40 protein-coding genes, 1 tRNA gene and 4 pseudogenes (2 of these 45 only partly in view) are annotated in these 57,671 nt (G+C 72.8%); 32 read left to right on the top strand and 13 right to left on the bottom strand.

All coding sequences use genetic code 11. The annotated features are described in order from the left end of the window. From AAC944_RS20445 to AAC944_RS20395, 11 genes are all read left to right on the top strand, one after another. Window positions 1-1,589, top strand: partial view of a PH domain-containing protein gene (locus AAC944_RS20445; protein ID WP_051872230.1) — the 3' portion only. 13 nt of this gene lie to the left of the window's left edge; the window shows 1,589 of its 1,602 coding nt (coding positions 14-1,602); its start codon lies off the left edge, out of view; the stop codon is at window positions 1,587-1,589. A gap of 112 nt (window positions 1,590-1,701) precedes the next feature. Next, entirely contained in the window at window positions 1,702-2,715 is a 1,014-nt protein-coding gene (locus tag AAC944_RS20440) for an aldo/keto reductase (protein ID WP_051872240.1), read from the top strand. A 45-nt stretch (window positions 2,716-2,760) separates the two neighbouring features. Then, window positions 2,761-3,339, top strand: a complete 579-nt coding sequence (locus AAC944_RS20435; RefSeq protein WP_051872231.1) for a GNAT family N-acetyltransferase — start codon at window positions 2,761-2,763, stop codon at window positions 3,337-3,339. Between the two features lie 97 nt (window positions 3,340-3,436). Further along, window positions 3,437-4,447, top strand: coding sequence for an NAD-dependent epimerase/dehydratase family protein (locus AAC944_RS20430; protein ID WP_030621860.1), 1,011 nt, complete (start codon window positions 3,437-3,439; stop codon window positions 4,445-4,447). Window positions 4,448-4,466: 19 nt separating this feature from the next. After that, window positions 4,467-5,759: an activator-dependent family glycosyltransferase gene (locus tag AAC944_RS20425; protein ID WP_030621863.1), complete on the top strand. Its 1,293-nt coding sequence runs from the start codon at window positions 4,467-4,469 to the stop codon at window positions 5,757-5,759. A gap of 11 nt (window positions 5,760-5,770) precedes the next feature. Further along, on the top strand, window positions 5,771-7,045 hold the full coding sequence (locus tag AAC944_RS20420; RefSeq protein ID WP_368396375.1) for an activator-dependent family glycosyltransferase: 1,275 nt from the start codon (window positions 5,771-5,773) through the stop codon (window positions 7,043-7,045). Between the two features lie 23 nt (window positions 7,046-7,068). After that, a complete protein-coding gene (locus AAC944_RS20415; RefSeq protein ID WP_030625506.1) occupies window positions 7,069-8,376 on the top strand; it encodes an activator-dependent family glycosyltransferase in 1,308 nt (435 codons plus the stop codon). A gap of 3 nt (window positions 8,377-8,379) precedes the next feature. After that, window positions 8,380-9,681: an activator-dependent family glycosyltransferase gene (locus AAC944_RS20410; protein ID WP_030625504.1), complete on the top strand. Its 1,302-nt coding sequence runs from the start codon at window positions 8,380-8,382 to the stop codon at window positions 9,679-9,681. Window positions 9,682-9,692: 11 nt separating this feature from the next. Continuing rightward, window positions 9,693-10,970, top strand: a complete 1,278-nt coding sequence (locus tag AAC944_RS20405) for an activator-dependent family glycosyltransferase (protein WP_368396374.1) — start codon at window positions 9,693-9,695, stop codon at window positions 10,968-10,970. A 23-nt stretch (window positions 10,971-10,993) separates the two neighbouring features. Continuing rightward, on the top strand, window positions 10,994-12,265 hold the full coding sequence (locus tag AAC944_RS20400; protein ID WP_030615988.1) for an activator-dependent family glycosyltransferase: 1,272 nt from the start codon (window positions 10,994-10,996) through the stop codon (window positions 12,263-12,265). A 72-nt stretch (window positions 12,266-12,337) separates the two neighbouring features. After that, window positions 12,338-13,609 carry an activator-dependent family glycosyltransferase gene (locus AAC944_RS20395; RefSeq protein WP_030615986.1) on the top strand — a complete coding sequence of 424 codons (1,272 nt, stop codon included), beginning with the start codon at window positions 12,338-12,340 and terminating at the stop codon, window positions 13,607-13,609. Window positions 13,610-13,638: 29 nt separating this feature from the next. Here the strand turns inward: AAC944_RS20395 and AAC944_RS20390 are convergent, their stop codons facing one another. Both AAC944_RS20390 and AAC944_RS20385 read right to left on the bottom strand, forming a co-directional pair. Beyond that, window positions 13,639-14,343, bottom strand: a complete 705-nt coding sequence (locus AAC944_RS20390) for a YqeB family protein (protein WP_051871866.1) — start codon at window positions 14,341-14,343, stop codon at window positions 13,639-13,641. Window positions 14,344-14,440: 97 nt separating this feature from the next. Further along, window positions 14,441-15,520, bottom strand: coding sequence for a sensor histidine kinase (locus tag AAC944_RS20385; RefSeq protein WP_078888609.1), 1,080 nt, complete (start codon window positions 15,518-15,520; stop codon window positions 14,441-14,443). 444 nt (window positions 15,521-15,964) lie between these two features. On the opposite strand from AAC944_RS20385, the gene AAC944_RS20380 reads away from it, so the two are divergent. The 3 genes from AAC944_RS20380 to sbnB all read left to right on the top strand — a co-directional run bounded on the left by AAC944_RS20380 (window position 15,965) and on the right by sbnB (window position 19,647). Continuing rightward, on the top strand, window positions 15,965-17,476 hold the full coding sequence (locus AAC944_RS20380) for a 4-hydroxyphenylacetate 3-hydroxylase N-terminal domain-containing protein (RefSeq protein WP_107054157.1): 1,512 nt from the start codon (window positions 15,965-15,967) through the stop codon (window positions 17,474-17,476). A 97-nt stretch (window positions 17,477-17,573) separates the two neighbouring features. Next, entirely contained in the window at window positions 17,574-18,680 is a 1,107-nt protein-coding gene (gene sbnA / locus AAC944_RS20375) for a 2,3-diaminopropionate biosynthesis protein SbnA (RefSeq protein ID WP_368396373.1), read from the top strand. Continuing rightward, window positions 18,661-19,647: a 2,3-diaminopropionate biosynthesis protein SbnB gene (gene sbnB, locus AAC944_RS20370; RefSeq protein WP_368396372.1), complete on the top strand. Its 987-nt coding sequence runs from the start codon at window positions 18,661-18,663 to the stop codon at window positions 19,645-19,647. The genes sbnA and sbnB overlap by 20 nt, the downstream gene beginning before the upstream one ends. A gap of 72 nt (window positions 19,648-19,719) precedes the next feature. On the opposite strand, the gene AAC944_RS20365 is transcribed toward sbnB, so the two are convergent. The 5 genes from AAC944_RS20365 to AAC944_RS20345 all read right to left on the bottom strand — a co-directional run bounded on the left by AAC944_RS20365 (window position 19,720) and on the right by AAC944_RS20345 (window position 24,540). After that, a complete protein-coding gene (locus AAC944_RS20365) occupies window positions 19,720-20,712 on the bottom strand; it encodes a Gfo/Idh/MocA family protein (RefSeq protein WP_030615968.1) in 993 nt (330 codons plus the stop codon). Window positions 20,713-20,780: 68 nt separating this feature from the next. Next, window positions 20,781-21,380 (bottom strand): dTDP-4-dehydrorhamnose 3,5-epimerase family protein, encoded by a 600-nt coding sequence (locus tag AAC944_RS20360; protein ID WP_107054156.1) that lies wholly within the window; start codon window positions 21,378-21,380, stop codon window positions 20,781-20,783. An 81-nt stretch (window positions 21,381-21,461) separates the two neighbouring features. Next, window positions 21,462-22,802, bottom strand: a complete 1,341-nt coding sequence (locus AAC944_RS20355) for an NDP-hexose 2,3-dehydratase family protein (protein WP_051871835.1) — start codon at window positions 22,800-22,802, stop codon at window positions 21,462-21,464. Between the two features lie 13 nt (window positions 22,803-22,815). Further along, window positions 22,816-23,925: a DegT/DnrJ/EryC1/StrS family aminotransferase gene (locus tag AAC944_RS20350; protein ID WP_030615961.1), complete on the bottom strand. Its 1,110-nt coding sequence runs from the start codon at window positions 23,923-23,925 to the stop codon at window positions 22,816-22,818. An 81-nt stretch (window positions 23,926-24,006) separates the two neighbouring features. Then, window positions 24,007-24,540 (bottom strand): GNAT family N-acetyltransferase, encoded by a 534-nt coding sequence (locus AAC944_RS20345; RefSeq protein ID WP_030615958.1) that lies wholly within the window; start codon window positions 24,538-24,540, stop codon window positions 24,007-24,009. Window positions 24,541-24,960: 420 nt separating this feature from the next. Here AAC944_RS20345 and AAC944_RS20340 point away from each other — a divergent pair, with 420 nt between their 5' ends. From AAC944_RS20340 to AAC944_RS20305, 8 genes and pseudogenes are all read left to right on the top strand, one after another. Then, on the top strand, window positions 24,961-25,293 hold the full coding sequence (locus AAC944_RS20340) for a hypothetical protein (protein ID WP_037772318.1): 333 nt from the start codon (window positions 24,961-24,963) through the stop codon (window positions 25,291-25,293). Window positions 25,294-25,339: 46 nt separating this feature from the next. Beyond that, window positions 25,340-25,555 carry an MbtH family protein gene (locus AAC944_RS20335; RefSeq protein WP_030615942.1) on the top strand — a complete coding sequence of 72 codons (216 nt, stop codon included), beginning with the start codon at window positions 25,340-25,342 and terminating at the stop codon, window positions 25,553-25,555. Further along, window positions 25,471-28,788 (top strand): annotated as a pseudogene (locus tag AAC944_RS20330) (amino acid adenylation domain-containing protein); the annotation flags it as partial. The gene AAC944_RS20335 and the pseudogene AAC944_RS20330, both read left to right, overlap by 85 nt. A 131-nt stretch (window positions 28,789-28,919) precedes the next feature. Continuing rightward, on the top strand, window positions 28,920-30,731 hold the full coding sequence (locus AAC944_RS20325; RefSeq protein WP_368396371.1) for a non-ribosomal peptide synthetase: 1,812 nt from the start codon (window positions 28,920-28,922) through the stop codon (window positions 30,729-30,731). Further along, a pseudogene (locus tag AAC944_RS20320) lies at window positions 30,728-35,782 on the top strand (amino acid adenylation domain-containing protein); the annotation flags it as partial. The gene AAC944_RS20325 and the pseudogene AAC944_RS20320, both read left to right, overlap by 4 nt. 190 nt (window positions 35,783-35,972) lie before the next feature. Then, window positions 35,973-36,542: pseudogene (locus AAC944_RS20315) on the top strand (AMP-binding protein); the annotation flags it as partial. Further along, a complete protein-coding gene (locus AAC944_RS20310) occupies window positions 36,543-37,310 on the top strand; it encodes a phosphopantetheine-binding protein (RefSeq protein WP_368397296.1) in 768 nt (255 codons plus the stop codon). Further along, window positions 37,310-38,269 carry an ornithine carbamoyltransferase gene (locus AAC944_RS20305; protein ID WP_030615934.1) on the top strand — a complete coding sequence of 320 codons (960 nt, stop codon included), beginning with the start codon at window positions 37,310-37,312 and terminating at the stop codon, window positions 38,267-38,269. Before AAC944_RS20310 ends, AAC944_RS20305 begins: the two co-directional genes overlap by 1 nt. Window positions 38,270-38,366: 97 nt before the next feature. Here the strand turns inward: AAC944_RS20305 and AAC944_RS20300 are convergent, their stop codons facing one another. Further along, entirely contained in the window at window positions 38,367-39,353 is a 987-nt protein-coding gene (locus AAC944_RS20300; protein WP_030615931.1) for a TauD/TfdA family dioxygenase, read from the bottom strand. Window positions 39,354-39,746: 393 nt separating this feature from the next. Here AAC944_RS20300 and AAC944_RS20295 point away from each other — a divergent pair, with 393 nt between their 5' ends. The 10 genes from AAC944_RS20295 (at window position 39,747) to AAC944_RS20250 (ending at window position 50,232) form a co-directional block, all read left to right on the top strand. Then, window positions 39,747-40,976 carry a methyltransferase domain-containing protein gene (locus AAC944_RS20295; RefSeq protein ID WP_030615930.1) on the top strand — a complete coding sequence of 410 codons (1,230 nt, stop codon included), beginning with the start codon at window positions 39,747-39,749 and terminating at the stop codon, window positions 40,974-40,976. Between the two features lie 43 nt (window positions 40,977-41,019). After that, window positions 41,020-41,892 carry a glucose-1-phosphate thymidylyltransferase RfbA gene (gene rfbA / locus AAC944_RS20290; protein ID WP_030615927.1) on the top strand — a complete coding sequence of 291 codons (873 nt, stop codon included), beginning with the start codon at window positions 41,020-41,022 and terminating at the stop codon, window positions 41,890-41,892. A gap of 42 nt (window positions 41,893-41,934) precedes the next feature. Beyond that, window positions 41,935-43,077: a class I adenylate-forming enzyme family protein gene (locus AAC944_RS20285; protein ID WP_030615925.1), complete on the top strand. Its 1,143-nt coding sequence runs from the start codon at window positions 41,935-41,937 to the stop codon at window positions 43,075-43,077. Then, a complete protein-coding gene (locus tag AAC944_RS20280; protein ID WP_051871833.1) occupies window positions 43,074-44,594 on the top strand; it encodes an HAL/PAL/TAL family ammonia-lyase in 1,521 nt (506 codons plus the stop codon). The genes AAC944_RS20285 and AAC944_RS20280 overlap by 4 nt, the downstream gene beginning before the upstream one ends. Window positions 44,595-44,699: 105 nt before the next feature. After that, complete coding sequence (locus tag AAC944_RS20275) at window positions 44,700-45,659, top strand: LLM class F420-dependent oxidoreductase (protein WP_030615918.1); 960 nt, start codon at window positions 44,700-44,702, stop codon at window positions 45,657-45,659. 4 nt (window positions 45,660-45,663) lie between these two features. Next, on the top strand, window positions 45,664-46,353 hold the full coding sequence (locus tag AAC944_RS20270; protein ID WP_030615915.1) for a 4'-phosphopantetheinyl transferase family protein: 690 nt from the start codon (window positions 45,664-45,666) through the stop codon (window positions 46,351-46,353). 50 nt (window positions 46,354-46,403) lie between these two features. Continuing rightward, entirely contained in the window at window positions 46,404-47,390 is a 987-nt protein-coding gene (gene rfbB, locus AAC944_RS20265) for a dTDP-glucose 4,6-dehydratase (protein ID WP_030615911.1), read from the top strand. 44 nt (window positions 47,391-47,434) lie between these two features. Then, complete coding sequence (rfbD, locus tag AAC944_RS20260) at window positions 47,435-48,376, top strand: dTDP-4-dehydrorhamnose reductase (RefSeq protein WP_078888617.1); 942 nt, start codon at window positions 47,435-47,437, stop codon at window positions 48,374-48,376. Further along, window positions 48,358-48,954, top strand: coding sequence for a dTDP-4-dehydrorhamnose 3,5-epimerase family protein (locus AAC944_RS20255; RefSeq protein WP_030615906.1), 597 nt, complete (start codon window positions 48,358-48,360; stop codon window positions 48,952-48,954). The genes rfbD and AAC944_RS20255 overlap by 19 nt, the downstream gene beginning before the upstream one ends. Window positions 48,955-49,011: 57 nt before the next feature. Continuing rightward, window positions 49,012-50,232: a macrolide family glycosyltransferase gene (locus tag AAC944_RS20250; protein ID WP_030615904.1), complete on the top strand. Its 1,221-nt coding sequence runs from the start codon at window positions 49,012-49,014 to the stop codon at window positions 50,230-50,232. Between the two features lie 225 nt (window positions 50,233-50,457). Here AAC944_RS20250 and AAC944_RS20245 read toward each other — a convergent pair. From AAC944_RS20245 to topA, 5 genes and pseudogenes are all read right to left on the bottom strand, one after another. Further along, a tRNA-Thr gene (locus AAC944_RS20245) sits at window positions 50,458-50,531 on the bottom strand. Window positions 50,532-50,601: 70 nt separating this feature from the next. Then, window positions 50,602-52,194 (bottom strand): alpha/beta hydrolase, encoded by a 1,593-nt coding sequence (locus tag AAC944_RS20240; RefSeq protein WP_030615899.1) that lies wholly within the window; start codon window positions 52,192-52,194, stop codon window positions 50,602-50,604. A gap of 241 nt (window positions 52,195-52,435) precedes the next feature. Then, a complete protein-coding gene (locus tag AAC944_RS20235) occupies window positions 52,436-53,668 on the bottom strand; it encodes a DNA polymerase III subunit delta' (RefSeq protein WP_030615896.1) in 1,233 nt (410 codons plus the stop codon). A gap of 254 nt (window positions 53,669-53,922) precedes the next feature. Further along, window positions 53,923-57,293, bottom strand: a pseudogene (gene tmk / locus AAC944_RS20230) (dTMP kinase). A gap of 101 nt (window positions 57,294-57,394) precedes the next feature. Further along, window positions 57,395-57,671, bottom strand: partial view of a type I DNA topoisomerase gene (topA, locus tag AAC944_RS20225; protein WP_030615889.1) — the end only. 2,567 nt of this gene lie beyond the right edge of the window; only the last 277 of its 2,844 coding nucleotides appear in the window; its start codon lies beyond the right edge, outside the window — the gene reads right to left on this strand; it ends in the stop codon at window positions 57,395-57,397.

Raw genomic sequence — 57,671 nt, 5'->3', positions numbered from 1 at the left:
AGGTCCCGGAGCGCGACGCCCACACGCAGGAGCCGCCGGACGGTGACGTGCCCTGGGAGCGACTCAATGCTCGGCTGATCTGGGTCAACCTGGCGCGGCTCCTGCTGTCCCTCCTGCCGACCGCCCTGTCGCTGCTCTTCCTGGGCACCGGTCGGCGCCTGGCGGACCTGTGGCCCGCGCTGGTCGCGACCGGCATCGGCGTGTTCATCAGCGTCTCCGACGTCGTCCGCTGGCTGCGCACGCGCTACCGCGTCACCGAGGAACTCGTCGAGATCAAGACAGGACGGATCCTGCGCGTCTACCGCCAGGTCCCCCGGGAGCGAATCCGCGCGGTCGACCTCAAGGCGAAGCTGCGGCACCGGCTCGCCGGACTGCGGGTGGTCTTCATCAGCTCCGGCAGGACCCGGCCCGCCCTGAAGCTGGACGCCGTCTCCAAGGACATGGCCGAGGCCCTGCGCCGGGAGCTGGTGCCCGGCACGGCGGCGGACGAGGCGGACGCGGCCGCGCGGGAGACCCCCATAGCGCGGGTGCGCTGGTTCTGGATCTTCTACAACGTCATCAACATCTGGGGGATGCTCGTCGGCGGGCTGCTGCTGTGGAGCCTGGACTCGATGCTGGCGCTGGTCGGCGCCGACCTCATCGGCGCGCTCGACCGCGTCATCGACGGGCTCTCCCCGAACAGCTACGTCCGGTACGCGCTGTGGGCCGGCGTGGTCTTCGTCCTCGGCCTCGCGGCGCTGGCAAGCGGATTCATCAAGGACAACTGGGACTTCGAGCTCGTCCGGAAGACCAAGGAGGACGGCACCGCACTGGTCACCCGGCAGGGCCTGCTGTCCACCCGGGAGGTCGACCGCGACGACCGGCGCCTGCGCGGCATCCACCTCAGCGAGCCGCTGTTCTGGCGCTGGATACGGCTCACCGAGACGGCCGTCATCTCCACCGGGCTCGCGAGCTGGTCGCTCACCAGCGAGCCCGCCAGCAGCATCCTGCCGCGCGGACCGGCCGACGAGGCCCGGCGGGTGGCGGCGCTCGTCCTGCCGGGTCCGGTGCCTCCCCTGGAGGCTCCGCTGCGCCGTCATCCGCGTGCCGCGCTGTTCCGGCGGCTGCTGTGGGCCGTGACGTTCTGCGTCGTGCTCGCCGGACTGCTGGCCTGGCTGGGCGCCACGCGGGCGGTGCCCGGCGGGCTGTGGGTGGTCCCGCTGTGGGCGCTCCCGCTGACGGCCGTGCCGGCGGTGGTCGCCTACCGGGCGCTGGGACACACCTACGCCGGCCGCTACCTGGTCATGCGGCACGGCCTGTCACGGCGGCAGACCGCGGTGCTGCACCGGGACGCCGTACTGGGCCTGAAGGTCCGCCAGACGCTGGTGCAGCGATGGCTGGGCCTGGTGAGTGTGGGCACGCCCACCGCGGCGGGACTGCGCTTCTACCAGGCTCCCGACATGCGGGTGGAGCAGTTCCTGACACTCACCGGTGAGGCCGTTCCCGAACTGCTCGCCGAGTTTCTGGTCACCGCGCCGACCGGCCCCACGCAGCACCCGGGAATTAATGCCCGGCAACAACTCCCGGACCGCCGGTCCGATGCGAAATGATGTGGGCAGCGCTCTCCCCCGGACATCTTTCGACGTATGCCGCGCGCCAGCCCCTCGCGCCTTTCCCGGCAGCCACTGAGTCGTCGGCATCGATATTTTGGAGTACCTGGAGATGTGGAAGACCAAACTGGCCGACAATTTCTCCGTGAGCGCGCTCGGCCTCGGTTGCAGTTCGATGTCCTACGGTTATGGATCCGGCCCGCGGGATGACAAGGAATCCACCCGTGTCATCCACCGGGCCCTGGATCTCGGCATCGACCTCTTCGACACGGCCGATGTCTACGGGCCCTTCACCAACGAGGAACTGCTCGGCCGCGCGCTCGAACACCGCGACGACGAGGCCGTCGTCGCCACCAAGTGCGGAATGATCGCCCGGCCCGACGGCAAGTTCGTCCGCAACGGCCGGCCGGAGCATCTGCGCCGGGCCTGCGAGGCCTCGCTGCGCCGGCTGCGGACCGACACGATCGGCCTCTACCAACTGCACCGCGTGGACCCCGCCGTCCCGCTCGCGGAGACCTGGGGCGCCCTCGGCGAACTGGTCACCGAAGGCAAGGTCCGGGCGCTCGGCATCTCGCACGCCACCTGCGAGGAACTGGACGAGGTGCACGCCGTCTTCCCGCTCACCACGGTCCAGTACGAGCTGTCGGTCTGGGCGCCGCAGAACAAGCGGGACATCCTGCCGTGGTGCCGGCGCAACGGCGTCGGCTTCCTCGCCTTCGCGCCCATCGGGCGTGGTTTCCTCTCGGGCACGCTCACGCACGAGCACCTGCACACCGGCGACTCCCGGGTCCGGGACCCGCGGTTCCGGGCCGAGGCCATGCGCGCCAACGAGGCCATCCTCGAAACCCTGCGCGCGGTCGCCGACCGCCACGGCGACGCCACACCGTCCCAGGTGGCCATCGCCTGGGCGCTCGCGCAGGGCCCGGACGTGGTCCCGATACCGGGGACCCGGCACCTGCACTGGCTGGAGGAGAACGTGGCGGCGGCCGGACTGCGGCTCACGGAAGCGGACCTGCACCAGCTCGACAACCTGCCGACAGCGGTGGGCGAGATGCACTGGGACAGCTTCCGGAACCGCCGTTCGGACGGTACGGAAGCGCACGGCAGCACGGCGGGCGGCGCCTGACCGCATCCCCCGCCCGTCACCCTCCAGAACGATTGGACGACCACCGTGCTCTTTCCGCACACCACGTCCCGCCGCCTCGCTTTCCGCCCCGCCTCCTCCCGGGACCATGCGGAAGTCATCCGCACCATGCTGCGGACCGGCATCGACAACGTCAGCCCCACCGGCCGACCGGGAAATCGCGACCTGTCCACATGCGACGCCGCTTTCCTCATCACCCGGCGGCGCGACGGCGGCCTGCTGGGATTCAGCATGCTGCACGGGCTCGACCCGGCCGGGCACGTCAAATCCGGTGTTTATCTGGACCCCGAACGCGCCCGGCTGGGCGTGGGTTCCGAGGCGATATACCTGACGATCAATTACGCCTTCGCGATGTTCCGTATCGATAGGGTGATCGCCCAGACGACCGAGGCCACTTTCGGGTCTGTCGGCCTGGATTCCGGTAACGACACCGCCACCGCGGTCCTCCGCGACCATCTCTATTTCCGCGGCCGCCACTGGGACCTGCACACCTTCCAGCTCAGCCGCGCGGAGTGGGAACAGCACGTCGACGGGGACCTCGGCGACGTCCTCGGGCCCGGGCTGCACTGGCGCCGGGACCCGAACCGGCCGTACGCCGCCTCCTGACGGCCCCTCCGGCCGTATCCGTCACCCATCCCGGCGCCCGGCGCCGAAGGGGCCGACCGCGCCCGCCACCATCCGCAACAGGACTTAAGGAGAACCAGTGCCAGGTCAGGGAACGGGACCGCTGATCACCGTCCTCGGTGCCTCGGGCCTGCTGGGCACGGCCGTCAGCAGGGAACTCGCGCGCAGGCCCGTTCGCCTCCGGCTCGTCGGCCGCCGCCCGGTGGCCGTCCCGCCGCGACCCGCCGCGGTCGTCGAGGAGCGCCGGACCGACCTCACCGAGCCCGGCGCCGTGGCCGACGCGGTCGCCGGTTCCGACGTGGTGATCCACCTCGTCGCGCACATCTCCGGCTCGGGCACCTGGCGCGTGGCCGACGGTGACACGCTGGCCGAGCGGGTCAACCTCGGCCTGGTGCACGACGTGATCGAGGCGGTCCGCGCCCGGCGCCCGGCCCGGCCACCGGCCCTGCTGTTCTCCGGCTCGCTCTCCCAGTCCGCCAGGGTGCCGGCGGGCCTGGCCGCCCGCGGCGTCCGGGCCGACGACCTGCTGACCGCCTACGACCGGCACAAGCTGGCCGCCGAACAGGCCATCGCCGACGCCACGGCCGAGGGACTGGTCAGGGGCAGCACCCTGCGCCTGTCGACCCTCTACAGCCTCGGCACGGACCCCACCGGACTCGACCGCGGCGTGGTCGCCTCCATGATGCGGCGCGCCGTCGAAGGGCAGCCGCTCACCGTCTGGCACGGCGGTACGGCCAAGCGCGACCTCCTCGGCATCGACGACGCGGCCCGCGCCTTCACGGCGGCGCTCGACGCGCTCGACGGGGTCGTCGGCCGGGCCTGGGAGATCGGCACGGGCGAACAGACCAGCGTGGCGGAGCTGTTCACGGCGATTGCGGAGGCGGTGTCCCGCCGCACGGGCCGCCCGCCCGTGCCCGTGGTGGACACCGCGCCCGCCGCGTACGCCATGCCCACGGACCAGATCGACTTCGTCCTCCGGTCGCCGCAGTTCCGCACCGTGACCGGCTGGTCCCCCCGCGTACCGCTGCACGAGGGGCTGGACCGGCTCGCAGCCGCCGTGGCGCGGCAGCACCGCGGCGCCCCCGCCTGACCGCCACGGAAGGACCACGATGCGAATACTGTTCACCACCACCCCGGACAAGAGCCTTTTCCAGCAGATGGTGCCGCTGGCGTGGGCGCTGCGCACCGCGGGCCACGAAGTCCGCGTGGCCGCACCCCCGAAGTTCGCCGAGGTGATCACCCAGGCCGGGCTCACCGCCGTGCCCGTGGGCAGCGACCGCCCCGTCTGGCGGCTGCCCCAGCTGAATCCGGGGCGGATGGAGGCGGAGCGCAAGGGCCTGCCCGCCCCGTACAGCGCCGCGGAACAGGCCCCGGAGGACCTCGACTGGCAGACGGTGCGGGAGGGTTACGCACACGTCGTCCGCCACTGGCACCGGACCGACAACTTCCCGATGACCGCCGACCTGGTGGAATTCGCCCGGCACTGGCAGCCCGACCTGGTCATCTGGGAACCGCTCGCGTACGCGGGCGCGATCGCCGCCAAGGCGTGCGGCGCCGCACACGCCCGCCTGCTGTGGAGCATCGACGTCCTGGGGCTGACCCGCAGCCGCTTCCTGCGCCTGAAGGCGGAGCAGCCGCCGCACGAGGAGAGCGATCCGCTCGCCGACTGGCTCGGTTCCTACGCCCGTAAGTACGGCGGTGAGTACACCGAGGACCTGGCCACCGGTCACTTCAGCATCGACCAGTTCCCGCCCTCGATGCGGATGACGGCCGACGTGCCGTACGTGTCCATGCAGTACATCCCCTACGGCGGCCCGGCGACGATCCCCAAGTGGCTGTGGCGGCGGCCGGAGAAGCCCCGGGTCGCGCTCACCCTGGGTATCGCCGCCACCAACCGCTTCGCCGGTTACATCGCCGACGTCGCCGACATCCTCGACTCCCTGGCGGACCTCGACATCGAGGTCGTCGCCACGCTCGCCGAGGCCGAGCAGCGCAAGCTGCGGCGGGTCCCCGAGAACGTCCGGGTCGAGTCGTACGTCCCGCTGCACGCCCTCCTGCCCACCTGCAGCGCGGTGATCAATCACGCCGGCCCCGGCACCTTCCTGACCGCGGCCCGCAGCCCCCTTCCGCAGGTCGCCGTGCCCTGGGACTTCGACGAACCGGAACTGGCCCGGCGCGCCGCCGCCCAGGGCTCCGTCCTGGCCGTCCGTGCCGACCGGGCCACGGGTGCGGTGGTGCGCGAGAGCCTGCTGCGGGTGCTCCACGAACCGGCCTTCCGGACAGCGGCCACGGACCTGCGGGACGCCTTCCGCGCGTTGCCGACGCCGAACGCGCTGGTGCCCCGCCTCGAGGAGCTCACCGCCCGCTTCCGCGCCCCCGCCCGCCGGCCCGAGTCAGCCTGAGGAAGACAGCCATGCGCGTCCTGTTCACCACCAACCCGCACAAGAGCATCTTCCAGTACATGGTGCCGCTGGCCTGGGCACTGCGCACCGCCGGCCACGAGGTCCGCTTCGCCAGCCAGCCCTCCTTCGCCGCCACCATCACCCAGGCCGGCCTCACCGCCGTACCCGTCGGCCGTGACCACGCCAAGCTGTGGGCGGCGCGCGCCGCCAACGACGGGTCCGAGGCGGGGCGGGCCGGTCTGGAGGAGCCCTACGACGCGTTCACCGACCCGGAGAAGGACAACTGGGAATACCTCTCCACGGGCCTCGCGAAGGCCGTCGCCGACCGTCACCGCCAGACGGCATTCCCGATGATCAGCGATCTGGTGGAGTTCGCCCGGCACTGGCAGCCCGACCTGGTCATCTGGGACCCGCTGACCTACGCCGGGCCCATCGCCGCCCAGGCCGTCGGCGCCGCCCACGCCCGGCTGCTCTTCGGCGTCGACGTCCACGGCGGGGTCCGCAGGCAGTTCCTGCGTCTGAAGGCCGAGCAGCCGGCAGGGCAACGGCCGGACCCGCTGGCCGAATGGCTGGGCGGCTACGCCCGCAAATACGGCGGCGAGTACACCGAATCCATGGCCACCGGCCACTTCACCATCGACCAGTTCCCCCGCAGCCTCCAGACCGAAGCCGACGGCCTGCACTACCTGCGCATGCAATACATCCCCTACGGCGGCCCCGCCACCGTCCCCAACTGGCTCCGCAAACCCCCCACCCGACCCCGCGTCGCCCTCACCATGGGCCTCAGCGCCACCGACGTCTACAACGGCTACACCATCAACACCCAAGAAACCCTCGACGCCCTCGCCGACCTCGACATCGAACTCATCGCCACCATCGCCGACACCGAAAAAAACAAACTCGCCCGCATACCCGACAACACCCGCCTCGTCCCCTACATCCCCCTCCACCACCTCGCCCCCACCTGCACCGCCTTCATCCACCACGCCGGCGCCGCCACCCTCGCCACCGTCGCCCGCCACCCCATCCCCCACCTCTCACTCCACTACCACTGGGACCAACCCCTCCTCGCCCGCAAACTCACCGCCCACGGCGCCGGACTCGACCTCCACACCAGCCAAGCCACCGGCCCCGCCATCCGCCACGCCCTCCAACGCCTCCTCACCGAACCCCACTTCACCCACCGCGCCACCGCCCTCCAAAACGAAACCCTCTCCGCACCCACCCCCAACCAACTCATCCCCCACCTCGAAACACTCACCCACCATCACCGCACCACCACCTGACACACCCCGGGAAGGCCGCACCCATGCGAGTCCTGTTCACCGCCTATCCAGAACGCACCCACTTCCTCCTCATGGCCCCGCTGGCGTGGGCGCTGCGCACCGCCGGCCATGAAGTCCGCTTCGCCGGCCAGCCGAAGTTCACCGAGGTGATCACCCAGGCCGGGCTGACCGCCGTGCCCGTGGGCCGCGACCGGGACCTGTGGCAGATCCTCGCCAGGGACCCGGACTGGCTCGGCCAGGGTGACAAGGGCGGGATGCCCCTCCCGTACGACGTGGCCGACCGGGAGCCGGACGGGATCACCTGGGAGTACCTCCACGAGGGATACGCGACCCAGGTGGAGCGCTGGCACAAGGCGAGCAACGTGCCGATGATCGGCGATCTGGTGGAGTTCGCCCGGCACTGGCAGCCCGACCTGGTCATCTGGGAGCCGCTGACCTACGCCGGGCCGATCGCCGCCCAGGCCGTCGGCGCCGCCCACGCCCGGCTGCTCTTCGGCATCGACATGTACGGCGTGGCCCGGGAGCACTTCCTGCGTCTGAAGGCCGAACGCCCGGAGGGCGAACGCACCGACCCGATGGCCGACTGGCTCGGCGGCTACGCCCGCAAGTACGGCGGGGAGTTCTCCGAGGAGCTGGTCACCGGGCAGGCCACCGTCGACCTGGTCCCGGAGTGCCTCCAGCGCCGGGCGGCCGGACTGGAGTACCTGCCGCTCCGCTACGTGCCCTACGGCGGCCCCGCCGTCGTCCCCGCCTGGCTGCGCCGTGCACCGGACAAGCCACGGGTGGCGCTCACCCTGGGCCTGAGCACCACCGGTCACGGCGGGGAGTACGCCGTCGCCGTGCAGGACGTCCTCGACGCGCTCGGCGACCTGGACATCGAGCTGGTCGCCACCATCGCGGAGGCCGAGCAGCCCAAGCTGACCCGGATACCGTCCAACACCCGGGTGACGTCCTTTCTGCCGCTGGACGCCCTGACCGCCACCTGCGACGCGGTGATCCACCACGCCGGCTTCGGCACCCTCGCCACCACGGCGCTGCGCGGCCTGCCGCAGCTCACCCTCCCCTGGGACAACGACGGTCCGGCGCTGGCCGACGGCGTCGTACGAGCCGGCGCGGGGCTGGTGCTGAACCCGAAGGAGACCACCGGGGCGGACGTACGGGAGGCCCTGCTGAAGCTGCTGTCCGACCCCGGGCTGCGGCAGGGCGCCGCCGGGCTGCGCGACCGCATGCTCGCCATGCCCTCCCCGAACGACCTGGTGGGCACGTTGGAACGGTTCGCCGCCGAGCGGCGGGACGGGGCCGCCGCGGGCGCCTCCATGAGCGGAGGCTGAGCCGTGCGCGTCCTCTTCGTCGCCAACCCCGAGAAGGCCCACGTGCTGCCCATGCTGCCGCTGGCCTGGGCGCTGCGCACGGCCGGCCACGAGGTACGGGTCGCCAGCACCCCCTGGTTCACCGACGTGATCACGCAGGCCGGCCTCACCGCCGTACCGGTCGGCCGCGACTACGACCTGTGGGAGCTGCTGCGCCGCAGCATGCACACGGTCACCGACTGGTCCTACCGACCGGACTACGGCCTGCCCGCGCCGTACGACGCGGCGCACGCCCCGGACGAGGCCGACTGGGCCCACCTGACGGAGGGCTACGAGCGGATCGTACGGCTGTGGCACCGGCCGGCCAGCTTTCCGATGATCGCCGACCTCGTCCGCTTCGCCCGCGCGTGGTGCCCGGACCTGGTCCTGTGGGAGCCGCTGGCGATGGCCGCGCCGATCGCCGCCGAGGCGTGCGGCGCCGCGCACGGACGGCTGCTGTGGAGCATCGACGCCTTCGGCCGCACCCGGGAGCGCTTCCTGGAACTGCGTGACCAGCAGCCGGCCAGCAGGCGCACGGACCCCCTCGGTGAGTGGCTGGACGGCTACGCCCGGATGTACGGCGGCGCATTCTCCGAGTCCATGGTCACCGGCCAGTTCACCGTCGACCAGCTCCCGGCGTCCCTGCGGCTGGAGAGCGGCCTGCCGACCCTGCCACTGCGGTTCATCCCCTACGGCGGACCGGCGGTGCTGCCGAAGTGGCTGTGGACCCCGCCCGAACGGCCCCGGGTGGCCCTGACCATGGGCGTCAGCTCGACGGATCACGGTGCCGGTTACGCATTCGACATCCAGGACGTACTCGACTCGCTCGCCGATCTCGACATCGAGGTGGTCGCCACCGTCGCCGAGGAGGAACAGCGCGAACTGGCCAGGGTGCCGGACAACGCCCGGCTGGTGCCCTACGTGCCGCTGCACGCCCTGGCGCCGACCTGCGATCTCGCCATCCACCACGCGGGCTTCGGAACCTTCCTGACCATGGCCCGGCACCCGGTGCCGCAACTCCTGCTGCCCTGGGACTTCGACGGGCCGACGCTCGGCCGCCAGGCCGCCGCGCAGGGCGGCTCCCTGGTGATCGACGCCGACCGGGCCGGCGCACAGGCCGTACGCGAGGCCGTACTGCGGCTGCTCGGCGAGCCCGGCTTCCAGGAGCGGGCGGCAGCGCTGCGGGACGAGATCCATGCGTTGCCGACGCCGAACGCGCTGGTGCCCCGCCTCGAGGAGCTCACCGCCCGCTTCCGCGCCCCCGCCCGCCGGCCCGAGTCAGCCTGAGGAAGACAGCCATGCGCGTCCTGTTCACCACCAACCCGCACAAGAGCATCTTCCAGTACATGGTGCCGCTGGCCTGGGCACTGCGCACCGCCGGCCACGAGGTCCGCTTCGCCGGCCGGCCCTCCTTCGCCGCCACCATCACCCAGGCCGGCCTCACCGCCGTACCCGTCGGCCGCCGGAGCGATCCGTTCCGGCTGCTGGACTTCGTCGCCCCGGAGGACATCGTCGCCTCCCGCATCGGCCTCCCCACGCCCTGGGACGTCACGGAGGACCCGGCAAAAGCGACCTGGGACCATCTGCTGGAGGGATACGGCCTGGTCGTGAGTTCGCTGCGGGAAGAGAACTTCCCGATGATCAGCGATCTGGTGGAGTTCGCCCGGCACTGGCAGCCCGACCTGGTCATCTGGGACCCGCTGACCTACGCCGGGCCCATCGCCGCCCAGGCCGTCGGCGCCGCCCACGCCCGGATCCTCTTCGGAGCCGATGTTTTCGGCATCCCCCGTGCGCACTTCCTGCGTCTGAAGGCCGAGCAGCCGGCAGGGCAACGGCCGGACCCGCTGGCCGAATGGCTGGGCGGCTACGCCCGCAAATACGGCGGCGAGTACACCGAATCCATGGCCACCGGCCACTTCACCATCGACCAGTTCCCCCGCAGCCTCCAGACCGAAGCCGACGGCCTGCACTACCTGCGCATGCAATACATCCCCTACGGCGGCCCCGCCACCGTCCCCAACTGGCTCCGCAAACCCCCCACCCGACCCCGCGTCGCCCTCACCATGGGCCTCAGCGCCACCGACGTCTACAACGGCTACACCATCAACACCCAAGAAACCCTCGACGCCCTCGCCGACCTCGACATCGAACTCATCGCCACCATCGCCGACACCGAAAAAAACAAACTCGCCCGCATACCCGACAACACCCGCCTCGTCCCCTACATCCCCCTCCACCACCTCGCCCCCACCTGCACCGCCTTCATCCACCACGCCGGCGCCGCCACCCTCGCCACCGTCGCCCGCCACCCCATCCCCCACCTCTCACTCCACTACCACTGGGACCAACCCCTCCTCGCCCGCAAACTCACCGCCCACGGCGCCGGACTCGACCTCCACACCAGCCAAGCCACCGGCCCCGCCATCCGCCACGCCCTCCAACGCCTCCTCACCGAACCCCACTTCACCCACCGCGCCACCGCCCTCCAAAACGAAACCCTCTCCGCACCCACCCCCAACCAACTCATCCCCCACCTCGAAACACTCACCCACCACCACCGCACCACCACCACCTGACACACCCCGGGAAGGCCGCACCCATGCGAGTCCTGTTCACCGTCATTCCGGAAAAGACGATCTTCTTGAGCATGGTGCCGCTGGCCTGGGCGCTGCGCACCGCCGGGCACGAGGTCCGCTTCGCCACCCAGCCCTCGTTCGCGCCCACGGTCACCCAGGCCGGGCTGACCGCCGTGCCCGTGGGCCGGAACAGTGACGTGTTCCGGGTGGCGCGGATGGCCCCGGAGGAGCTCGAAGCGGCGCGGGCCGGTCTGCACGCTCCCTGGGACGCCGCCGAGGACCCCTCGAAGGCCGAGTGGGAGGCCATGGCCAACGGCTACTACGACGCCGTCGAGCGCGGGCACAAGCCGGAGAACTTCCCGCTGATCAACGGACTGGTGGAGTTCGCCCGGCACTGGCAGCCCGACCTGGTCGTCTGGGACCCGCTGACCTACGCCGGGCCGATCGCCGCCCAGGCCGTCGGCGCCGCCCACGCCCGGATCCTCTTCGGTGCCGACGTCTTCGGCGTGGCCCGCGAGCACTTCCTGCGTCTGAAGGCCGGACGCCCGGAGGGCGAACGCACCGACCCGATGGCCGACTGGCTCGGCGGCTACGCCCGCAAGTACGGCGGGGAGTTCTCCGAGGAGATGGTCACCGGGCACTTCACCATCGACCAGTTCCCCCGCAGCCTCCAGATCGAAGCCGGCGGCCTGGACTACCTGCGGATGCAGTTCGTGGCGTACAACGGGCCCGCCAGTGTGCCCAAGTGGCTGTGGGCCGAGCCCGAGAAGCCCCGGATCGCGCTCACGATGGGCCTCACCGCGACCGACCTCTTCGACGGTTACGCCATCAGCACCCAGGGTGTCCTCGACGCGCTCGGCGACCTGGACATCGAACTGGTCGCCACCCTCGCGGACGACGAGAAGGCCCGGCTGGGCAAGGTCCCCGACAACGTCCGGATCCTCCCGTTCGTGCCGCTGCACGCGCTGGCGCCCACCTGCTCGGCGGTCGTCCACCACGCCGGGCCCGGCACGCTCGGCACCGTCGCCCGGCACGGCGTGCCGCAGCTGTCGATCCCGTACAGCTTCGACGAGCCGCTGCTCGCGCGGAAGCTCACCGAACACGGCGCGGGACTGGAGCTGCCGCACACCGGGGCGACCGGCCCGGCCGTCCGGGACCAGGTGCTGCGACTGCTCGACGAGCCCGGCTTCCGCACCCGAGCGGTGGACCTGCGCGACGAGCTGCTGGCCCTGCCGAGCCCCAACGCCCTCGTACCCCGGCTGGTGGAGCTCGCCGCCCGCCACCGCACCCGCTGAGCCGCCCGGCCCTCCACCGCCGGCGTACGGCCTGACCCGCCGGCCCCGGCCTCGCCCGACGAGAGACGAATCATGCGCATCCTGTTCACGTGCTACCCCGAGCGCACGCACTTCCTGCTCATGGCCCCGTTCGCCTGGGCCCTGCGCACCGCCGGCCACGACGTGCGGGTGGCCTGCCAGCCGAAGCTGACGGACGCCGTCACACAGGCCGGGCTGACCGCGGTGCCCGTCGGCAGCGACCGCGACCTGTGGCAGGTCGTCGGCCGGCTCAAGGGCGCCGGTGCCCGGCTGGCGCCCGGCCTGGCCGAGCCGTACGACACGGTGGAGCGCGCGCCGGAGGACATCACCCTGGACTGGCTGCGCGAGGCGTACCGGGTCCGGATCGACGCCGCCCACAAGATGACCAACGCGCCGCTGGCCGGGGCGCTCGCCGAGTACGCCCGGCACTGGCGTCCCGATCTCGTCGTCTGGGAGCCGCTCACGTTCGCGGGCGCGGTGGCCGCCAAGGCCGTCGGCGCCGCACATGCCCGGATGCTCATCGGCGCGGACGTCTACGGGATCGCCCGGGAGCACTTCCTGCGGCTCACCGCGCAGCGGCCGCCGGAGGACCGCGCCGACCCGCTCGGCGAATGGCTGGGCGGCTATGCCCGCGCCTATGGCGGGGAGTTCACGGAGGACATGGTCACCGGCCAGTTCAGCATCGACCTGCTGCCGCCGTCGCTGCAGGTCCACGCGGCCGGGCTGGACTACCGGTCGGTGCGCTTCACGCCGTACGGCGGACCGGCCGCCGTGCCGCGCTGGCTGTGGGAGCCGCCGCGGCGTCCGCGGGTCGCGCTGACACTGGGCCTCACGGTCAGCGACCACGGGCTGCGCTACCCCGTCGACATCCAGGACATCCTCGACGCCGTCGGCGATCTGGACATCGAGCTGGTGGCGACGGTCAGCGACGCCGCCCGGCAACGGCTGCGGCGGGTGCCGGCGAACGCCCGGCTGGTGCCGTACGTACCGATGCAGGCGCTGCTGCCGACCTGCTCAGCGGTCATCCACCACGCCGGGGTGGGCACGCTCACCACCGCGGCGTTCTACGGCGTACCCCAGCTCGCGCTGCCCTGGGACGTCGACCAGCCGCTGCTGTCCGACCGGCTGGCCGCCCAGGGCGCCGGGCTCACCACCCACTCGACCCGCGCCACCGGGCAGCTCGTCCGTACGTCCTTGCTGCGGCTCCTGGAGGACGGGACCTTCCGCCGGCGTGCGCAGGCGCTGCGCGACGAGCTGCACGCCGTGCCGCACGCCAACGGTCTCGCCCAGGAGCTGGCGGAAAGGGCCACCGCTGCGGTCGGCTGACCGCAGCGGGGCCAAAGGCACGCCGAGGGTCAGCGGCCGAGGGGACGCCAGTACTGCCGCTTGTCCTTGTCGCGCACGACGACGTCGAGCTTCGTCAGCTCCTCGCGGAGCGCGTTGCGCTCCTCGGCCGTACCCGGCTTCTTCAGCAGCTCGCCGCGCGCCTTCAGCAGCGCGTTCGCCTGCGACGGCAGCTTGGACGTCTCCGGCACCCACAGCTGGAACTCCTTCTGGTACGGGTCCTGGTCGGCCCAGTCGTAGCCGTGCGCGGTGAAGGCGTCGGCGAGCCGGCGGCGGTCCTGGTCGCAGTTCTCCCGGGCCAGTTCCTCGGTGCGGTGGCCGAGCAGGACGAGCTGCTTGCCGTCCCGGAACGCCATGGCGACGGCACCGCGCGCGTACTCCTGCGACTCGCCGCTGCGCGTGAGGACCACACGGCTGTCGGACACGCTGACCGACAGTTCGCTGAACTTGATGAGCACACCGCCGACCAGGCCGACAAGGCCGCCCACGGTGATCAGCCCGATGGTGAGACCGGGCTCGGGAATCGAGTCGAGGAGCCTGGCAGGGCCCTGCATGGGCGCCCACGGCAGGGACACCAGCCAGCCGACGAGCAGCTTGACCAACCAGCCGGCCGCGGCTCCGAGCAGCCCGAACACCACGCAGACGAGTATCTGGCCCCAGAGGGGTTCGGTGACCTCCGTGGCGTTGTCCGCCTTGGGATTCAGCTCTTTCGACACAGTCAGCACACTCCAACTCGTTGATCGGTCGCGCCACTGCCGGGCGCTCTTCGGTATCAGAGATCTCGTCTGCGCGGGAGGGCGGGAAGGCCCGGATCTACGGCCAGGGCAGCCGTGCCGTGATCTCCCAGCCCCCGCACCCGGCCGGGCCGTACGCCAGCTGCCCGCCGGCAAGGGACACCCGCTCGGCCAGCCCCGCCAGTCCCTGGCCCGGCGCGGCGTGCGCGTGGGGCGTCCGGGGGCCGGGGGCGGCGTTGGCCACCTCGACCTGGAGCCCGTCCCCCGGCTTCCCCGACACATGGACGTCCGCCTCGGCTCCGGAGGCGTGTTTCCGTACGTTGGTGAGGGCTTCCTGGACGACGCGGTACGCCGTGCGGCCGATCAGTTCCGGGACGTCCTCCGGAACCTCCTCGACCAGCCGTACCCGCATCCCCGCCGCACACGACTCCGCGACGAGCCGGTGCACGTCGGCCAGCGTGGGCTGGGGCAGCTCCCCGGCCGGTGCCCGCAGTACCGTCAGCACCTCGCGCAGGTCCTGGAGCGCCTTGTGGGCGCTCTCCCGGATCACGCCCGCCGCCCGTGCGACGTCCTCGCTCGGGGCGTCCGGCCGGTACTCCAGTGCCCCGGCGTGCAGGCTCAGCAGCGACAGCCGGTGGCCGAGCACGTCGTGCATCTCCCTGGCCACCTCTTCGCGTGCCCGCATCTGGGCCTGCTCGGCCCGGAGCCCCGCCTCGGCCGCCACGCGTTCCAGCAGCTGGCGGCGGTGGTGGATGGACAGTCCCCAGCCGACGGCGCCGGCCTGTACGAGAGTGCCGAAGAGGAAGAAGTGGAAGGCCGGCAGGGCGGCGTCGGGGCGCAGGAAGCCGTCGGACACCACCGGCAGCACGCTCGCCGCGAAGACGATCCCGGTGGTCCGCGGATTGCGGTGCACCGCGACGGTGAAAAGAGCGACGAGCATGGCGCCCGCCACCATTTCGAACGGCACCGACAGGGCGATGAGGACGAAGGCGACCTCGACCGGCTTGCGCCGGCGCAGCCACAGCAGTGCGCAGCCGAATGCCCCGGCGAGCTGCTCGGCGTACCACCAGTTCAGTCCGATGTCGGGGTCCGCCTGCCCTCTGCTCTTCGCAGTGGCCACACCGTAGGCCACCGCAAGGAGGAACAGGGCGGTGTCCACGGCCCAGTCCCGTGGACTCCGCCGAATGAACGCGGATGGGTTCACGGAGTCAGGCACGGCCGTGACTTTACCGGCATGATCTCTTTCCCGGAGCGGTCCGGACGAGGGACGATACCTTGGTCGGACTGCTTGGAACTTTCGTCTCCGGCAGCGCCGTTGGACAGCGTCACGCCCGGCCCGTCCCGCCGGCGGGACGCGACCCGCCCGTGCGGCGGGCCGCTTCCGTCACCGGCCGCCCGCCGTGTGCCGGGCCCGGATTCCGCCGGGCCGCGCCCGCCCGGGCCTTCACGCAAGAGAATTCCCTGCGGCAATACCGCTGTCCGCCTTGTTCCCTGTCACGCCACCGAAGTAGCCGATCAAGGCCGGCTGCCTTTTCTCCGAAAGAGAGCCGAGTTGACGACAGCGTCAGGTACAAATGCGGACGTGCAGAACGGTGTCCGTCCGATGACCGGTGCGGAATACCTGGATTCCCTGCGGGACGGGCGTGCGGTCTACATCCACGGGGAGCGGGTCCGGGACGTCACCGCGCACCCCGCCTTCCGCAACAGCGCCAGGTCCCTCGCGCAGCTCTACGACGTGCTGCACGAGCCGGACTCCCGCGGTGTGCTGAGCGTCCCGACGGACACCGGGAACGGCGGGTTCACCCACCCCTTCTTCAAGACCGCCAGGAGCGCCGGGGACCTGGTCGCGGCGCGCGACGCCATCGTCGCCTGGCAGCGGCTGGTGTACGGCTGGATGGGCCGCACCCCCGACTACAAGGCCGCGTTCTTCGGCACCCTGGAGGCCAACGCCGACTTCTACGGTCCGTTCCGCGACAATGCGCTGGCCTGGTACCGGCGGGCGCAGGAACGGGTGTTGTACTTCAACCACGCGATCGTCCACCCGCCGGTGGACCGCGACCGGCCGGCCGACCGGACCGCTGACGTCTGCGTCCACGTCGAGGAGGAGACCGACGCCGGCCTGGTGGTGTCCGGCGCCAAGGTCGTGGCCACCTCCTCCGCGCTCACCAACGCCAATCTGATCGCGCACATGGGGCTGCCGCTGCGGGACAAGCGTTTCGGCGCGATGTTCACGGTGCCGATGGACTCCCCCGGCCTCAAGCTGTTCTGCCGTACCTCCTACGAGATGCACGCGGCCGTGCTGGGCAGTCCCTTCGACTACCCCCTGTCGAGCCGGCTGGACGAGAACGACTCGATCATGGTGCTCGACCGGGTGCTGGTGCCGTGGGAGAACGTGTTCATGTACGACGCCGCCTCGGCCAACGCGTTCGCCACCCGGTCGGGATTCCTGGAGCGCTTCACCTTTCACGGGTGCACGCGTCTCGCGGTGAAACTCGACTTCATCGCGGGCTGTCTGCTGAAGGCCGTCGAGGTGACCGGCACCTCCGGATTCCGAGGCGTACAGGCGCAGATCGGAGAGGTCCTCAACTGGCGTGACATGTTCTGGGGGATGTCCGACGCGATGGCGAAGTCGCCCACCGACTGGCACAACGGCGCGGTGCAGCCGAACCTCAACTACGGGCTGGCGTACCGCACATTCATGGGCATCGGCTATCCGCGCATCCGGGAAATCATCCAGCAGACCATCGGCAGCGGACTGATCTACCTCAATTCGCATGCGAGCGACTGGAAGAACCCCGAGGTCCGCCCTTATCTGGACCGCTATCTGCGCGGTTCGCGCGGCGTCGAGGCCATCGACCGCGTCAAGCTCCTCAAGCTGCTGTGGGACTGCGTCGGCACCGAATTCGCCGGCCGGCACGAGCTGTACGAGCGGAACTACGGCGGCGACCACGAGGGCATCCGCGTCCAGACCCTGCTGAGCTACCAGGCGCGGGGCCAGGCCGACGCCCTGAAGGGCTTCGCGGACCAGTGCATGTCCGAGTACGACCTGGACGGCTGGACGCGCCCCGACCTGTTCGGGCCCGGCGACCTGCCGCGCCCGGCCACCGGGGCCTGACCGGGCCGGGACCGGCCCGCACCGCACCGCACCGGCAGAGGCATCCGCCTCCCGGGAATCCACGATCAGCACGCAGTTCTCATGGCAGGGGGAGTCGGTGGCCGCGCAGCCGCTCAAGGGCATTCTCGCGACGGTGGGGGACACCCCTTTGGTCGAACTGGAGCGGCTCTCCGCCGACCTCGGCCTCCGGGTCCTCGCGAAGATCGAAAAGTTCAATCCCGGTGGCAGCATCAAGGACCGGTCGGCGCTGAGCATGCTGCGCGAGGCGGTGCGCACCGGTGAGGTGGTGCCCGGCCGGACCACGGTGATCGAGTCCAGCTCGGGCAACCTCGCCATCGGCATCGCGCACATCTGCCGGTACCTCGGAGTGCGGTTCGTCTGTGTCGTCGACGCCCGGACCACCGAGCAGAACCTGGCGATCCTGCGGGCCTACGGGGCCGAGGTCGAGGTCGTCACCGAGCCCGACCCGGTGTCGGGGGACTACCTGCCCCGGCGGCTGCGCCGGGTCGCCGAGCTGGCGGCGGCCGTCCCGGACTCCTACGTACCGGGCCAGTACGACAACCCCTTCAACCCGCGGGCGCACCTGAGAACCATGCGCGAGATCGACGAGGCGCTGGACGGCGCGGTGGACTACCTCTTCTGCGCGGCCGGCACCACCGGGACCCTGGGTGGCTGCGCCGCGTACGTACGGGAGCACGCCCTGCCGACCACGGTCGTGGCGGTCGACGCGGTGGGCAGCCGGCTGTTCGGCTCCCCGGTGACGTGTCCGCGGCTCATCCCCGGGCACGGCGCGGCCGTCGTGCCCGCGCTGCTGGACCCGGCGGCCGCCGACCGGGTGGTGCACGTCGGGGACCTGGAATCGGTGGTCGGTTGCCGGCGGCTCGTGGACCGTGAGGCGGTGCTCGCCGGGGGTTCCTCCGGTGCCCTGGTCGCCGCGCTGGAGAAGCTGGCGCCGGAGCTCCCCGCCGGGTCCTGCTGCGTCCTGATCCTGCCGGACGGCGGGGACCGCTACCTCGACACCATCTACTCCGACGCATGGGTGGGCCGGCACTTCGGTGACGTGGCTCATCTGTGGTCGGGCCCGGCCGCGCCGGACACCGCGCGCACGCCGCCGGCCACCACGGTGACCGGCCCCGCGACCACCGCTACGACGGCAATGCCCACACAAAGGAGAGCCCCTCTTGTTGATCATCGGACATGGTGAGGTGCAGGACATCCTCCGCGACGGGGAGCAGCAGGTCCTCTCGCTGGTGGACGAGACCTACCGCCACCACGAGGAGGGCCGCACCGCGCTGCCGCACTCGGTGTTCCTGCGCTTCCCGGACAGCGCCCGCGACCGCATCATCGGCCTCCCGGCCTACGTGGGCGGCGCCGACGCGGTGGCCGGCCTGAAGTGGATCGCCAGCTTCCCCGGCAACGTCGCCGAGGGGAAGGAGCGGGCCAGCGCCGCCATGCTGCTCAACTCGATGGCCGACGGACGCCCCGAGGCGCTGATCGAGGCGTCGCTGATCTCGTCCCGGCGCACCGCCGCCTCCGCGGCGCTGGCCGCCGCCCGGCTGGTGACGGCCCCCGAGCCCCAGGGCATCACCCTGATCGGCTGCGGTCCCATCAACCGGGAAGTGCTGCGCTTCACCAAGGCCCGGCTGCCCTCGCTGCGTACGGCCACGGTGTTCGACCTGGACCGGGAGCGTGCCGCGGACTTCGCCGCCCGCGCCGCCGAGCTGGTACCGGACGTCGAGTGCGCGGTGGCGGAGCGGGCGGAGGACGCCCTCGGCGCCCATCCGCTGGTCTCTCTCGCCACGTCCGCCGTCCGGCCGCACCTGGACCTGTCCGCCTGCCGTCCGGACGCCACGGTGCTGCACGTCTCCCTGCGGGACCTGTCGGCCGAGGCGGTCCTCGGCGCGCAGAACGTGGTCGACGACGCGGACCACGTCTGCCGGGAGAACACCTCGCTGCACCTGGCCGAACAGGCGACCGGGGGGCGGGACTTCATCGACACGTCCATCGGGGCGCTGCTGCGGGACGGTTCCGCTTTCCGCAGGGACCCGGCACGGCCGGTGGTGTTCTCCCCGTTCGGTCTCGGCATCCTGGACCTGGCCCTGGCGCGGTGGGTGCGGGACGAGGCGGTGCGCCGCGGCATGGGCACCCGCATCGAGGGTTTCCTGCCGTAACCGGCACTCCCCCGCTCACCACAGCGGCCGGTGTCCCACCCTCAGGGGGTGGGACGCCGGCCGCGGCGCGTTTCAGACCTCCACCAGCTGGGCGCGTTCCCGGATCTCCTCGATCAGTGCCGCTTGGCGCAGGGAGCCCTCCTGCTGTTCCGTGACGTCGCGGTCCCCGACGACGGCGCCCACGAACGTGTCGATCACGTTCGCGAACTGGTGGTCGGGCGCCAGGACCAGTTCCTCGCGGTGGTCCTGCCGCTCCACCCGCATCACCGGCTGGTACGTCTCCGGCGGTGTGAAGGCGCGGTCGAGGATGATCCGGCCGGTGCTGCCGGAGACGCTGTAGGTGTTGCGGTAGGAGTGCTCCATGCCGAACGTCAGCTGGGCCGGCACCCCCTGGGGCGTGCACAGCAGGACGCTGCCGGACATCACCACTCCGTGCCGCCGGTCGTGCCGGAACACCGCACCGGCCACCCGGAGTTCATGGCCGAGGAAGAACTGGGCGGCCCGTACCGGATAGCCGCCGAAGTCGAGGAAGGCGCCGCCGCCCACGTCGCGCTGGTAGCGGATGTCACCGGCGGGCTTGGGCGGGATGGTGAACGCGCTGGAGAAGCCGCGCAGTTCACCGATGGCCTCCTCGGCCAGCGCCTTGCGCACCGCGGTGTGCTGGGAGTGGTAGAGGAACATGTAGTTCTCCAGCAGCACCAGGTCCCGCGAGCGCGCCTCGTCGACCAGCCGGCGGGTTTCCTCGTACCCGGCCGTCAGCGGCTTCTCGACCAGCACGTGCTTGCCCGCCGCCAGGGCCCTGGAGACCCATTCGGCGTGCAGCAGGCCCGGCAGCGGAATGTAGACGGCGTCGACGTCGTCGCGGTCGAGCAGCGCTCCGTACCCTTCGAGCGGCACGCCGCCGAACCGTTCGGTGAACCCGGCCGCGGACCGCTGGTGCCGGCTGGCGATCGCCGTGACGCGCACGGCGGGGTTGCTCTCCATGGCCGGGAGCGTCCGCCGCCAGGCGATATCCGCACACCCCATGATCCCGATGCGCAGTCTGTCGCTCGTGCTCTTAAACATGTGGAAGAACTCCGCTCAGCATGGGACGAGAAGAAAAGTGGCCGGTCACCTGGGGCGCTCCGGGCGCGTCAGCCCTGGTCGGGGCGCTTCCGCAGCGCCTCGTAGTGGACGAGGCACTCCTCGTACAGCGGGAGCAGCCCCTGGGACACCGCTTCGGCCAGCGTGGGGGCCGTGGCGTCCTTCTCTGACATGATCGGCGGTTCGGTGTTCCCCCAGGGAATGCCGATGTCGGGATCGAGGGGGTTGACCTCGATCATCGTGCCGGGGATGTACGCCTCCGAGCACAGGTAGTTCATGCACGCGTCGTCGGTGAGGGCCAGGAAGGCGTGGCCGATGCCGTCGGCCAGGTACACCGCGGTACCGGACTCCTCGTCCTGCGGTGTCGTGTCGTACTTCCCGAAGGTGGGTGACCCCACCCTCAGGTCCACCGCGACGTCCAGGACGGCCCCCCGCACGCAGGTGACCAGCTTGGCCTGGCCCGGTGGCAGGGAGGTGCTGTGGATGCCCCGCATCGTGTTCCGCCGGCTGACGGAGTAGTTCGCCTGCCGGACGGCGAAGGGGTAGCCGATGATCTCCGTGAGGATGTCGGCCCGGAAGGCCTCGAAGAAGGAGCCCCGCTGGTCCGGGAATTTGTTGGGGACTATGCGGTAAGCCCCCTCGATCGACATTTCGGTCACTCGTGCCGCATCAAACATGGCTCACCAGTCTCAGAGAATCGCACGCGTACAGATCACCCGGCAGGTCTCCGCTCAGCACAGGCTGAGCAGGCACGTGAGCAGGGACCGGGCCTCGATGTTGAGGTAGTGACCGTGCCGGAGCAGGTCGGTGAGCTGCCGTGCCGTCATCCAGCACAGCTGGGGCGGCACGTCGAGCGGGAAGTCCTCGTTCACCTCGATCACCTGGTAGCGCGTCAGCGCGTGGTGGAACCGCCCGCCCTCCTCCGAGAGCACGTGGTCGTAGCGCGTCGTGCCGCCGCCGGGCAGCAGCGCGTCGCGCAGGCAGGACTCCTGGATGTCCGCGAGTCCCTGCCCCGGGTGCAGATGCACGGTCGGCGCCATCTCGACCTGGTCCAGCAGGCCGTACTCGGGCCGGGCCCGCACCAGCAGCCGGAGCACCCCGCCGACGGACCGGACGAGGAAGACCGCCCGGCCCTCCCCGCGCGGGTGGAGCAGGGGCTGCGTCCAGCGGGTGACCTCACGGGTGCCGGCCGCGACCCGCACCGCGATGATGCGGAAGTTCTCCGCCGCGTCGTCGGTGATCTCCCACTCGTCGCGCCGCCAGCCGGTCACGTCCGCCAGCGGTACGAGACGCGCCGACCAGTCGCAGCGGGTCTTCGCCTCGGTGAACCAGCTCAGGATTCTGCCCGCGGTGCCCGGGGTGTCCAGGTCCTCCGCCGCCTGGTACTGGTACGAGCGCACCAGCGCGTCGTGGAACGCGTCCCGGCCGGCCGACTCGGCCTCGTCGGGGAGCATGAACGGCATGCACGACAGCACCGTGCGGGCGTCCATGTTGACGAGGTTGTCCACCATGGTCAGCTCACGGATCTGGTCCATGGTGAGCCAGCAGAAGTCCTCGTACAGCGGTACGTCACCGGTCGCGAGCACGACCATGTTGCGGTTCCGCTTGCGCCAGAACCAGGCGCCCTGCTCCGACTGGAGGACGTCCACGAGGACCTGCCCGCGCTGCGGCCCGGTGAAGTACTCCAGGTACCGGGTGCCGGCGCCCCGGTGCACCTTCATGTAGTTGCTGCGCGTCGCCTGCACCGTCGGTGAGAGCTGGATCGTGTTGGCGTTGCCCGGCTCCATCTTGGCCTGCATGAGGCAGTGCAGAACACCGTCGAACTCCTTGACGACGATGCCGAGGATGCCGATCTCGGGCTGGTTGATGACCGGTTGCGACCAGATCTCCGCTCCGCCCTCGCGGACCTGGAGCCCTTCGACCGTGAAGAACCGCCCGCTCTCGTGGCCGAGGTTGCCGGTTCGCGGCTCGAAGTTCCAGGAGTCCAGCGCGTCGAAGGGGATGCGCTCCACCGAGAACCCGCCGGCCTGGCGGCGCTCGGCCCACCAGGCGTGGAACTCGGTGGTCGACATGACGCTCACGCGGTCAGAGCCTTCCCATGACGTCGGTCACCGCGTCGATGACCCGTTCCTGCTCGGCGTCGGACAGGGACGGGTACATGGGCAGGGAGAAGATCTCGTCGGCCACCCGGGTGGTGACCGGCAGCGCGTCCTTGCCGTAACCGAGGTAGCCGAATCCCGACTGGGTGTGCACCGGCCAGGGGTAGCTGATGTTCAGCGCGATGCCGTGGGCCTTGAGGGCCTCGATGATCTGGTCTCGGCGCGGGTGGCGCACCACGTACACGTAGTAGACGTGCTCGTTGCCGGAAGCGGTCACGGGCGTGACGAGGTCGGTGCCCTTGAAGGCCTCCGCGTACCGCTGGGCGATCTCCCTGCGACGGGCCACGTAGCCGTCCAGCCGGGGGAGCTTGCGGCGCAGGATCTCGGCCTGCACCTCGTCCAGGCGGCTGTTGTAGCCGGGGGTCTCGACGACGTAGTAGCGGTCCTCCATGCCGTAGAAGCGGAGCCGCCGCAGGCGCGCGTCGACGTCCGGATCGTCGGTGACCGTGGCGCCGCCGTCGCCGTAGGCCCCGAGGACCTTGGTCGGGTAGAAGGAGAACGCCGCGGCATTCCCCATCGAGCCGGCTATCCGCCCGTGGTGGCGGGCGCCGTGCGCCTGCGCACAGTCCTCCAGGACGAGCAGGCCGTGCCGTTCGGCGAGCTCCTTCAGCGGTGCCATGTCGACGCACTGGCCGTAAAGGTGCACCGGGAGCAGGCAGCGGGTGCGCGGGGTGACGGCCGCGGCCACCTGGTCCACGTCCATCAGGTACGTGTCGGAGTGGATGTCGACGAACACCGGGGTGGCGCCCACGGCGTTGATGGCCACGACGGTCGGCGCCGCCGTGTTCGACACGGTGATCACCTCGTCGCCGGGGCCGATCCCCAGGGCACGGAGACCGAGCACGATGGCGTTGGTTCCGTTGTCGACGCCGACGCAGTGGCCGACGCCGTGGTGGTCGGCGAACTCCCGCTCGAAGCTGCGGACGCTGTTGCCCAGCACCAGCTGCCCCGAGCGGAACACCGTGTCCACGGCATCGAGAATGTCAGCGCGTTCCTTCTCGTACTCGGGCAAGTAACCCCACACGTGCTGGGTCATCGCGGCACGTCACCTCCAACAGAGTTGCCGTCAGGTTCGAAGATTTGGCCGTGGGGAGCAGCAGACCGTTGTCCGGCCGTTTCAGGCGATCTGCTGGAGAAGAGCCGCACCGTGCGTGTCCCAGTCGTCACGGTGGACGGCGAAGATGTGGACGTCCCACAGCCTGCCGTGGAAATACGTGTGGTCGGGCAGGACCGCCTCGGCGCGGACCAGTGGAGCGTGTGCCGCACCGAGCCCGATGGCCCCGGCGTCCGGGGACGTCCGGTGAATGTACACCTTGCGGACGGGCCACATCGCGAAAGCGAAGTTGGCTGTCAGCGCATGGACGTCACCGCTGAGTTCGGCGGCCGAATCCCCGGCGAGATGCACCTCGATCCGGACATGGCCGGCCGGGGTGGTACCGGAAACGGTACTGAGCCCGACCACCTCGTCGGTGTCCTTCCGATGGACCAGGAAACATGCCGAGAGGCCTTCCCCGAACGTCTTGACAAAGCTGTCCAGCACCGGCAGTCCGGCCACTCCCAGACGGAAAAGGACCGCGTATGCCGCAGCGGCGTCCTCGGCACCGGCCGGACGCAGCACGACCCGCTCGGTCTCGGTGTGCGGAAAAAACATTGGCCACCTGTCTCTTTTACCGTGGTCGCCCGGGACCGATTACCCGCTGCGAACCCCTTGGATTTCTATACCGCGGGGAATGCGGCCGACAATGCGGCGGACGCCGCATCCGGTCGGTCAAGCCACGGGAATCACCGGACCATAGGCCGGTACAAGACCAGCGACCAATCCTTGACCAGCGGTTACTCCGGGCAGAAGCGGGTTGACCGGCGTACGGTCCCGAGCGGCCGGCCGACTCCGCCGCTGTCTCGCCGGCGGGACGGCAGGCGGTGAAACAGAGAGCTCGTCATTGACCCCGTGACGCTCACCGGACTACGTTCAGGCCCGACAAGTGACAGTACTTTCATTCCGCCCGGGACAGGCCCCGCCGCCGGGGAGAGAATCCTCCGGATAAGCGGCTAAGGAGCGTAGGCGAAAACTATGTCGGACAACGCAACTGCCACGGAAACAACGCCTTCTTTCATCGATGAATTCACCGAGCTCATCCGCCGGACGGCGGCTACGATCTGCGCCGAGCAGCCGGACGTCCCGGCTCCGGAAGAGCTTCGCGACCTGGATTCCTTCTCCATGGTCCAGGTCCTGCTCGACCTGGAGAACGAGCTGGACATGAAGGTCCTGGAGGAGCTCGAGGGATTCGAGGGCCGGACCTTCCGGGAAATCGCCGAGCACATTGCGGACGTCGCCCGCCGGGGCGGCACGTACGCCGAGTTCGAGGCGACCGTGCGCCGCATCGTCGACGACGGAACCGACTGACCGGACACCGTCCGCCCCGCCCCGACTCCGCCCCTGGGAATGACGCATGGACGACAACAGCAGTGACCGCGCCTACCGCGTGGTCCGCAACGACGAGGAACAGTACTCGGTCTGGTGGGCCGACCGGCCCCTGCCGGACGGCTGGTACGCCGAGGGCACGGAAGGCAGCCGCGAGGAGTGCCTGAGCCGGATCAACACGGTGTGGACCGACATGCGCCCGCTGAGCCTGCGCCGACGGATGGACGAGTCCGCCGTCGGCTGAACCGCCGGCGCCCTCTCCCTTCCCCTGGCGGCTTCGTCGAAGGAGCATCTGTGAACGACCGGACCCTGTCGGCTCTTTCGCCCACGGACAGGCCGCCCGGGGAACACGCCACACCGGACGCGGCGGACCCGCTGCTGCCCGAGCTGATCGCGGCGCGGGCCGCGGCCACGCCGGACGCCATCGCGGTGGACACCGTCCCCGCCGGCCCGGCCGCCCTCACCTACGGCGCGCTGGACCGGCGGGCCGACCGGCTGGCGCACCGGCTGTCCGCGCTCGGCATCGGCCCGCAGAGTCTGGTCGGGGTATGCCTGCACCGCGGGCCTCAGCTGGTCATCGCCCTGCTGGCGGTGTGGAAGGCGGGCGCCGCGTACGTACCGATGGACCCGGACCACCCGGCCGAGCGGCTGTCCTGGACGCTCGCCGACACCGGCGCGCCGCTCGTGGTGACCGACAGCGCCGCCGCGCCGGCGCTCCCGCCCCTCGGCGGGACGCGACTGCTGGTGCTCGACGGGACGGCGGACCGGGACGACGGGCCCGCGGCGGCTTCCGCGGGCCCCCCGGTGCTTCCCGGTGGCCCGGCGGAAGCCGCCCGCCGCCCGGCCTACGTGCTCCACACGTCCGGCTCGACCGGGCGCCCGAAGGGAGTGGTGGTGCCGCACGGCGGCATCGCGAACCGCGTGCGCTGGCTGGTGTCCCGCCACGGGCTGGGCCCCGCCGACCGGATGCTGCAGAAGACCACCATCGGCTTCGACGCGGCCGGCCTGGAGCTGTTCGCGCCGCTGGCCGCCGGCGGCACGGTCGTGTGCGCGCCGCACGGTGCCGAGCGCGACCCGGCGGCCATGCTCGGTGCGGTGGCCGCCGGCCGGGTCACGGTGCTCCAGGCGGTGCCCTCGGTACTGCGTGCGCTGGTGAACGCGCCGGACTGGGACGGCTGCGACGCCCTGCGGCTGGTCTTCAGCGCCGGCGAGCCGCTGCACGCGGAGCTGTGCCACCGGCTGCTCGCGCACGCGCCGCAGGTGACGATCTGGAACACCTACGGCCCCACCGAGTGCTCGGTGGACATCACCGAGCACCGTTTCGACCCTGCCCAGACCCACGGCCCGGTGCCCATCGGGCGGCCCATCGGGGGCCTGCGCGCGCTGGTCCTGGACCCGCAGGGCCACCCCGTCCCGACGGGCGGCACCGGGGAGCTGTACGCCGGCGGGGCCGGCGTCGCCACCGGTTACCTCGGCCGTCCCGGCCTGACCGCGGAGCGCTTCGTCCCGGACCCCTTCGGGCCGCCCGGGTCCCGGCTGTACCGCACCGGTGACCGCGTGCGCCGGTCGGCGACGGGCGAACTGGAGTACCTGGGCCGTCTGGACCAGCAGATCAAGGTGAACGGCGTACGGATCGAGCCCGGCGAGGTCGAGGCCGCGCTCGTCGCCCACCCGGGGGTGGACGCGGCCGTCGTCGACGCGGTGCCCGGCCGCGACGGCGGGCAGCGGCTCGTGGCCTGGGTGCAGCCGCAGGGCACCGCGCCGTCCGCGGGGGAGCTGCGGGACTTCCTCCGCCGTACCCTGCCGGGACAGCTGGTTCCCGCCGTCTTCGTACCCGTCGCCGTGTTCCCCCGTACCGCCAGCGGCAAGACGGACCGTTCAGCGCTGCCCGCTCCCGGCCCGGGCGGCGGCGCTCCGGGCCACGTGCCGCCGCGCACCTCCGCCGAGCGGGCCGTCGCCCGGGCGTGGGCGCGGGCGCTGGACCTCCCCGCCGAAAGCATCGGCGCGCACGACGACTTCTTCGGGAGCGGCGGCTCCTCGCTGCACCTCGGGCAGCTCGCCGGCCGGCTCTCCGCCGTCGCCGGCCGCACGGTCACGCTGCGCGCCCTGTACTCCGCGACCACGGTCGCGGAGCAGGCCGCGCTCCTGGGGGACGCGGAAGCGCAGTACGAGGACCCGGCGGACGCCGAGCCCGGCGCGGCCCCCGTGGTCCCCGTCTCCCGCGCCCACCCGCTCCCCCTGTCGAGCGGACAGCGGGGGCTGTGGCTGCTGGAGCGTATGCGCCCCGGCAGCCCCGAGTGGGCCGATCTGGTGTGGCTGCGCCTGCCGGACGACTGGAGCGAGCGGACCGTCAGGACCGCCCTCCTTCAGCTGACGGAGCGTCACGAGATCCTGCGCACCCGCTACGAACTGCAAGGCACGGAGCCCGTCCAGGTGGTCGACCCGCCCGGCCGTACCGTGGAGCTGCGCGTCACCGAGGCCGCCGGCCCCGACGCCGTCCGCGCACTCGCCGCGCAGGAACTGGGGCGCGGCTTCGACCTGGCGCGCGGCCCCGTGTGGCGGGCGCTGCTGCTGCGCACCCCCGACGGCGGCCAGGCACTGCTGCTGGGCATCCACCACATCGCCTGCGACGGCTGGTCCTCGGTGCTCCTGGAGCGTGACCTGCGGGCCCTGGGCGAAGCCGCGCACACCGGGGGCCGGGCCGGCCTGCCGGACGTCACGGTGCAGTACGCCGACCACGCGGCCTGGCAGCGCCGCCGCCTCGCCGCGGACGGCGGCGCCGCGGCCGCCCGCTCCCTCGCGTACTGGAAGGACGCACTGCGCGACGCCACGCCGCTGGAGCTGCCGGCGGACCGGCCGCGCCCCGCCGAGCGCGATGGGCGCGGCGCCCTGCGGACCTTCGTCGTCCCCGCCGCCCTGGCCGAGCGGGTCGCCGCGCTGGGCCGGGAGGCGGGCGCCACCCTCCACCAGACGCTGCTGACCGCCTTCGTCGTGCTGCTGGCCCGGTTCAGCGGCCGCGCGGACGTCACCCTCGGCATGCCCGTCGCCGGCCGGCACCGCCCCGAGGTGGCGCAGACCGCCGGCTATTTCCTCAACACCCTGGTCCTGAACTGCCGGGTGGCCGACGGGGCCACCGTGCGCGACGCGCTCACGGCGGTACGCGGGTCCGTGCTGGACGCCCTCGCCCACCAGGATCTGCCGTTCGAGGAACTGGTCCGTGAGCTGCGGCCCGCGCGCGACCCGTCCCGCACCCCGCTGTACCAGGTGATGTTCGACTTCCACGAGGAGGGACGCACCGGCACCGCCCTCTCCACGGCCGACCTCGAAGCGTTCCGCGCGGCCTGGCAGTCCGCCCGCACCGACCTCACGTTCGTGGTGCAACGGCAGGCCGACGGCAGCCTGCTGGGCATGGCCGAGTACGCGACGGCGCTGTTCGACCCGGCCACCATCGACCGGCTGGCCGCCTGTTGGGTGCGGCTCCTGGAGTCCTTCACCGCCGGCCCCGGCACGCCGCTGGCGGACGCGGAGCTGCTCCCCCTGCCGAACGCGCCCGCCTGCTCGCCCTCGGCGCCGCCGACCCGGCGGCCCTGGAGCGGCCCGACGGCTGCGTGTACACGGCGTTCGCCGGGTCGGCACGCCGCACCCCGCGAGCGACCGCCGTCGTCTGCGGCGGCGAGCGGTGGACCTACGCCCGGCTGGCGGAGCGCGCCGACCAGTTCGCGCAGCGGCTGCTCGCCCTGGGGGCAGGTCCGGAGACCGCGGTCGCCGTGCTGCTGCCGCGCACCCCCGATCTCCTCGCCTGCCTGCTCGGCTGCTGGCAGGCCGGGGCCGCGTACGTCCCCCTGGACCGGACCGCGCCCGACGAGCGGCTGGCCCACATCCTCACCGACTCGGGCGCCCGCGTCCTGGTCACGGACGAGGCGGGCCGCGCCCGCCTGGCCGCCCGGCACCAGGGCGCCTGGCTCACCGTCGACGGTGCCGGGTGGCCGGCCGCCGTCGCGCCCCGCAAGGGCCCCGGCGGCCACCGGGACCCGGCGCGGCTCGCGTACCTCCTCTACACCTCCGGCTCCACCGGCCGCCCCAAGGGCGTGGCCGTCGAGCACCGGTCACTGGTGCGGCTGCTCCGCGCCTCCGCGGAGCACCTGGAGTTCGGCCCGGACAGCGCCTGGCTCGCGCTCGCCCCGGCCACCTTCGACATCTCCTTCACCGAACTGGTGATGCCGCTGCTCGTCGGCGGGCGGGTGGTGCTGGCCCGCGACCAGGAGGCCGAGGACTACCCGGCGCTGCCGGCGCTGATCGACCGGGCCGGCGTCACCCACCTCCAGGCGGTGGCCACCCAGTGGCGGCTGCTCCTGGACAGCGGGCTGGGCGAGCGGCCGCTGGTCGGGCAGACCGGCGGCGAGCCCTGCCCGCCGGACCTCGCTCGTGAGCTGGCCCGCCGCCTGAAGCGGTTCGTGAACGAGTACGGCCCGACCGAGACCACCATCGCCGCGACCCGCTGGAACGTCCCGGCGACCGCGACGGCGGTGCCCATCGGCCGGCCCTACCCGTACGTCAGCGCGTACGTGCTGGACCCGCTGCTGCGCCCGGTGCCCCCGGGCACGACAGGGGAGCTGTGCATCGGCGGGAAGGGACTGTCCCGTGGCTACGCGGGCCGCCCCGACCTCACGGCGGACCGGTTCGTGCCCGACCCGTACGGCCCGCCGGGCGCCCGGCTGTACCGCACCGGCGACCTGGCGCGGATGCTGCCCGACGGCACCCTTTCCTTCGCCGGACGCGCCGACGGCCAGGTCAGGATCCGCGGCCGGCGGGTGGAGACCGGTGAGGTGCGTGCGGTGCTGGCCGAACACCCCGCGGTGGCCGAGGCCGTGGTGATCGCACACGGCACCGGGGACGCGGCCCGGCTCATCGCCTACTGCGTCCCCGCCGGCGGCGGGCTGCCGCACCACGGCGAGCTGCTGGACCACTGTGCCCGGCGGCTGCCCGACTACATGCTGCCGACCCTCGTCGTCCCCCTCGACACCCTGCCGCTGACCTCGCACCACAAGCCCGACCTGGCCGCACTGCCCGCCCCCGACCTGTCCACCGTGGCCGACGACGAGCCGTACACCGCGCCCGAGGGCCCGCTCCAGGAGGCCGTCGCGGAGATCTGGCGCTCGGTGCTGACCGGACCCGACGGGCGTGCCCCGCGTATCGGCGCCCGCCACGGTTTCTTCCGGCTGGGCGGGGACTCGCTCCGCGCCGCCCGGGTAATCGCCCGCATCCAGGAGGAGTACGGCGTGGCACTGCCGCTGCGCACCCTCTTCGACCGGCCCACCGTCGCCGCGCTCGCCGCGTCCGTCGAGGACGCCGTACGTGCCGAGATCGCGTCATTGAGCGACGCCGCAGTGGCCGCCGCACACAGGGAGTACCACCCATGACCGAACCCGCCCAGCACCCTGCGGACCCCGCGTCGGCCGACGCCCTGCGCGCGGAGCTGCTGCGCCGCCGGCTGTCCGGTTCCGCCCCCCGGGCCCGCCGGGACATCCCCCGCGTGCCCCGCGGCGAGCCGCTCGCGCTCTCCGCCGGTCAGCGTCAGCTCTGGTTCCTGCACCAGCTCGACCCGGCCGCCCCGGAGTACCTGCTGCCGATGGCGTACCGGCTGCGCGGACCGCTGGACCAGGAGGCGCTGCGCCACGCCTTCGACCTGCTCGCGGAGCGCCACGAGATCCTGCGCACCCGCTACGTCCTGGTGGACGGCGAGCCCCGGCAGCTCATCGACGCCCCGGGCCCCGTGGACTTCACGGTGACCGACCGCGGCGGGCTCGCCGAGGACGGCCGGGCCACGGCGGCGCGGCAGGACGCCGAGGAGTTCTCGCTCCAGCCCTTCGACCTCGCCGCGCAGGCGCCGCTGCGGGCCCGTCTGGTCCGCTTCGCCGACGACGACCACCTGCTGGTCGTGGTGGTCCACCACGTCGCCTGCGACGCCCCCACCCGTACCCTGCTGCTCACGGAGCTGTCCGAGCTGTACCGCGCGCGGCGCGAAGGCCGGGCCCCCGCCCTGGCACCGGAGCCGGTGCAGTACGCCGACTACGCCGCCTGGCTCAACGCGCACGAGGACGGGCCGGAGGTGCGCCGCGCGCTCGACTGGTGGCAGCAGCAGCTGGCCGGGCTGTCCTCGCTGGACCTGCCCACCGACCGGCCGCGCCCCGCCGTGCGGTCCTGGGAGGGGGCGCTGGAGCACTTCACCGTGCCGGCCTCGGTCGGCGAGCCGCTGCGCCGGATGGCCGCCGACCACGGCGCCTCGCCGTTCATGGTGCTGCTCACCGCGTTCCAGGCGTTGCTGTCCCGCTACACCGGAACGCGCGACGTCGCGGTCGGTACCGCGGTGTCGGCGCGTACCCGCCCCGAACTCGCCACCATGGCGGGCTACGCCTTCAACAGCCTGGTCATGCGCGCCCGCTGGGAGGGCGACGAGCCGTTCCGCCGGCTCCTGGAGCGGAACCGGGAAACGGTGCTGGCCGCCTTCGACCACCGCTCCGCACCCTTCGACCGGCTGGCCGACGCGCTGGAGCCGGAGCGCGACCTGTCCGCCACCCCGGTGTTCCAGGTGATGTTCGACCTGACGCAGGCCGACGCCGCCGAACCCCTCGCCCTGGCGGGCGTGACCGTGGAAGCGGCCGAGGTGCCCGGCCGCACCGCCCGCTTCGACCTCACCGTCCACCTCCGGGAGCGGCCGGACGGCTCCCTCGACGGCTCACTCGAGTACGCCACCGCGCTCTTCGACCCCGCCACGGCCCGGCGGATCACCGGCCACTACACCCGTCTGCTGAGCGCGGCCGCCGCCTCCCCCACCACCCCGGTGTCCGAACTGGACATCTTCGACGCGCACGAGCGGGCCCTGCTGCTGGACGGCCCCGACACGCCGGTGGGCACCCGCACCCCGCTCGACATCGCGGCCCTGCGCCCCGTGCACGAGACCATCACCCGCCAGGCGACCGCCACCCCGGAGGCGACCGCCGTGGTGCACGGCGGGCGGCACACCTCCTACGGTGAGCTCGACGCGCTCGCCCACCGCATGGGGCACCGGCTGCGCGCGCTCGGAGCCGGACCCGAGACCACCGTGGGCGTACTGCTGGACCGCAGCCCGGAGATGGTGGCCGCCCTGCTGGGCATCTGGCGGACCGGTGCCGCCTACGTGCCGCTCGACCCCGGCTATCCCGACGAGCGGCTGGCGTTCATGCTCTCCGACACCGCCGGCCGGATCGTCGTCACCGAGCGCCGCCACGCCGCACGCCTGGCCGGCACGGACGCCCGGCTCGTCGTGCTCGACGAGGAGGCCGAGCGCCGGACGCTCGACGCCTGCCCGGCCACGCCCCTCGCCCCGCCCGCCGGCGGCTACGACATCGACCACCTCGCGTACGTCATCTACACCTCCGGGTCCACCGGCCGCCCCAAGGGCGTGCTCATCACCCACCGCGGGCTGGCCAACTACCTCGGCTGGACCGTCCAGGCGTACGCGAGCGCCGGGCCGGGCGGGGCCCCGCTGTTCTCCTCGGTCGCCTTCGACCTCGGTGTGCCCGACCTCTTCACCCCGCTGCTGACCGGCCGGCCGGTGCACCTGATCGACCAGGACTTCGACCTCTCGGAGCTGGGGCGGCTGCTGACCGAGGGCGCGCCGTACGCGTTCGTGAAGCTCACGCCCGGCCACCTCGACCTGCTCACGCAGCAGCTGTCGGAGGAGGAGCGGGCGGGCCTCGCCGGGCTGGTGATCGCCGCCGGTGACGCCTTCACCGGGCGGCTCGCCAACCGCTGGCTGGGGCCGGCGGCGAACGGCACGCGGCTGGCCGCCGAGTACGGGCCCACCGAGATCACCGTGGGCAACTCCGCGTACTTCCTGGACGGCCCCCAGGACGCCGAGCTGGTCTCCATCGGCCGTGCCATCCCGCACACCACCATGCGCGTCCTGGACCAGGACCTGCGGCCGGTGCCGCTGGGCAGCATCGGCGAGGTCTGCATCGGCGGCGTCGGCCTCGCCCGCGGTTACGCGGGCCGCCCCGACCTGACGGCGGAACGGTTCCTGCCCGACCCGTACGGCCCGCCCGGCGCCCGGCTGTACCGCACCGGTGACCTCGCGCGCGTCCTGCCGGACGGCAACCTCGACTTCGTCTCCCGCGCCGACCACCAGGTCAAGCTGCGCGGCTACCGCATCGAGCCGGGTGAGATCGAGACCGCGCTGACCGCGGACGCCGCCGTGGCCGAGGCCGTCGCCCTCGTCCGCGAGGACGCGCCGGGCGACAAGCGCCTGGTGGCCTACCTCGTGCCCGGCCCCGGCGCGGACGCCGCCGCGCTCGCCCCGGCCCGGCTGCGCGATCTGCTGGGGGCGCGGCTGCCCGAGTACATGGTCCCGTCGGCGTTCGTCACGCTCGACGCCCTGCCGCTGACCGCCAACGGCAAGCTCGACCGTACGGCCCTGCCCGCCCCTGAGCGCGCCGCGACCGCCGTCGGGGAGCACGTCGCGCCGCGCGGCGACGACGAGCACGCCATGGCCGCCGTATGGTCCGAGGTGCTGGGCCTGGAACGGATCGGCGTACACGACAACTTCTTCGACCTCGGCGGTGACTCGCTGCGCGCGGTCGCGCTGGCGGGCGCGCTGCGCGAGGCCGGCCGGCCGGTGGCCGTGCGCGACATCTTCGAGCACCGCACCGTGGCGCGGCTCTGCGAGGCGCTGCGGGACGGCCTGGTGGCGGAAGAGGGCGTCCGGCCGGTCGCCCCGTTCGCCCTCGTACCGGACCAGGACCGTGCGGCGCTGCCCGCCGACGCCGTCGACGCCTACCCTCTGTCCCGTACCCAGGCCGGGATGTTCGTCGAGATGTTCGGGGACAGCGGCGAGAACCGCTACCACAACGTCACCTCCTTCCGGATCCGCGACGACCGGCCCTTCGACCCGGCCGCCTTCCAGGCCGCCGCCGACCTGATCGTGGCGCGGCACGAAGTGATGCGGACGTCGTTCGCGCTCACCGGCCACTCGCAGCCGCTGCAGATCGTGCACGCCCACGCGACCATGCCCTGCGTCCACGACGACCTCCGGCAGCTGCCGCCGGATGAGCGGTGGCCGGCGCTGGTGGACTTCGCCCGGCGCGACCGCCGGCGCCTCTTCGACGTCACCCGGGCGCCGTTGATGCGGATGGCCACGCATGTGCTGGACGACGAGAGCTGGTGGCTGTCGATCACCGAGGGCCACCCGGTCATCGAAGGGTGGAGCTACCACAATCAGCTGATGGAGATGGTCCGCGCCTACCAGCGCATACGTGACGGGCACGCCCCGGACCCGGCCCCGCCGGCGCCCGCCGTCCGCTACGCCGACTTCATCGCGGCCGAGCTGCGCTCGCTCGCCGACGAGGACGACCGGGCGTACTGGCACGGCCTCCTCGACCGGTACGAGAAGTTCGAGATCCCGTCCGGCTGGTCCGGCGGCCGGGCCGCGGCCGCCGAGCGGTACCGCATCGACCTGCCGCTGCACGACGTGGAGCCCGGCCTGCGGGCGCTGGCGTCGGAGACCGGCGTGCCGTACAAGAGCGTGCTGCACGCGGCCCACAGCAAGGTGCTGAGCCTGCTCACCCGGCAGCGGTCCTTCCGCGGGGGCATGGTGGCCGACGCCCGGCCCGAGGTGCACGGCGCCGACCGGGTCTCCGGCATGTACCTCAACTCCGTGCCGTTCCCCTACGAACGCTCCGCCCGGACCTGGGGGGAGCTGGCCCGGCAGGTCTTCGACGCCGAGGTCGCGCTCTGGCCGCACCGGCGGTACCCGATGCCCGCGATGCGCCGCCCCGGTGGTGATCCGCACCTGATCGACGTGCTCTTCCACTACCTGGACTTCCACCAGGTGGACACGGATCTCATCGACCCGGCGGCCACCCGCGACGACAGCCCCAACGAGTTCCCCGTCGTCGTGGGCACCCCGCTGCGCGGCCACCTCACGCTCGCCTCGGACACCCGTACCCTGCGCCGGGACCGCGCCGACCGGCTCGCCCGGCTCTACCTCGCCGTGCTCGCCGACATGGCCGCGACCGGCCCGGACGGCGACGCGCGCCGCGGCTACCCGGAGGAGGGCGAGCTCGGCCGGAGCCTGCCCGCGTGCCCGGCGGACGACCCGGCCCTGACCGGGGCGGACGCCACCGGCGCCGGCCAGGACACCCTCACCGCCTTCGAGGCGCAGGCCGCCCGCACCCCGGACGCGGTCGCCGTGGTCTCCGCGGACGCCCGGCTGACCTACTCCGAGCTCGACGCCCGGGCCGGCCGGCTGGCCCGCCGGCTGCGTGGCCTCGGCACCGGCCCGGAGGACCGCGTCGGGGTGCTCCTGGACCGCGGGCCCGGTCTCGTCGTCGCGCTGCTCGCCGTCTGGAAGGCGGGGGCGGCCTACGTACCGTGCGACCCGTGCCTCCCGGACGCCCGGCTGCGTACGCTGTTCACGGACGCCGGCTGCCGACTGGTCGTCACGGAGGAGGCCCACGCGGCCCGTACGGCACCCCGTACGGCCGTCCTCGTGTCCGGGCCCGACGACGCCGACGGGCCCGACGACGCCGACGGGGCCGACGACGCCGACGGGGCCGACGCCCTGGACACCGCCCCCCGCCGGCCCGCAGGCGGACGGCCGCGCACCGGACCGGCTCGCCTACGTCCTGCACACCTCCGGCTCCACCGGCGCCCCCAAGGGCGTGGCCGTCGACCACCGGGCCCTCGCCCACTACCTGCGCTGGGCGGCCGGTGCCTACGCCACGGGCTCCGAGGGCGGCGCCCCGTTCTTCACCTCCGTCGGCGCCGACATCGGCGTCCCCGCCCTGTTCGTCCCGCTGCTGACCGGCCGGACGGTGTACCTGCTGCCGCAGCGGTTCGAGCCGACGGAGTTCCCGAAGCTGCTGGCCTCCTGGGCTCCGTACGCCTTCGTCACCATGACGCCCGGCCATCTCGCCCTGCTGGACGCGCAGCTGAGCGACCCCGAGCTGGCCGGCCTGGCGGATCTGCTGGTCTGCGCGGGCGATGCCTACCCGGCCGCGCAGGCGGAGCGGATCGCGGCCCGCGTCGAGGCGGCCGGCGGCCGGCTGCGCCTGGCCGCGGAGTACGGGCCGACCGAGGCCACCGTGGCCGCGGCGGCCCACCGTGTCACCGGGCCCGTGGGGCGGCCGCTGGTGCCCCTGGGCCGCGCGCTGCCCGGGACGACACTGCGGCTGCTGGACGAGAACCTGGCGCCGGTGCCCGACGGCATCACCGGGGAGGTGTTCATCGGCGGGCCGGGCCTCGCCCGCGGCTACGCGGGACGCCCCGGGCTGACGGCCGAGCGCTTCGTGCCCGACCCGTACGGCGCGCCGGGCGCCCGGCTGTACCGCACCGGTGACCTCGCCCGGGTCCTGCCGGACGGCTGCCTGGAGTTCGCCGGGCGGTCCGACCGGCAGCTCAAGGCCGGTGGCCACCGCATCGAACCGGCGGAGGCCGAGGCGGTGCTCACCGCCGATCCGCGGGTGCGGGAGGCGCTCGTGGCCGCGCTCCCCGGCCCCTCGGGGGACCAGCGGCTCACCGCCTGGGTGGTGCCCGCCGACGGTGCCGCGCCGCACCCGGCTGAGCTGCGTGCCCGACTGCGCGAGTGGCTGCCGGCTCCGCTCGTCCCCGCCTCCTTCCGGATCGTGGACGCCCTGCCGCTGACGGACAACGGCAAGTACGACCGCGCCGCCGCCCCGGCGGCCGGCGCGCACCGGGAGATGACGGCCGCCCGCGCCGCGTACGTGGCGCCCCGCACCGAGACCGAGCGACGGCTCGCGGACGTGTGGCAGCGCGTGCTCGGCGTGGACCGGGTCGGCGTCCACGACCACTTCCGCGACCTGGGCGGCGACTCGCTCCTCGTGCTGAGCGTGCTCGCCGCCGCCCGGGAGGCCGGACTCGGCCTCGGCCCGGGCACCGCTCTGCGCCACCCGACCATCGCCGAGCTGGCCTCCGCCCTCGGCGCCACCACGGAAGACGGCTGATGCCCATGGACCCGCGTCCCGTACGCCACCTGATCTCCCTCGACGACCTGACCGACGCGGACCTGCGCCACCTCACCGAGCGCGGCGCGCAGTTCGCCGCCGGCACCGCCGGTGCCGGGCGGCCGCTGGACGGTCTCGTCACCGGCGTCTACTTCGCCAAGACCTCCACCCGTACCCGTACCGCCTTCTCGGCGGGCACCCTGCGGCTGGGCGGCTCCCTCCTCACGTACGGCCCCGGCGACCTCCAGCTCAACACCGGGGAGACGAGCGAGGACACCGGGCGGGTGCTGTCCCGGATGCTCGACGTGCTCGTGGCACGCACCGCCGGGGACCCCGCCGAGATGCGGGCCTGGGCGGCGCAGCGGCGGATGGCCGTCATCAACGCCATGAGCGCCGAGGAGCACCCCACCCAGGCGCTCACGGACCTGACCACGTTGCTGCGCCACTTCGGTCGCGTCGACGGACTGCGTGTGCTGTACCTGGGCGAGGGGAACAACACGGCGACGGCGCTCGCGCTGGCGCTCACCCGGTTCCCGGGCGTGGAGTTCGAACTGCGTACCCCGCCCGGCTACGGACTCCCTGCCCGGATCGCCGAGAAGGCCGCGCGGCAGGCCGCCGACCACGGCGCGGTCCTGCGCGAGCGTCACACCATGGAGGCGCTGCCCGGCGACTTCGACGTCATCTACACGGCACGCTGGCAGACGACCGGCACGTCGAAGGCCGACCCGGACTGGCGCACGGTGTTCGCCCCGTTCCAGGTCCGGGCGGAGCTGTGGGAGGACAGCCCGAAGGCGGTGTTCCTGCACGACCTGCCCGCCCACCGGGGCGAGGAGGTCACCGCGGAGGTGCTGGACGGACCGGCGAGCCTCGCGTTCGACCAGGCCGAGAACAAGATGCACAGTGCGATGGCGGTGCTGGAATGGTGCCGCGCGGCGCCCGGTGCCGCGGGCGGCGTCTGACCCGCCCCGCTCCTGAGCGCCGCCAGGAGCGGACGGCTCACGGGCCTCGCCGCCGGCGCGTTCCGCCGGCGGCGAGGCCCGTGAGCCGCAGGCACGGTCAGTCCAGGACGCTGCCGCCGTCCTGCCGGTCGACGCGGGAGCGGCGGTGGTCCGCAACCGCGTAGACGCGATGCAGCCAGCGGTCAGTGCCGTCGTAGCGCGGGGTGAAGGACGTCCGGCCGTGGACGGTGAGGCGGTTGTCGACCACGGCCAGGTCGCCGGCGGCGAGGTCGAGGGCGTGGGTGGTGCGCTCGAAGGCGGCGCGCAGCTCCTCCATGGCCCGCCGGGCGCCGTTGTCCAGCGGGTGGGTGCTGGCGAAGTCGACCAGTACGTCGGGGTCTTCGGGGACGCCCCGCAGGACCGCGTGGGCCGGCGGCGGTGCGCTTCCGGAGCCACCGAACGACGGCGGGGCCTCGGTGAGGAAGCGCTCCTCGGACAGCGTCCGGCGCGCTTCCCTCGACAGCAGCGGCAGGGCCCGGCGGACCGACGCGGTGCACAGCCGGGCGTCGCCCGTCGGGTCCGCGCGCACGCAGAGGAGACCGACGTGGTCCGGCCGGTTGCGGTGGAAGGCGTTCTCGGTGTGCATGTGCAGCCGTACCGAGCCCGCGTTGCTCTGCTGACGCTCCTGGCCGGGTACCGGCACCACGTCCTGGACCAGGGCGCCGGACTTCTCGCTCCGGTAGGCGATCACCTCGCCGAGCTGGAGCATGACCATGGTGACGGCACCCGCCGCCGTGGTCGCGGTCCGCTGGACGGACCCGGGCCGGACAGGCGTGGCGGGCAGCTCCCCGGGGACGGGGAGGTTACGTATCAGCAGGGCGCCCTCGGGCCCCGCGTCGTGCCGGAACTCCCGCACGCTCGCGAGCAGTTGCCGGGGCAGCCGGACCGAGGCGGCGCGGGCCGCCGCGAGCCATCCGGCACTGTCCACCACTCCGGAAGCGGCCCCGGCGAGTTCCCCGGCGAGCATCGCGACTTCTTCGCGCTGGGTGTCGGTGAGTATCACCGCCGTTTCGGTCAGGGCAGGGAAAGAGAGTGTCTCTGTCATGATCACATGCCTTCTCACGGAAGCCGTACGAGCGGACCGCCAGTGGCCTACGACAGCCTTTCAAGGGGTTTCCGACTCTCCCGAATTTCCTCCGGGACACCTCTTGCCGATCGCCCGGGCGCACTGGGACGCAGCGAGGATAAAACGGCGCCGGCGCGGCGGAACAGGGGCGATTTCCGAACCTTTCCGCGGCCCCGGCGAAGCCGCCGCCACGCCTTCGCCGACGGCGTTTTCCTGTCCCGCCAGCGAGACAGTGAACAATGCCCGCACTTCCACCCCGGCCGGTTTGTGGGGCAGACTCGGCGGCACCGGTTCCGGAGAGCGCCCGAGGCGCCCGAGCCGAAGTTCTCCCATTCCCGCCACCCGCCGTCGGTCGGCCTTCCAGGAGCATGTATGTCGAGCAACGTCCCATGCCATATCTGTGCCGCTCCGGTACAGGAATTCTTCGACTTCGGACGCCAGCCCCTGTCGGACGCCTTCCTCCCCGCGGACGCCGACCTCGGCCAGGAGTTCTTCTTCCGGCTCGCCGTCGGTGTCTGTGAGTCCTGCACGATGGTGCAGCTGATGGAGGAGGTCCCGCGGAACCGCATGTTCCACGAGGCCTACCCGTACCACTCCTCCGGCTCGGCCTACATGCGGGAGCACTTCGAGAACCTGGCGAAGCAGCTGCTGTCCACCGAGCTCACTGCGGACGACCCGTTCATCGTCGAGCTGGGCTGCAACGACGGCGTGATGCTGAACGTGATCGCCGGTCACGGCGTCCGGCACCTCGGGGTCGAGCCGTCCGGCGGCGTGGCGGACGTCGCCGCGGCCAAGGGCGTCCGGGTCCGCAAGTCCTTCTTCGAGGAGTCCGTCGCGAAGGAGATCCTGGCCGCGGACGGCCAGGCCGACGTCGTCTACGCCGCCAACACCCTGTGCCACATCCCGTACATGGACTCGATCCTGGCGGGCGTGCGTACGCTGCTGAAGCCCACCGGCGTCTTCGTCTTCGAGGACCCGTACCTGGGGGACATCGTCGAGCGCACCTCGTTCGACCAGATCTACGACGAGCACTTCTTCTTCTTCACCGCCCGGTCGGTGCAGGAGATGGCCCGGCGGAACGGGCTGGAGCTGGTGGACGTCGAGCGGCTCTCCGTGCACGGCGGCGAGGTGCGCTACCACCTCGCGCCCGCCGGCCGGCGCAGCCCGTCCGAGGCCGTGGCCGCGCTCGTCGCCGAGGAGGAGCGGCGCGACCTCGCCGGCCTCGGCACGCTGCGGGAGTTCGGCGACAAGGTCATGAAGATCCGCGAGGACCTGACGGCGCTGCTGGAGAAGCTGCGCGCCGAGGGCAGGACGGTGGTCGGCTACGGCGCGACGGCCAAGAGCGCCACGGTGACGAACCTCTGCGGCATCGGCCCGGACCTCGTGCCGTTCATCTGCGACACCACCCCCGCCAAGCAGGGCCGGCTCAGCCCGGGCACCCACATCCCCGTGAAGGAGCCGAGTGCGTTCTCCGGCGACTACCCGGACTACGCGCTGCTCTTCGCCTGGAACCACGCCGAGGAAATCATGGCGAAGGAACAGGGATTCCGGGAGGCCGGCGGCAAGTGGATTCTCTACGTGCCCGACGTGCACGTCGTATGACTTCCGTTCCTGGCGACCTCGTTATTGAAGAATGGGAAGAGCGATGAAGGGAATTCTTCTCGCCGGCGGCAGCGGCACCCGCATGTATCCCTCGACGCTGGCGACGTCCAAGCAACTGCTTTCGGTCTACGACAAGCCCATGATCTATCACCCGCTTTCGGTGCTGATGCTGGCCGGAATCCGGGACATCCTGGTGATCTCGACACCGACGAGCATTCCCTCGCTGCAGTCCCTGCTCGGCGACGGCTCGCGCCTGGGCCTCACCATCACCTATGCCGAGCAGCAGGAACCACGCGGAATCGCGGAAGCACTCATCATCGGCGCGGACCACATCGGCAACGATCCTGTCGCGCTGATACTTGGCGACAACGTCTTCCACGGCGCAGGATTCCCGCGACTGCTGCGCGAGGCCCGGAACGACCTGAACGGCTGCACGCTCTTCGGCTATCCGGTCTCCGATCCCGAACGCTACGGAATCGGCGAGACCGACGCCGAGGGCAACCTGGTGTCCTTGGAGGAGAAGCCGCTCCGGCCCCGATCCAACGACGCGGTCACCGGGCTGTACTTCTACGACCCGGACGCGGTGGAGATCGCCCGGGACCTCACTCCCTCGGCCCGTGGCGAGCTGGAGATCACCGACGTCAACCTGGCCTATCTGAAGCAGGGCCGGGCCCGGCTCATCCGGCTCGGCCGCGGCTTCACCTGGCTGGACGCGGGCACCCACGACTCGCTCCTGGCCGCCAGCCAGTACGTCCACGTGATCGAGACCCGGCAGGGCGTCAGGGTGGCGTGCGTGGAGGAGATCGCGCTGCGCATGGGGTACATCGACGCGGAGCACTGCCACCGGCTCGGGGCGCGGATGCGGAACTCCTCCTACGGCCAGTACCTCATGCAGCTCGCCCAGTTGGCCGCCTGATCCACCGCCCGGCACCGGGTCGTTCCACTACAGGGAGTGCGAGTGAGCTATCAAGAGCTGGCTCCTGAGCGGCTGTTGTCGCTGGGGACCGGTGCGCCGGAGGTCGCCGAGCGTGCCTGGCACGTGCGCTGGGACGCGACGCCGGCCCCGGAGTCGCTGGTCACCGCGGTGCTGCCACCCGTGCTGGACTTCCACACCTCGGGCAGCACGGGACCGAGCCGCCACTGGCAGCGCAGCCGCGCGGCCGCCTGGGAGGAGGCCGGCATGCTCGCCGGCTTCGTACGCCAGGACCAGCCGGGAGCGGTGGTCGCCTTCGCCCCTCCGGTCCATGTCTACGGCGCACTGGCCACACTGCTGCTGCCGGCCAGGCTGGGCGTACCGGTGTGGTACCGGCCCGGGTACATCGGCGCGCTCCCGGACACCGGGCAGCGCCGCGTCGTGATCGTGGCCACGCCGTGGATCTTCTCGCTGCTGCGCCGGAACATGGCATGGGTCCGCTCCTTCGAGCGTGTCACCGTGCTGTACAGCAGCGCGATGCTGCCGGCCGACGCCGGTCTCTTCCTCCAGGAGGCCGGCCCCGGGCGCGCGTCCCTCGTGGAACTCCTCGGCTCGACGGAGACCGGCGGCATCGCCACGCGCCGCTGGTCCTCCGGCGAGCCGCCCGCCTGGACCCTCTTCCCTGACGTGACCTACGCCCCCGAACGGGCCGGCACCGGTCAGGACGGCGCCGGCCCGGCGGACGGTCCGGCCGTGCCACTGGTGATCCGCAGCCCGCGCCTGGCCTCCCGGCCCGGCGAGCCCGCCCCGCCGGAGTGGCACACGGGCGACCTCGTGGAGCCGTTGGACGAGCGGTCCTTCCGGCTGCTCGGCCGGGTCGGCCGCCTGGTGAAGGTGAACGGGCAGCGGATCAACCTCGACGAGGCGGAGCACGCGCTGCGCGCCCGGCTCGACTGCGCGGACCTGGCTCTCGTACCGGTGCACGACCCCATGATCGGCGAGCACGTCGACCTGTACGTCGTGCCCCGGCCCGGAGCGGGGACGGCGGACGCCGACCCGTCCGCGGCTCGCGCCGTCCTCGGCGCCCGCCCCCGGAAAGTGCACGTGGTGCCCGGCCTCAACCGTTCCGCGATGGGCAAGTTGCAGCAACCACCGACCGAACCCACCGACTCAGAGGTAGCAACGTGACACAGACTCCCACGACCACCGGCCGCGCCGGCACGGACCTGCCCAGCCTGGAGGTCCTCGTCGAGTCCGCCGCCTGGACCGCGAAGCTCGGTCCGCTCAGCGACGCGGACGTGGCCCGGATGCGGGAGAGCGGCGCCACCGTCGACCGGTACCTGGCCGACGGCAAGCCCGTCTACGGGCTGACGCAGGGCTTCGGCCCGCTGGTGACCTACTCCGCCACCTCCGAGATGGAGCAGGGCAGCTCGCTCATCTCCCACCTGGGCACCGCGCAGGGCCGGCCCCTCGCCCCGGAGGCGTCACGGCTGGTCTTCTGGCTGCGGCTGAACAGCATGCGCAAGGGCTTCTCCGCCGTGTCGCCCGACTTCTGGCAGCGCCTGGCGGACCTGTGGAACGCCGGCTTCACCCCGGCGATCCCGCGGGACGGCACGGTCAGCGCCAGCGGCGACCTGCAGCCGCTGGCCCACGTGGCGCTGGCGTGCGCCGGCCACGGCGAGGCATGGGTACGCGACGAGCGCGGCGAGTGGGTCCTGCGCCCGGCCACCCAGGCCCTCGCGGAGCTGGGCGCCGAACCGCTGGTGTGGCCGGTCCGTGAGGCGCTCGCCTTCGTCAACGGCACCGGCGTCGGCCTCGCCGTCGCCCTCCTCAACCAGCGCTCGGCCCTGCGCCTCGTGCGGGCCGTCGCGGTGCTCACCGCGCGCCTGACGGTGCTGCTCGGCGGCAACGCGGAGCACTACGACGAAGGCGTCGGCCAGGCGCGCGGCCAGGTGGGACAGCTGCGGGTGGCCCGCTGGATACGCCGGGAACTCCCCGCCGACCACCAGCGGGACGAGCGCCGGCCGCTCCAGGAGCCGTACAGCCTGCGCTGCGCGCCACAGGTGCTCGGCGCCGCGCTGGACCAGCTCACCATGGCCGGGGAGATCCTGCTGCGGGAGGCGAACGGCTGCACCGACAATCCGCTCACCTACGAGGGCCGGGTGCTGCACGCCGGGAACTTCCATGCCATGCCGGTCGGTCTCGCCTCGGAGCAGACCGGTCTGGCCATGCACACGGCCGCGTACCTGGCCGAGCGTCAGCTCGCCCTGGTGGTCAGCCCGACCACCAACGGCGACCTGCCCATCATGCTCACCCCCCGGGCCGGCCGCGGCTGCGGCCTGGCCGGCGTGCAGATCAGCGCCACCTCCTTCATCTCGCGGATCCGGCAGCTGGTCACCCCGGCCTCGCTGACGACCCTGCCGACGAACGGCTGGAACCAGGACCACGTCCCGATGGCGCTCAACGGCGCGAACGGCGTCGCCGAAGCCCTGGAACTGGGCTGGCACGCCGTCGGTTCGCTCGCCCTGGGCGCGGCGCAGCTGGCCGTGATGACCGGGCATACGCCGGAGACCGCCGGGCTGTGGGGCGAACTGGCCGCCGTGTCCCCCGCGCTGGAGGCCGACCGTCCGATGGCCGCCGAGGTGCGCGCGGCCGCGGACCTCTTCCGTGACCACGCGGACGCCCTGCTGGCCGCCGGCGACTGACCACCACCGCGGGCGCCTCCCCCGGCGCCCGCGGTGGTACGGACCGCACCGCCCCGGACGCACCGTCCCCGATCCGGAACCGCCCACGAGACTGGAGACCACCCGATGACCCGTTGGGGGATCACCCTCCCGCTGCCCGGCGTGCCCCTGCCGGCACACCGCGCGCTCCTCGAGCGGCTCCCCGATCTGGGCTACACCGACGTGTGGACGGCCGAGACCTCGGGCACCGACGCGTTCTCGCCGCTGGTGCTGGCCTCGCAGTGGGCGCCCGACCTGCGGCTGGGCACGGCCGTCGCCCCGGTGTTCACCCGGGGCCCGGCCCTGCTCGCCATGACCGCCGCGACCGTCGCCGACTGCGCGCCCGGCCGGTTCGCCCTCGGCATCGGCGCCTCCTCCCCCGGCGTCGTGCGGGACTGGAACGGCCTGGAGCACACCCGGCCCTACGCCCGTACCCGCGACACCCTCCGGTTCCTGCGTGCCGCCTTCACCGGCAAGGTGGTGAACGAGCGGTACCCGACGTTCTCGGTACGCGGGTTCCGCCTGGAACGGCCGCCCGCCACGCCGCCGCCGGTCCTGCTGGCGGCGCTGCGCCCCCGCATGCTGCGGCTGGCCGCGTCCGAGGCGGACGGGGCGATCACCAACTGGCTGGCCGCCACCGACGTACCGAAGGTCAGGGCCGAACTCGGTCCCGGGCCCGAGCTGATCGCCCCGGTCTTCGTGTGCCTCACCGAGGACGCCAGGGAGGCCCGCCGGCTCGGCCGGATGATGATCAGCAGCTATCTCACCGTGCCCGCCTACCGGGCGTTCCAGGACTGGCTGGGCCGGACGGAGCCGCTCGCCGCGATGCACCGGGCCTGGGACGCGGGCGAGCGCTGGCGCGCGGTGATGGCCGTTCCGGACGAGACGGTCGACGAACTGATCGTGCACGGCAGCCCCGAGGAGTGCCGCGCGCGTATCCGGGCGTACGCGGCCGCCGGCCTCGACACGCCCGTGATCGCGCTGCTGCCGAGCAGCGGTGGCGATCCCGTCGGGCAGGTCGAGGCACTCGCCCCCGGCCGGGACTGATGCCATGATCACGCGGATACTGCCGGACTTCGTCACCGCGGCGGAGTCCTACGGCGACGAGCCGGCGGCCGGGCTGTTCCCCGAGGAACAGCGGCACGCGGCCACCATGTGTCCGGTCCGCCGCCGTGAGTTCGCCACCGTACGGCACTGTGCCCGCCGCGCGGGCCTGCGGCTCGGCGTGCCCCTCGCTCCCCTGCTGCCGGGGCCGAGGGGCGCTCCGCGGTGGCCGGACGGCGTGGTCGGCAGCCTGACCCACTGCGCGGGCTATCGAGCCGCCGCCCTGGCCCGCGCGGCGGACGTACGGGCGCTCGGCATCGACGCCGAGCCGCACCGGCCGCTGCCGGACGGCATGCTGGACCGCATCGCCCTGCCGGAGGAGCAGGCACATCTGCACGCGCTGCGCCGGCCGGCGGGCGACGTGTGCTGGGACCGCCTGCTGTTCTGCGCCAAAGAAGCCGTCTACAAGGTCTGGTCGCCGCTGACGCGCGCATGGCTGGGCTTCGACGAAGCCTCGATCGTCTTCGCCCCGGCCGGCGACGCGCCGACGGGCACGTTCCGCGCGCGCCTCCTCCGGGCCGCGCCGGCCGGGTCCGCGGACCGGCTGCCGCCGGTGCTGCACGGAAACTGGCTGGCCGCGCCCGGTCTGCTGCTCGCCGCCATCGTGCTGCCCCGTGACTCCGTAGACACCCCCTGAGCCCAAGTCCACCGGTCGCTGCCGGTGATCACAGCAAGGTGCGCTTCCTCATGACGACCCGGATACTCGTGACCGGCGGAGCCGGTTTCATCGGCTCCCACTACGTCCGCACGCTGCTCGGCCCGCAGGGGCCCGGTGACGTGTCCGTGACCGTGCTCGACAAGCTGACCTACGCGGGCAACCCCGCCAACCTCGACGAGGTCCGCGGGCATCCGCGGTTCGCGTTCGTCCACGGCGACATCGCCGAACCCGCGGTCGTGCGTCCGCTCATGGCCGAGCACGACCAGGTGGTGCACTTCGCCGCGGAGTCGCACGTGGACCGGTCGATCGACGGCGGCGACGAGTTCGTCCGTACCAACGTCCTCGGTACCCACACCCTTGTCGACGCCGCACACCGAACGGGTATCGAAACGTTCGTGCAGATCTCCACCGACGAGGTCTACGGCTCGATCGACGAGGGCTCCTGGCCCGAGACCCACCCCCTGCGGCCCAGCTCGCCGTACTCCTCGGCCAAGGCCGCCGGTGACCTGGTGGCGCTGTCGTACCACCACACCCACGGCCTCGACGTACGGGTCACCCGCTGCTCGAACAACTACGGACACCACCACTTCCCCGAGAAGGCCATCCCGCTGTTCGTCACCAACCTGCTCGACGGCAAGCGGGTCCCGCTGTACGGGGACGGCGGCAACGTCCGGGACTGGCTGCACATCGACGACCACGTCCAGGGCATCGAACTCGTCCGGACGCGGGGCCGCGCCGGGGAGGTCTACAACATCGGCGGCGGCACCGAACTGTCCAACCGGGAGCTCACCGAGCTGATCCTCAAGGAATGCGGCGCCGACTGGGACAGCAGCGTCCAGTACGTGGCCGACCGCAAGGGCCACGACCGCCGCTACTCCGTCGACTGCACCAAGATCCGCGAAGAGCTGGGTTACGCGCCCCGCGTGCCGTTCGAGCAGGGCCTCGCCGCGACGGTTCAGTGGTACCGCGACCACCGCGCCTGGTGGGAGCCCCTGAAGGCGCGGGCGGCGCTGTGACGGCACAGGACGCGGGCACGTGGCTGGTGACCGGGGCGCAGGGCATGCTCGCCCGGGACCTGCTCACCCACCTGGCCGCCACCGGCCGCACCGCCGTGGCCGCCGGCCGCGGCGACCTGGACATCACCGACCCGGAGTCGGTACACGCGGCCTTCGCCGCCCACCGCCCCGCCGTGGTGGTCAACTGCGCCGCCTGGACCGCGGTGGACGCAGCCGAGGAACGGGAGGCCGACGCCCTCGCGGTCAACGGCACCGGGCCCCGCCTGCTGGCCGGGGCGTGCCGGGCATCGGGGAGCGTCCTGCTCCAGGTGTCCACGGACTACGTCTTCGACGGGCGCGCCCGCGCTCCGTACCCGGAGGACGCCCCGGCCGCGCCGCGCAGTGCGTACGGCCGGACCAAGCTGGCGGGCGAGCGGGCTGTCCTGGAGCTGCTTCCGGACACCGGCTACGTGGTGCGTACCGCCTGGCTGTACGGGGCGGGCGGGCGCAACTTCGTACGGACCATGATCGAGCTGGCACGGGAGCGGGCGGCCGTCGACGTGGTCGAGGACCAGTGGGGCCAGCCGACCTGGACGGAGGATCTGGCCCGGCAGCTGGTCGGGCTGGGACAGCGGGCGCTGGACGGTACCGCACCGCCCGGGGTGTACCACGGCAGCAGCGGCGGCCGGACCACGTGGTTCGGGTTCTGCCAGGAGATCTTCCGCCTGCTCGGTGCCGACCCCGCGCGGGTACGGCCCACCACCGGCGACCGCTATCCGCGTCCGGCGCCCCGGCCCGCCTACAGCGTGCTCGGCCACCACCGCTGGCACGCGGCCGGCATGGCACCGATCCGGCACTGGAGTGCGGCGCTGGCCGAGGCGTTCCCCTCGGTGCTGGAGAGCACCGGGGGAACGGCGCGCCGCCCGGCCGGACGGCCGGGGCCCAGGGACACGGAATCCGACACCACGCGCGAGAAAGCCGAGATCACATGCGACCCCTGCCGATAGAAGGCGCCTGGCTGCACGAACCCGAGGTCTTCACGGACGAGCGGGGCAGCTTCCACGAGTGGTTCAGGAGCGGCGACTTCCGCGCGGCCACCGGTCAGGACCTCCCCCTCGCCCAGGCCAATCTCTCCGTGTCCCGCCGCGGCGCCCTGCGCGGCATCCACTTCGCGGCCGTGCCCCCGGGGCAGGCGAAGTACATCACCTGCGTACGCGGCGCGGTCCTGGACGTCGTCGTCGACGTCCGGACGGGCTCGCCGACCTTCCGGCAGTGGGCGATGGCCCGCCTGGACGACACCGACAACCGTGCCGTCCATCTCTCCGCGGGCCTGGGGCACGCCTTCCTCGCCCTCACCGACGACGCCACCGTGGTCTACCTGTGCTCCGAGGGCTATACGCCCGGCCGCGAGTACGGCATCCATCCGCTGGACCCGGACCTCGCGATCGACTGGCCCGCCGACATCGAACCCGTGCTCTCTCCCAAGGACGCTCAGGCCCCCTCCTTCTCCGAGCTGCACCGCCAGGGACTGCTGCCCTCCCACGAGGCGTGCACCGCCTTGCGCAACCGGCCACGCCACGGCTGACCGCCGACGCCCGTCCCGCCAGCGCCCCCGTCCCCTACCCGGCACCCCTTTCCCACCATGAATCCTTTCTCCCCCGGAGTCCGGCCCGCCCATATCGCCATGTTCAGCGTGGCGGCCCACGGGCACGTCAACCCGAGCCTGGAGGTGATCCGCGCACTGGTCTCCCGCGGTCACCGTGTCACCTACGCCGTCCCCAGCTCCTTCGCCGGCACCGTCGCCGCCACCGGTGCCGAGCCCAGGGCCTACACGACCACGCTGCCCGCCGCCGGGACGCCGGGCGCCTGGGACGGCGAACTCATCGACCACCTACGGCTGTTCCTGGCCGACGCCGGCCGGGCGCTGCCGCAACTGGTCACCGCGTATCAGGACGACCGCCCGGACCTGATCCTGTACGACCCGATGGCCTACGCGGCCCGCGCCCTGGCCGACCGCTGGAAGATCCGCGCCGTCCAGCTCTCGCCGCACGCCGTCGCCTGGGAAGGGTACGAGGCGGACCTGGCGGCCGCGCCCCCGGGCCGGGGAGAGGCGGGCGAGCCAGGCGTGGGCCGGCCGGCCCACGCCTGGCTCGCCAACAACGGCACCGCCATCGGCCCCGGCCGCATCGCCCGCCGCCCCGACCGCTGCATCGCGCTGATCTCCAAGGTCCTCCAGCCGCATGCCGACCGGGTCGACGGCTCCGTCTACTCGTTCACCGGCCCGTGCTGGGCCGAGCACGGCCACCAGCACGGATGGACCCGCCCGGCCGGCGCCGGGAAAGTCCTGCTGATCTCGCTCGGCACGGTCTTCACCGAAGCCCCCGACTTCTACCGGGCCTGCGTCGCGGCCTTCGGCAATCTGCCGGGCTGGCACGTCGTCCTGCAGATCGGCCGGGGCACCGACCCGGCCGACCTCGGCGAGATTCCTGCCCACATCGAAGTACGCGACTGGGTTCCCCAGCAGGCGGTCCTCCGGCAGGCCGACGCCTTCGTCACGCACGCGGGCGCGCGCAGCGCACACGAGGCCCTCGCCTGCGGCGTCCCGATGGTGACCGTCCCCCAGGCCGCCGACCAGTTCGGCAATGCCGCGATGCTCGCGGAACTGGGCGTCGCCCGTTGCGTACCGAAGGAACGCGCCACTCCGCAGGCGCTGCGGGAGGCCGTCCTCGGCCTCCTCGACGACCCGGACGTCCCCGCCCGCTTCGCCCGCATCCAGCACGCCATGGCCGACGAGGGCGGCACCTCCGAGGCCACCGCCCTCATCGAAGCCGAACTCCCCCGCCACCCGGCGACAGCGCGCTGACGCGCCCCTGCAGCACGATTGCTCGTCGCTCACGCTCAGCCTCGGCGACCGCTTCCGGAGTGACCAGGTGGACGGCTGCCTCGACCTCCGCTCCGCGGGCCGAGAGGACGGCGCCGGTCCGCGTCACGAGGAAGCACGAACGAGGGTGGGCCCCACGTCGCCGACAGGCCCCTGAAAACAAGAGAAAACCCAGGTCACATGAGATGTGACCTGGGCTTCCAGCCGAGCCGCCTAAGGGAATCGAACCCTTGACCTACGCATTACGAGTGCGTCGCTCTGGCCGACTGAGCTAAGGCGGCGTGGTGCGCGGCCCAGTCTACACATGGCGGAGGGGTGATTCGTAATCGGCTTCGGCGACGGCCTCCGAGGTCAGGAGCAGCGCTTGTGCTTGGCCGGCGGGGTGCCCTCCAGGAGGTAGGTGTTCACGGCGGTGTCGATGCAGTCGCTGCCGCGGCCGTACGCGGTGTGGCCGTCGCCCTCGTACGTCAGGAGGCGGCCGGAGGCGAGCTGGGAGGCCAGGCCGCGGGCCCAGGGGTACGGGGTCGCCGGGTCGCGGGTGGTGCCGACGACCAGGATCGGGGCGGCACCCTTCGCTTCGATGCGGTGCGGTTCACCGGTGGCCTCGGCGGGCCAGTACGCGCAGTTCAGCGGGGCCCACGCGAAGTTCTCGCCGAAGACCGGGGAGGCCTTGCGGAAGGCGGGGAGCGCGGACTCGACCTGGGCGGGCGAGGAGAAGGCGGGCGGGAGGTCGAGGCAGTTCACCGCGGGGTTGGCGAACATCTGGTTGGCGTAGCTGCCGTCCGGGTCACGCTCGTAGTAGGAGTCGGAGAGGGCGAGCAGGCCGCTGCCGTCGCCCTTCTTCGCCTTGGCGAGGTACTCGCGCAGCAGGGGCCACGCCGCCTGGTCGTACATGGCGGCGATCACGCCGCTGGTCGCCAGGGACTCGGTGAGCTTGCGGGACTCCCCCGTGGCGACCGGGCGCGCGTCCAGGCGGCGGAAGAAGGCGGAGAGCTGCTTGCCGGCGTCGGCCGTGCTCCTGGTGCCCAGCGGGCAGTCGCGCTTCTTGATGCAGTCGGCGGCGAAGGCGGTGAAGGCGGTGTTGAAACCGGCGGTCTGGTCCTCGTTGAGCTGCCGGGCGCTGAGCGAGGGGTCCATCGCGCCGTCCAGGACGAGCCGGCCGACGCGGGAGGGGTACAGGCCCGCGTACGTCGCGCCGAGGAAGGTGCCGTACGAGGCGCCCACGTAGGTGAGCTTCCGGTCGCCCAGGACGGCCCGGAAGATGTCCATGTCCCGGGCCGCCTCGATGGTCGAGACGTGGCCGAGCACCTTGCCGGAGCGGGCCTTGCAGCCGTCGGCGAAGTTCTTGAAGGCGGTGGTGAGCTTCTTCTGCTCCGCCTTGTCGTCCGGCGTCTGGTCGACCTGTGTGTACGCGTCCATCTGCGTGCCCGACAGGCAGCGGACCGGCTCGCTGCGGGCCACCCCGCGCGGGTCCATGGCGACCATGTCGTACCGGGCCTTCACGGCGGCCGGCTCCGGCGCGTACTGCTGGGCGTAGTTGACCGCGGAGGCGCCGGGGCCGCCCGGGTCGACCATCAGGGCGCCGATCCGCTTGCCGGGCCCGGTGGCCTTCTTGCGGGTGACGGCGAGCTTCAGATCGGTGGCGCGGCTGGGCTTCGCGTAGTCGAGCGGCGCCTTGAGGGTGGCGCACTCGAAGCCCTTGGGACCGCAGGAGTGCCAGCTCAGCTTCTGGTCGTAGTACGGGCGCAGGGCCGCCGGTACGGCCGTGGGCAGCGGGTCGAGGGTCTTGCTCGCCTTGTCGCTCTCCGGGCGCGCGTCGGGACCCTGCCGGGCCGGTGAGGCGACGGCGCCACCGTCCGAGCCGGCGGACGAACTGCAGGAGACGAGCAGCGCGGCGGCCGCGAGCACGGCGCCGGAGGTGCGGAGCAGACGGCTGGTGTCCATGGGTACGGTCCCTCGGTCGGCGGCGGCGGTGGCGGCACTCGGCTCGGTGACGATTGGTGACCAATGGTGACAGTTGGCGACAGCTCTGGGGAGCGTATCCGTCCCGGTGGGGTCGTGCCCGGCCTATTGCCCTCGTACGAGTGAGTTCGGCCGAGCGGCACTGCCGTATGCCGGCCTGCCGTCGCGGACGGGCCCGTCGGGCGGCCGGCGGCCGGCCCGGCAGGTCGCGGCGCGGGGCCGCTCAGCCCGCCCTGAGCGCCGCGGTCATCGCCTCGACGGCCAGGAGCGGGGCGACGTTGCGGTCCAGGGCCTGGCGGCAGGCGAGGACCGCTTCTATCCGGCGCAGGGTGCGCTCGGGCGTGGAGCCGGCGGCGATGCGCTGCACGCTGTCCCGTACGTCCTCGTTGGCCAGCTCCACGGCCGTGCCGAGCTGAAGGGCCAGGACGTCGCGGTAGAAACCGGTCAGGTCGGTGAGGGCGAGGTCCAGGCTGTCGCGCTGGGTACGCGTGGAGCGGCGCTTCTGCTTGTCCTGCAGCTCCTTCATCACGCCCGCCGTGCCGCGCGGCAGCCGTCCGCCGGTGCCCGCCGCGGCGCCCAGCGCGGCCCGCAGCTCCTCGGTCTCCTTGGCGTCGACCTCCTCGGCGACCTGCTTGGCGTCCTCCCCCGCCGCGTCGATCAGCTCCTGCGCGGCCTTGAGACAGCCGCCGATGTCGTCGATGCGCAGCGGCAGCTTGAGGACCGCGGCGCGGCGGGCGCGGGCCCGCTCGTCCGTCGCCAGCCGACGGGCCCGGCCGATGTGCCCCTGGGTGGCGCGCGCCGCGGCCGTGGCGGCGGCCGGCTCGATGCCGTCACGGCGCATCAGCATGTCGGCGACCGCGGACGTGGCGGGCGTGGACAGCGTCAGCAGGCGGCAGCGGGACCGGATGGTGGGGAGCACGTCCTCGATGGAGGGGGCGCAGAGCAGCCAGACCGTACGCGGCGCGGGCTCCTCGACGGCCTTGAGGAGGACGTTTCCCGCGCCTTCGGTGAGGCGGTCGGCGTCCTCCAGGACGATCACCTGCCAGCGGCCGCCGGCCGGTGACATCGAGGCCCGGCGGACCAGGTCACGGGTTTCCTTCACGCCGATGGACAGCAGGTCCGTACGGACCACCTCGACGTCGGCGTGCGTGCCGACCAGCGCCGTGTGGCAGCCGTCGCAGAAGCCGCAGCCGGGGGCGCCGCCCAGGGCGCGGTCAGGGCTCACGCACTGCAGGGCTGCGGCGAAGGCACGCGCCGCGGTGGCCCGGCCGGAGCCGGGCGGGCCGGTGAAGAGCCAGGCGTGCGTCATCCTGGACGCGCTCATGGAGGCCGGCGCGGACTCGGGCACCGCGGCGCCCGGCTCCTCGGCCGTGACGAGGGCGTCCGCGTCGCGTGCCGCGGCGGCGAGCTGCTCCGTCACCCGCTCCTGGCCCACCAGGTCGTCCCACACCGCCATTGCCGCTCCGCCGTCCTGTTCCGTGTCCTGCCGTGCCGTCGCCGTGCCGTACCGCTGCCGGGTGCGTCCGGGGGCACACCTTGGCCGTCCTGCCGCCGCGCGGGGACGGCCCGTCGCATCCCATTGTGGTGGACGGCACCGACAGTCCGGTCCACCTGTGGAAAACCCCGGGCGCGAGCGGCCCGCCGGCCCGGAAAGCCGTCGGCCCCCGGTACGCGCGCGCGTACCGGGGGCCGACGGCCGGGAAGCGGGGATCAGCGGCGGCCCCAGCGGCCGCGGGGCTCCTCCTCTTCCTCCGTGTCGCGCGGGCCGAGCAGCTCGTCGGCGAGGGTCGGGAGATCGTCCAGCGGGGTCTCCTCGGCCCACTCCGGGCGGCGCCGGCCGGCCGGGCGCACCTGCTGCTCGTACTGAGGATGCGGCTGCTGCGGCGCGTACGACTCGTACGGGGACTGGCCACCGGACCGGCCGTGGGACGGCAGGCCCGTCACCGGGTCGATCTGGGGCAGCTCGGCCGTGCGCTCGGTGCTCGACTCGTCCGCCGGCCGCCGCCTACCGCCCTCCTCCGGGCGGAACATCCACGACGGCACCCGGTCCTCCGGACCTTCGGGCCGTACGGGCGGCAGGACGGCGGTCTCGTCGGCGGCGCCGCTCCGGTCCGCGTCCCCGGGCCGCACGGACGGCAGCACGGCCGTCTCGTCGGCGGCGCCGGAGCCCGCGGCGGAGGCCTGCCGGCCGCCCTCGGCCCCGTCGTCGTCCGCGTCCGCGGCCACCTCGGGCTGCGGCAGCACGGCGGTCTCCTCGGAGTCGGAGCCGGCGCGGGTGTCCCGGCCCTCGGCGCCCGTACGGGAGCGGGGCGCGTCGCCGGAGCCGGGCGCCTCCTCCTTGCACATGTCCACCCGCGGCATCCCGCCGGGCACGGTCTCCGCCGCGTCCGGCCCGCTCTCGGAGGCCGGACGCCGCGTGTCCTCCTGCGGCTCCTTGTACATGTTGACCATCGGCGTCTCGGTGGTCGGCGCGTCGGAGTCGTGCACGCCCTCCGTCGCCGAGGCCGCGGCGAGCCGCGCCTGCTCGGCACGGAGCAGCGCCTCCTCCGCCTTGCGCTGCTTCTCCAGGCGACGCTCCTCGGCCTCCCTGCGGAGCCGCTTCTCCTCCTCGTGCTGCCGGCGCAGCCGCTCCTGCTCGGCCTGGCGCGCTGCCTCCTCGGCCTCCCGGCGCTTGCGCTCCTCCTCGGCCTGGCGGCGGGCCTCCTCGGCACGCTGCCGGGCCTCCTCCGCCTGCTTGGCGGCCTCGCGCGCCTTGGCGGCCTCGATCTCGCGGCGCTTGCGCTCCTCCTCCTCGGCGCGCAGCCGGGCCAGCTGCTCCTGGCGCTCGCGCTCCTGCCGCTCCTCCTCGGCCTTGCGGGCGGCCTCCTCCTCGGCCTTCCTGCGGGCCTCCTCCTCGGCGGCCTTACGGGCCTCGGCCTGCGCCTTGACCTCGGCCTCGGAGAGCGGCAGCACCTGGTCCAGGCGGTGCCGTACGACCGTGGTGACGGCCTCGGGCTCCTGCCCGGCATCCACGACCAGGTAGCGGGCCGGGTCGGCGGCGGCGAGGGCGAGGAAGCCGTTGCGCACCCGCTCGTGGAACTCGGCGGGCTCGGACTCCAGCCGGTCCGGCGCCTCCGTGAAGCGCTCGCGCGCCGTCTCCGGGGAGACGTCCAGCAGGACCGTGAGGTGCGGGACCAGGCCGTCGGTGGCCCAGCGGGAGATACGGGCGATCTCGGTCGGGGCGAGGTTGCGGCCCGCGCCCTGGTACGCCACCGAGGAGTCGATGTACCGGTCGGTGATGACGACGGCGCCGCGCTCCAGGGCCGGCCGGATCACGCTGTCCACGTGCTCGGCGCGGTCGGCGGCGAACATCAGGGCCTCGGCCCGGTCCGACAGCCCGGACGTGGAGACGTCCAGGATGATCGAGCGCAGCCGCTTGCCGATGGCGGTGGCGCCCGGCTCGCGGGTCACCACGACCTCGTGGCCCTTGGCCCTTATCCAGTCGGCGAGCGCCTCGACCTGCGTGGACTTGCCGGCCCCGTCGCCGCCCTCCAGGGCGATGAAGAAGCCGGTCGGCGCCGGGGCCTGCTCCGGGTCGCCGCCGCGCAGCGCCTCGCGCAGGTCGCGGCGGAGCGGTACGCCCTGGCGGTCGTCGGTCTTGCCCAGCACCCACGCGGCCACCGGCAGCAGCAGCGCGCCGACGAGCATGAGCGTGAAGGCCGCACCGCCGTGCGCGAAGACGAACGAGCCGTTCCCGAGGTGGTGCGGGCCGATACCGGCGGCCAGCAGCGGGCCGATGATCGCGGCGGGCGCGACCGCGAGCCGTACGACGGCGTGCAGGTGCTCGGTCGTACGGGAGGTGCGGGACTCCTCGGTCTCCTGGTCCAGGAGGGTGTGCCCGGTGTTGGCCGCGACGCCCGCGCTCACGCCGGCGAGCAGCGCCAGCAGCAGGACCGTGGTCGTGTCGGGGACCAGGCCCATGGCCAGCAGCGCGAGGCCCGTGACGGCGACGGAGAGGGCGAGCAGCCGGCGGCGGGAGAAGCCGGGCAGGACCTTGCGGGCGCTGCGGATGCCGAGCACCGGGCCGCCGCTCAGGGCCAGGACGAAGAGGGCGAAGCCGACCGGGCCGCCACCGAGGTCGCGCACGTGCAGCACGCTCACCGCGACGGCCGCGGCGATCGCGGCGGCGACGGCGGCGCAGGCCAGGACGAGGAGCGGGACCGCGCCCGTGCGCCCCTTGTCGACGGTGGTGCCGCTCTTGGGACGGCGCAGGCCCTCCAGGGGGAGCGCGGACGCGGCGTACGGGCGCCGGGGAACGCGAGGAAGTACAGGATCGACACGGACGCGGCGAACAGGCCGGCCGCGACGTACGAGCCGAGCGCGGCCTGGTGGGTGTGGAACCACTCGATGCCCGCGCCCAGGGCGTTCCCGATGAGCGTGACGACCAGGAGGCCGGCGGCGGCGATGGGCAGCGCCACGAAGCCCGTGCGCAGGAAGAGGCGGCGGAGCGCGTCGTGGTTGTCCCGCTGCGGTCTCACGGCGTCGCCCTCGGCGGGCGGCGCGGGCAGCAGCGCGGGGGCCGCGCTCTCCCGGCACACCGTCCAGAAGCGCTCGGCGACACCGGCCACGAAGGCGGTGATCAGCACGCAGGCCAGGGCGTTGCCCGGCAGCCAGTCGATCCACAGGGGGGCGATGATGAGCAGCACGGCACGTACGCCGTCCGCCGCGATCATCGTCCAGCGGCGGTCCAGGGGCCCTTCAGGAGCGGTCAGCGCGGAGAGCGGGCCGAGCAGCACGGCACCGAAGAGCAGCGTCGACAGCAACCGGGCGCCGAAGACGGCCGCGACCGCGAAGGCCGCTCCCCGGTAACCGCCACCGAAGGCCGCGGCGCCTCCGTGGGGGGTGAAGACCGCCGCCTGGAGTGCGAGCAGGACCAGCACCAGCATGCCGAGGGCATCACCGATGCCGCCGACGAACTGGGCGCTCCACAGCCGTTTGAGGGGAGGGAAGCGCAGCAGGGCTCGCACGGCGCGCTCGCGGGAGTCCGCGGCGAGTGCGCCTGATGTGGGGGTCACGACCGTTGGCTGCTCGGTACGCGTCATTCCGCCAGCCTAGCGGGACCCGGTGACACACCGGGTCCCTGCCCGAACATAGGAGCGGACCTGGCGGTCCTGTCTCCGGGGACGTCCTCCGGGCGCCGTCCTCAGTCCGCGGACGGGCTGGATTTCGCCGCCGTCTTCTTCGCGGCCGTGGTCGTCTTCTTCGCCGCGGTCTTCTTGGCGGTCGTCTTCTTGGCCGCCGTCTTCTTGGCGGTGGTCTTCTTGGCGGTGGTCTTCTTCGCCGCCGTCTTCTTCGCCGGGGCCTTCTTGGCGGTCTTCTTCTTGGCCGGGCCCTTGGCGCGCTTCTCGGCGAGCAGCTCGTAACCGCGCTCGGGAGTGATCGTCTCGACGTCGTCGTCCCGCCGCAGCGTCGCGTTGGTC

Source organism: Streptomyces sclerotialus, from assembly GCF_040907265.1.
In the GTDB taxonomy this organism is placed as follows: Bacteria; Actinomycetota; Actinomycetes; order Streptomycetales; family Streptomycetaceae; genus Streptomyces; species Streptomyces sclerotialus.
This window is presented reverse-complemented; position numbering and strand designations above follow the sequence as displayed.

Coding starts and splice junctions, on each gene's coding strand:
- AAC944_RS20300 (WP_030615931.1), bottom strand. CDS start 39,353: ATGACAGAGACACTCTCTTTCCCTGCCCTGACCGAAACGGCGGTGATA.
- AAC944_RS20240 (WP_030615899.1), bottom strand. CDS start 52,194: ATGGACACCAGCCGTCTGCTCCGCACCTCCGGCGCCGTGCTCGCGGCC.
- AAC944_RS20305 (WP_030615934.1), top strand. CDS start 37,310: ATGCCCATGGACCCGCGTCCCGTACGCCACCTGATCTCCCTCGACGAC.
- AAC944_RS20360 (WP_107054156.1), bottom strand. CDS start 21,380: ATGTCGATCGAGGGGGCTTACCGCATAGTCCCCAACAAATTCCCGGAC.
- rfbA (WP_030615927.1), top strand. CDS start 41,020: ATGAAGGGAATTCTTCTCGCCGGCGGCAGCGGCACCCGCATGTATCCC.
- rfbD (WP_078888617.1), top strand. CDS start 47,435: ATGCTCGCCCGGGACCTGCTCACCCACCTGGCCGCCACCGGCCGCACC.
- AAC944_RS20420 (WP_368396375.1), top strand. CDS start 5,771: ATGCGCGTCCTGTTCACCACCAACCCGCACAAGAGCATCTTCCAGTAC.
- AAC944_RS20275 (WP_030615918.1), top strand. CDS start 44,700: ATGACCCGTTGGGGGATCACCCTCCCGCTGCCCGGCGTGCCCCTGCCG.
- rfbB (WP_030615911.1), top strand. CDS start 46,404: ATGACGACCCGGATACTCGTGACCGGCGGAGCCGGTTTCATCGGCTCC.
- AAC944_RS20440 (WP_051872240.1), top strand. CDS start 1,702: ATGTGGAAGACCAAACTGGCCGACAATTTCTCCGTGAGCGCGCTCGGC.
- AAC944_RS20255 (WP_030615906.1), top strand. CDS start 48,358: ATGCGACCCCTGCCGATAGAAGGCGCCTGGCTGCACGAACCCGAGGTC.
- AAC944_RS20400 (WP_030615988.1), top strand. CDS start 10,994: ATGCGAGTCCTGTTCACCGTCATTCCGGAAAAGACGATCTTCTTGAGC.
- AAC944_RS20335 (WP_030615942.1), top strand. CDS start 25,340: ATGGACGACAACAGCAGTGACCGCGCCTACCGCGTGGTCCGCAACGAC.
- AAC944_RS20350 (WP_030615961.1), bottom strand. CDS start 23,925: ATGACCCAGCACGTGTGGGGTTACTTGCCCGAGTACGAGAAGGAACGC.
- AAC944_RS20415 (WP_030625506.1), top strand. CDS start 7,069: ATGCGAGTCCTGTTCACCGCCTATCCAGAACGCACCCACTTCCTCCTC.
- AAC944_RS20395 (WP_030615986.1), top strand. CDS start 12,338: ATGCGCATCCTGTTCACGTGCTACCCCGAGCGCACGCACTTCCTGCTC.
- AAC944_RS20355 (WP_051871835.1), bottom strand. CDS start 22,802: ATGTCGACCACCGAGTTCCACGCCTGGTGGGCCGAGCGCCGCCAGGCC.
- AAC944_RS20295 (WP_030615930.1), top strand. CDS start 39,747: ATGTCGAGCAACGTCCCATGCCATATCTGTGCCGCTCCGGTACAGGAA.
- AAC944_RS20405 (WP_368396374.1), top strand. CDS start 9,693: ATGCGCGTCCTGTTCACCACCAACCCGCACAAGAGCATCTTCCAGTAC.
- AAC944_RS20270 (WP_030615915.1), top strand. CDS start 45,664: ATGATCACGCGGATACTGCCGGACTTCGTCACCGCGGCGGAGTCCTAC.
- AAC944_RS20250 (WP_030615904.1), top strand. CDS start 49,012: ATGAATCCTTTCTCCCCCGGAGTCCGGCCCGCCCATATCGCCATGTTC.
- AAC944_RS20340 (WP_037772318.1), top strand. CDS start 24,961: ATGTCGGACAACGCAACTGCCACGGAAACAACGCCTTCTTTCATCGAT.
- AAC944_RS20425 (WP_030621863.1), top strand. CDS start 4,467: ATGCGAATACTGTTCACCACCACCCCGGACAAGAGCCTTTTCCAGCAG.
- AAC944_RS20380 (WP_107054157.1), top strand. CDS start 15,965: ATGACCGGTGCGGAATACCTGGATTCCCTGCGGGACGGGCGTGCGGTC.
- AAC944_RS20235 (WP_030615896.1), bottom strand. CDS start 53,668: ATGGCGGTGTGGGACGACCTGGTGGGCCAGGAGCGGGTGACGGAGCAG.
- AAC944_RS20365 (WP_030615968.1), bottom strand. CDS start 20,712: ATGTTTAAGAGCACGAGCGACAGACTGCGCATCGGGATCATGGGGTGT.
- AAC944_RS20345 (WP_030615958.1), bottom strand. CDS start 24,540: ATGTTTTTTCCGCACACCGAGACCGAGCGGGTCGTGCTGCGTCCGGCC.